The sequence below is a fragment of the Corynebacterium sp. ACRPS genome (genome assembly GCF_022346005.1).
GTDB lineage: Bacteria > Actinomycetota > Actinomycetes > Mycobacteriales > Mycobacteriaceae > Corynebacterium.
In genome coordinates, this window is sequence record NZ_JAKRMY010000001.1 from 170999 (window position 1) to 228669 (window position 57671).

General features: G+C 61.8%; 54 protein-coding genes and 1 tRNA gene (1 of these 55 cut by a window edge). 22 read left to right on the forward strand and 33 right to left on the reverse strand.

What is annotated here, in order from left to right:
• Positions 1-21 precede the first annotated feature (21 nt).
• Complete coding sequence (locus tag MHX65_RS00785) at positions 22-1314, forward strand: Nramp family divalent metal transporter (protein ID WP_239267851.1); 1293 nt, start codon at positions 22-24, stop codon at positions 1312-1314.
• On the opposite strand, the gene MHX65_RS00790 is transcribed toward MHX65_RS00785, so the two are convergent.
• Together MHX65_RS00790 and MHX65_RS00795 are read right to left on the reverse strand one after the other, a co-directional pair.
• The gene (locus MHX65_RS00790) at positions 1311-1538 is read right to left on the reverse strand and encodes a hypothetical protein (RefSeq protein WP_239267853.1); all 228 of its coding nucleotides are present in this window, start codon (positions 1536-1538) and stop codon (positions 1311-1313) included. The genes MHX65_RS00785 and MHX65_RS00790 overlap by 4 nt on opposite strands.
• Positions 1539-1577: 39 nt before the next feature.
• Complete coding sequence (locus tag MHX65_RS00795) at positions 1578-2813, reverse strand: MFS transporter (RefSeq protein ID WP_239267855.1); 1236 nt, start codon at positions 2811-2813, stop codon at positions 1578-1580.
• A gap of 112 nt (positions 2814-2925) precedes the next feature.
• Between MHX65_RS00795 and MHX65_RS00800 the strand changes: the two genes are divergently transcribed.
• Positions 2926-3438, forward strand: a complete 513-nt coding sequence (locus tag MHX65_RS00800; RefSeq protein WP_239267857.1) for a hypothetical protein — start codon at positions 2926-2928, stop codon at positions 3436-3438.
• A 4-nt stretch (positions 3439-3442) separates the two neighbouring features.
• On the opposite strand, the gene MHX65_RS00805 is transcribed toward MHX65_RS00800, so the two are convergent.
• Together MHX65_RS00805 and MHX65_RS00810 are read right to left on the reverse strand one after the other, a co-directional pair.
• Positions 3443-4297: a DNA primase gene (locus MHX65_RS00805; protein ID WP_239267859.1), complete on the reverse strand. Its 855-nt coding sequence runs from the start codon at positions 4295-4297 to the stop codon at positions 3443-3445.
• Positions 4298-4378: 81 nt separating this feature from the next.
• Positions 4379-6082, reverse strand: a complete 1704-nt coding sequence (locus MHX65_RS00810; protein ID WP_239267860.1) for a carboxylesterase/lipase family protein — start codon at positions 6080-6082, stop codon at positions 4379-4381.
• 143 nt (positions 6083-6225) lie between these two features.
• Here MHX65_RS00810 and MHX65_RS00815 point away from each other — a divergent pair, with 143 nt between their 5' ends.
• Positions 6226-6957, forward strand: a complete 732-nt coding sequence (locus MHX65_RS00815) for an EcsC family protein (RefSeq protein ID WP_239267862.1) — start codon at positions 6226-6228, stop codon at positions 6955-6957.
• A gap of 169 nt (positions 6958-7126) precedes the next feature.
• The gene (locus MHX65_RS00820) at positions 7127-10882 is read left to right on the forward strand and encodes a multifunctional oxoglutarate decarboxylase/oxoglutarate dehydrogenase thiamine pyrophosphate-binding subunit/dihydrolipoyllysine-residue succinyltransferase subunit (protein WP_411697121.1); all 3756 of its coding nucleotides are present in this window, start codon (positions 7127-7129) and stop codon (positions 10880-10882) included.
• Positions 10883-11255: 373 nt separating this feature from the next.
• Here the strand turns inward: MHX65_RS00820 and MHX65_RS00825 are convergent, their stop codons facing one another.
• Complete coding sequence (locus tag MHX65_RS00825; protein WP_239267866.1) at positions 11256-12002, reverse strand: hypothetical protein; 747 nt, start codon at positions 12000-12002, stop codon at positions 11256-11258.
• A 123-nt stretch (positions 12003-12125) separates the two neighbouring features.
• On the opposite strand from MHX65_RS00825, the gene MHX65_RS00830 reads away from it, so the two are divergent.
• On the forward strand, positions 12126-13256 hold the full coding sequence (locus MHX65_RS00830) for an Mrp/NBP35 family ATP-binding protein (protein ID WP_239267868.1): 1131 nt from the start codon (positions 12126-12128) through the stop codon (positions 13254-13256).
• Between the two features lie 12 nt (positions 13257-13268).
• Here the strand turns inward: MHX65_RS00830 and MHX65_RS00835 are convergent, their stop codons facing one another.
• The 3 genes from MHX65_RS00835 to sigE form a co-directional block, all read right to left on the reverse strand.
• Positions 13269-13802, reverse strand: a complete 534-nt coding sequence (locus tag MHX65_RS00835; protein ID WP_239267870.1) for a twin-arginine translocase TatA/TatE family subunit — start codon at positions 13800-13802, stop codon at positions 13269-13271.
• A gap of 21 nt (positions 13803-13823) precedes the next feature.
• Complete coding sequence (locus MHX65_RS00840; protein WP_239267872.1) at positions 13824-14300, reverse strand: anti-sigma factor family protein; 477 nt, start codon at positions 14298-14300, stop codon at positions 13824-13826.
• 65 nt (positions 14301-14365) lie between these two features.
• Positions 14366-14995, reverse strand: coding sequence for an RNA polymerase sigma factor SigE (gene sigE, locus MHX65_RS00845; protein ID WP_239267874.1), 630 nt, complete (start codon positions 14993-14995; stop codon positions 14366-14368).
• A gap of 151 nt (positions 14996-15146) precedes the next feature.
• Here sigE and MHX65_RS00850 point away from each other — a divergent pair, with 151 nt between their 5' ends.
• Both MHX65_RS00850 and MHX65_RS00855 read left to right on the forward strand, forming a co-directional pair.
• Positions 15147-15794, forward strand: a complete 648-nt coding sequence (locus MHX65_RS00850) for an O-methyltransferase (RefSeq protein ID WP_239267876.1) — start codon at positions 15147-15149, stop codon at positions 15792-15794.
• A 190-nt stretch (positions 15795-15984) separates the two neighbouring features.
• Entirely contained in the window at positions 15985-17427 is a 1443-nt protein-coding gene (locus tag MHX65_RS00855) for a GH32 C-terminal domain-containing protein (RefSeq protein ID WP_239267878.1), read from the forward strand.
• Between the two features lie 533 nt (positions 17428-17960).
• Here the strand turns inward: MHX65_RS00855 and MHX65_RS00860 are convergent.
• From MHX65_RS00860 to dapE, 7 genes are read right to left on the reverse strand one after another with little or no spacing between them, the layout of a single operon-like run.
• Positions 17961-18827, reverse strand: coding sequence for a methyltransferase domain-containing protein (locus MHX65_RS00860; protein WP_239267880.1), 867 nt, complete (start codon positions 18825-18827; stop codon positions 17961-17963).
• Positions 18828-18836: 9 nt separating this feature from the next.
• Positions 18837-19004: a DUF3117 domain-containing protein gene (locus MHX65_RS00865; protein WP_005280113.1), complete on the reverse strand. Its 168-nt coding sequence runs from the start codon at positions 19002-19004 to the stop codon at positions 18837-18839.
• A gap of 11 nt (positions 19005-19015) precedes the next feature.
• The gene (locus MHX65_RS00870) at positions 19016-19321 is read right to left on the reverse strand and encodes a DivIVA domain-containing protein (RefSeq protein ID WP_239267882.1); all 306 of its coding nucleotides are present in this window, start codon (positions 19319-19321) and stop codon (positions 19016-19018) included.
• A 3-nt stretch (positions 19322-19324) separates the two neighbouring features.
• Positions 19325-20047, reverse strand: a complete 723-nt coding sequence (locus MHX65_RS00875) for a glucosyl-3-phosphoglycerate synthase (protein WP_239267884.1) — start codon at positions 20045-20047, stop codon at positions 19325-19327.
• On the reverse strand, positions 20044-20856 hold the full coding sequence (folP, locus tag MHX65_RS00880; protein ID WP_239267984.1) for a dihydropteroate synthase: 813 nt from the start codon (positions 20854-20856) through the stop codon (positions 20044-20046). The genes MHX65_RS00875 and folP overlap by 4 nt, the downstream gene beginning before the upstream one ends.
• Before the next feature lie 14 nt (positions 20857-20870).
• Positions 20871-21635, reverse strand: a complete 765-nt coding sequence (locus tag MHX65_RS00885; RefSeq protein WP_239267886.1) for a TIGR00730 family Rossman fold protein — start codon at positions 21633-21635, stop codon at positions 20871-20873.
• A gap of 2 nt (positions 21636-21637) precedes the next feature.
• Positions 21638-22726: a succinyl-diaminopimelate desuccinylase gene (gene dapE / locus MHX65_RS00890; RefSeq protein ID WP_239267888.1), complete on the reverse strand. Its 1089-nt coding sequence runs from the start codon at positions 22724-22726 to the stop codon at positions 21638-21640.
• A gap of 88 nt (positions 22727-22814) precedes the next feature.
• Between dapE and MHX65_RS00895 the strand changes: the two genes are divergently transcribed.
• From MHX65_RS00895 to MHX65_RS11505, 7 genes are all read left to right on the forward strand, one after another.
• Complete coding sequence (locus MHX65_RS00895; RefSeq protein ID WP_239267890.1) at positions 22815-24170, forward strand: amino acid permease; 1356 nt, start codon at positions 22815-22817, stop codon at positions 24168-24170.
• 17 nt (positions 24171-24187) lie between these two features.
• Positions 24188-25159: a 2,3,4,5-tetrahydropyridine-2,6-dicarboxylate N-succinyltransferase gene (dapD, locus tag MHX65_RS00900; RefSeq protein WP_239267892.1), complete on the forward strand. Its 972-nt coding sequence runs from the start codon at positions 24188-24190 to the stop codon at positions 25157-25159.
• Positions 25160-25260: 101 nt separating this feature from the next.
• The gene (locus tag MHX65_RS00905; RefSeq protein WP_349819867.1) at positions 25261-26592 is read left to right on the forward strand and encodes an amino acid permease; all 1332 of its coding nucleotides are present in this window, start codon (positions 25261-25263) and stop codon (positions 26590-26592) included.
• Positions 26593-27053: 461 nt separating this feature from the next.
• A complete protein-coding gene (locus tag MHX65_RS00910) occupies positions 27054-27899 on the forward strand; it encodes a type IV toxin-antitoxin system AbiEi family antitoxin domain-containing protein (protein WP_239267896.1) in 846 nt (281 codons plus the stop codon).
• Between the two features lie 65 nt (positions 27900-27964).
• Positions 27965-28174: a helix-turn-helix transcriptional regulator gene (locus MHX65_RS00915; protein ID WP_023017728.1), complete on the forward strand. Its 210-nt coding sequence runs from the start codon at positions 27965-27967 to the stop codon at positions 28172-28174.
• A complete protein-coding gene (locus MHX65_RS00920) occupies positions 28167-28445 on the forward strand; it encodes a hypothetical protein (RefSeq protein WP_239267898.1) in 279 nt (92 codons plus the stop codon). The genes MHX65_RS00915 and MHX65_RS00920 overlap by 8 nt, the downstream gene beginning before the upstream one ends.
• A gap of 69 nt (positions 28446-28514) precedes the next feature.
• On the forward strand, positions 28515-28646 hold the full coding sequence (locus MHX65_RS11505) for a hypothetical protein (RefSeq protein WP_255722656.1): 132 nt from the start codon (positions 28515-28517) through the stop codon (positions 28644-28646).
• Positions 28647-29077: 431 nt separating this feature from the next.
• Here the strand turns inward: MHX65_RS11505 and MHX65_RS00925 are convergent, their stop codons facing one another.
• From MHX65_RS00925 to MHX65_RS00955, 7 genes are read right to left on the reverse strand one after another with little or no spacing between them, the layout of a single operon-like run.
• Positions 29078-29638: a GtrA family protein gene (locus MHX65_RS00925; protein WP_005280100.1), complete on the reverse strand. Its 561-nt coding sequence runs from the start codon at positions 29636-29638 to the stop codon at positions 29078-29080.
• A gap of 29 nt (positions 29639-29667) precedes the next feature.
• A complete protein-coding gene (locus tag MHX65_RS00930; RefSeq protein ID WP_239267986.1) occupies positions 29668-30456 on the reverse strand; it encodes a pseudouridine synthase in 789 nt (262 codons plus the stop codon).
• A gap of 52 nt (positions 30457-30508) precedes the next feature.
• Positions 30509-31597, reverse strand: coding sequence for a succinyldiaminopimelate transaminase (dapC, locus tag MHX65_RS00935; protein ID WP_239267900.1), 1089 nt, complete (start codon positions 31595-31597; stop codon positions 30509-30511).
• A gap of 3 nt (positions 31598-31600) precedes the next feature.
• Positions 31601-31924: a ferredoxin gene (gene fdxA, locus MHX65_RS00940; RefSeq protein WP_023017724.1), complete on the reverse strand. Its 324-nt coding sequence runs from the start codon at positions 31922-31924 to the stop codon at positions 31601-31603.
• A gap of 54 nt (positions 31925-31978) precedes the next feature.
• A complete protein-coding gene (locus tag MHX65_RS00945; RefSeq protein WP_239267902.1) occupies positions 31979-32356 on the reverse strand; it encodes a hypothetical protein in 378 nt (125 codons plus the stop codon).
• Complete coding sequence (locus MHX65_RS00950; RefSeq protein WP_239267904.1) at positions 32356-33225, reverse strand: PIG-L family deacetylase; 870 nt, start codon at positions 33223-33225, stop codon at positions 32356-32358. The genes MHX65_RS00945 and MHX65_RS00950 overlap by 1 nt, the downstream gene beginning before the upstream one ends.
• Positions 33215-34834, reverse strand: coding sequence for an ABC transporter family substrate-binding protein (locus MHX65_RS00955; RefSeq protein WP_239267906.1), 1620 nt, complete (start codon positions 34832-34834; stop codon positions 33215-33217). The genes MHX65_RS00950 and MHX65_RS00955 overlap by 11 nt, the downstream gene beginning before the upstream one ends.
• Positions 34835-34923: 89 nt before the next feature.
• On the opposite strand from MHX65_RS00955, the gene MHX65_RS00960 reads away from it, so the two are divergent.
• A complete protein-coding gene (locus tag MHX65_RS00960) occupies positions 34924-35580 on the forward strand; it encodes a GPP34 family phosphoprotein (RefSeq protein WP_239267908.1) in 657 nt (218 codons plus the stop codon).
• Between the two features lie 12 nt (positions 35581-35592).
• On the opposite strand, the gene typA is transcribed toward MHX65_RS00960, so the two are convergent.
• Positions 35593-37503, reverse strand: a complete 1911-nt coding sequence (typA, locus tag MHX65_RS00965; RefSeq protein ID WP_239267910.1) for a translational GTPase TypA — start codon at positions 37501-37503, stop codon at positions 35593-35595.
• Between the two features lie 271 nt (positions 37504-37774).
• Here typA and MHX65_RS00970 point away from each other — a divergent pair, with 271 nt between their 5' ends.
• Genes MHX65_RS00970 through MHX65_RS00980 form a run of 3 tightly spaced genes read left to right on the forward strand, consistent with a single transcriptional unit; the run spans position 37775 to position 39984 of the window.
• Positions 37775-38503 carry an Rv1157c family protein gene (locus MHX65_RS00970; protein ID WP_239267912.1) on the forward strand — a complete coding sequence of 243 codons (729 nt, stop codon included), beginning with the start codon at positions 37775-37777 and terminating at the stop codon, positions 38501-38503.
• A complete protein-coding gene (locus MHX65_RS00975; protein WP_239267914.1) occupies positions 38503-39039 on the forward strand; it encodes a DUF402 domain-containing protein in 537 nt (178 codons plus the stop codon). Before MHX65_RS00970 ends, MHX65_RS00975 begins: the two co-directional genes overlap by 1 nt.
• A 3-nt stretch (positions 39040-39042) precedes the next feature.
• Positions 39043-39984 (forward strand): DUF808 domain-containing protein, encoded by a 942-nt coding sequence (locus tag MHX65_RS00980; RefSeq protein ID WP_239267916.1) that lies wholly within the window; start codon positions 39043-39045, stop codon positions 39982-39984.
• A gap of 1 nt (position 39985) precedes the next feature.
• Here MHX65_RS00980 and zupT read toward each other — a convergent pair whose 3' ends face one another.
• Positions 39986-40783, reverse strand: a complete 798-nt coding sequence (gene zupT / locus MHX65_RS00985) for a zinc transporter ZupT (RefSeq protein ID WP_239267918.1) — start codon at positions 40781-40783, stop codon at positions 39986-39988.
• A gap of 35 nt (positions 40784-40818) precedes the next feature.
• Complete coding sequence (locus MHX65_RS00990; RefSeq protein WP_370657776.1) at positions 40819-42735, reverse strand: BCCT family transporter; 1917 nt, start codon at positions 42733-42735, stop codon at positions 40819-40821.
• Positions 42736-42985: 250 nt separating this feature from the next.
• On the opposite strand from MHX65_RS00990, the gene MHX65_RS00995 reads away from it, so the two are divergent.
• Complete coding sequence (locus MHX65_RS00995; protein WP_239267919.1) at positions 42986-44092, forward strand: hypothetical protein; 1107 nt, start codon at positions 42986-42988, stop codon at positions 44090-44092.
• Between the two features lie 15 nt (positions 44093-44107).
• Here the strand turns inward: MHX65_RS00995 and selB are convergent, their stop codons facing one another.
• The 3 genes from selB to MHX65_RS01010 all read right to left on the reverse strand — a co-directional run bounded on the left by selB (position 44108) and on the right by MHX65_RS01010 (position 47339).
• Positions 44108-45892 (reverse strand): selenocysteine-specific translation elongation factor, encoded by a 1785-nt coding sequence (selB, locus tag MHX65_RS01000; RefSeq protein WP_239267922.1) that lies wholly within the window; start codon positions 45890-45892, stop codon positions 44108-44110.
• On the reverse strand, positions 45893-47221 hold the full coding sequence (selA, locus tag MHX65_RS01005; protein WP_370657775.1) for an L-seryl-tRNA(Sec) selenium transferase: 1329 nt from the start codon (positions 47219-47221) through the stop codon (positions 45893-45895).
• A 23-nt stretch (positions 47222-47244) separates the two neighbouring features.
• Positions 47245-47339: transfer RNA gene (locus MHX65_RS01010), tRNA-Sec, on the reverse strand.
• 76 nt (positions 47340-47415) lie between these two features.
• On the opposite strand from MHX65_RS01010, the gene selD reads away from it, so the two are divergent.
• Together selD and MHX65_RS01020 are read left to right on the forward strand one after the other, a co-directional pair.
• Positions 47416-48405, forward strand: a complete 990-nt coding sequence (gene selD / locus MHX65_RS01015) for a selenide, water dikinase SelD (protein ID WP_239267924.1) — start codon at positions 47416-47418, stop codon at positions 48403-48405.
• A gap of 1 nt (position 48406) precedes the next feature.
• Positions 48407-48988 carry a hypothetical protein gene (locus tag MHX65_RS01020; RefSeq protein ID WP_239267925.1) on the forward strand — a complete coding sequence of 194 codons (582 nt, stop codon included), beginning with the start codon at positions 48407-48409 and terminating at the stop codon, positions 48986-48988.
• Positions 48989-49004: 16 nt separating this feature from the next.
• On the opposite strand, the gene nrfD is transcribed toward MHX65_RS01020, so the two are convergent.
• Genes nrfD through pcp form a run of 4 tightly spaced genes read right to left on the reverse strand, consistent with a single transcriptional unit; the run spans position 49005 to position 55095 of the window.
• Entirely contained in the window at positions 49005-50120 is a 1116-nt protein-coding gene (nrfD, locus tag MHX65_RS01025; RefSeq protein WP_239267927.1) for an NrfD/PsrC family molybdoenzyme membrane anchor subunit, read from the reverse strand.
• Positions 50117-51175 carry a 4Fe-4S dicluster domain-containing protein gene (locus MHX65_RS01030; RefSeq protein WP_239267928.1) on the reverse strand — a complete coding sequence of 353 codons (1059 nt, stop codon included), beginning with the start codon at positions 51173-51175 and terminating at the stop codon, positions 50117-50119. Before MHX65_RS01030 ends, nrfD begins: the two co-directional genes overlap by 4 nt.
• Positions 51176-54451, reverse strand: a complete 3276-nt coding sequence (fdnG, locus tag MHX65_RS01035) for a formate dehydrogenase-N subunit alpha (protein ID WP_239267930.1) — start codon at positions 54449-54451, stop codon at positions 51176-51178.
• 47 nt (positions 54452-54498) lie between these two features.
• Positions 54499-55095 carry a pyroglutamyl-peptidase I gene (gene pcp / locus MHX65_RS01040; protein WP_239267931.1) on the reverse strand — a complete coding sequence of 199 codons (597 nt, stop codon included), beginning with the start codon at positions 55093-55095 and terminating at the stop codon, positions 54499-54501.
• Positions 55096-55473: 378 nt separating this feature from the next.
• Here pcp and MHX65_RS01045 point away from each other — a divergent pair, with 378 nt between their 5' ends.
• On the forward strand, positions 55474-56835 hold the full coding sequence (locus tag MHX65_RS01045; protein WP_239267933.1) for a dicarboxylate/amino acid:cation symporter: 1362 nt from the start codon (positions 55474-55476) through the stop codon (positions 56833-56835).
• Between the two features lie 45 nt (positions 56836-56880).
• On the opposite strand, the gene MHX65_RS01050 is transcribed toward MHX65_RS01045, so the two are convergent.
• On the reverse strand, positions 56881-57671 hold the 3' portion of the coding sequence (locus MHX65_RS01050) for a cation diffusion facilitator family transporter (protein WP_239267991.1). 82 nt of this gene lie beyond the right edge of the window; the window shows 791 of its 873 coding nt (coding positions 83-873); its start codon lies beyond the right edge, outside the window — the gene reads right to left on this strand; it ends in the stop codon at positions 56881-56883.

Sequence of the window (57671 nt, forward strand, 5' to 3'; positions counted from 1 at the left end):
ATAGCCACTTAAGGAAGTGTCATGAGCCATTCAGATAACCACACCGGCGTAACATCCGCCGAAGGCCAACAGACACACAACTCTGAGCCACAAGCAAAGGTGAAATGGACCCTCGTTGGTCCGGGTTTGGTCGCCGCAGCTACCGGCGTCGGTGCCGCCGACCTGGTGGCAACCATGATTGCCGGCCAGCGCTACGGTTACGCACTGTTGTGGGCCGTCATCGTCGGTACGATTATGAAAATCGTGCTGGTGGAAGGCGTCGGCCGCTATAGCTTGGCCACCGGAAACACCATGTTCCACGGCTGGCGGGAACTAGGGCGCTGGACCTCGTGGTACTTCGCGCCCTACATCGTCATCTGGGGATTGGTATATGGCGCCGCCGCCATGTCCGGCACCGGCTTGGCATTGAGCGCACTCTTCCCCGGGACAAGCTTGACCATGTGGGCTATCCTGACCGGCGTATTGTGCTTTGCGCTTACGTGGTTGGGTCAATACCAGCTCTTTGAAAAGCTTGCCGCCGTATTAGTTGGCATCATGTTCGTCACTGTGGTGGGCATCGCCGCAATTACAGCGCCTAATTTGCCAGAGATTCTGCGCGGCCTCGTCCCCACCATCCCGGATGGGTCTTTCGTCTACGTGCTCTCCATCGCCGGCGGTGTCGGCGGCACTATTACCCTTGCTGCCTATGGCTACTGGCTGCGAGAAAAGAAGTGGTTCACGCCCAAGTGGATGAAGGTCATGCGCATGGACAACTCGGTGGCCTATGCCGTCACCGGTATCTTCGTCCTAGCTACGCTGGTCCTTGGTGCCGAGCTTTTGTACAGCGCTAATGTCGCTGTCTCCGATAACGACCAGGGCTTGGTGGACATGGCGGACGTGCTGGAGGCTCGCTACGGAACCTTTATTTCTAAGTGGTTCATCGTCGGATTCTTCGCTGCCGCATTCTCTTCCTGCTTGGGCGTGTGGAACGGTGTGTCCCTCATGTTTGCGGACTACGTTGGGCACCTGAAGAACCTCCCACAAGGCCACCCCAGCACCAGCACGGGCGGTAAGTACTACCGCGCTTACCTCATCTGGTTGACCTTCCCACCGATGCTGCTCCTGCTGCTGGGCAAGCCCACCGGGTTGATCATTGGCTACGGCGTCTTGGGCGCATTCTTCATGCCCTTCCTGGGACTTACTCTCTTGGTTCTGCTGAATACCAAGCACACCCCGAAAAAATGGCGCAATGGCTGGTTCATCAACACCCTGATGGGCATCATTTCTGCGGCCTTTGTCTACCTGTGCGTGTCCCAGGTCGCAGGGCTCTTCTAGCCCTGTTGCTCGTAATCTTCAAGGTACGCGCCGATCACCCTTAAGCTCTCGACCTCGTAGAGAGGGATGCGCCGGCGTGTACCGTCCTCAAGCCGGCGAAGCACCCAAGTATTTTCTTCCATCCACCAGGCGCGGCCTACAACTACGTCTGCATTATGAAGCCGTACCCAAATAATCAAAGCGTTATTAACCGCATCAAGAAAGCGCGCGTTTAAGTCATCCACACGCGCATAACTTAGCCGGCACTGAGCGGTTGCCGTCAACTATTTTTTCGGCATTCGCTCTACTTCCACCGTGGACTCCTGGCGGGGTTCGCGGCCGAAGAGCCAGGCGATAATGCCGAAGATGGCAATGGCACCGCAGACGGTGAAGGCTGTGGGGAAGCCATAGACATCGGCAAGCAGCCCAATGAGCATGGGTCCCACGATCTGGCCGAGGTCTCCTGCCATCTGGAAGGCGGACAATACCTTGCCGCCGGAGCGCTCGTTGCCCACGATGTCTGCCACCGCGGCGGTCTGGGAAGGATTGATTAGGCCCGATGCTGCACCCGCAAGGGCGGATACGAGCAAGAGGAACCACACGCTGGTGGCCAGGCCCATTAGCACCATGAAGATGGCGGAGCCGACCAAGCCAATCAAGATAAGCGGCTTGCGGCCATGGAGATCGGACCACCGGCCGGAGAACTGAAGAATAATCGCATTGCCTGCGGCGAAGGCGGCGAGGGCTAGGCCCGAGGCTGCGGCGCCATTATGGAAAATCGCGGCGGCGAAAAGCGGCAGGACGGACACGCGTACGCCCATATTGATCCAACCGTGGGCGAAGTTGGAGGTCAGCACCGCGCGGAAAGCGGTATCACCCCAGGCCTCCTGCAGGCGCATGGGAGGCAGGTCCGACGTAGTGGATTGGGAGTGGTTGACCCGCGGCATCTGCCACCAGACAACGAACGCAGCAAGCATCACGCCAATGCCGTAGATGAAAAATGGCCAGCGAAAGCCCAGGAAGGACAGGCTGGCGCCGAGCACTGGGCCGGCGACATTGCCCAGCAGGAATGCCGTGGCATAGGTGGCGGAGCACTTACCGCGAATCGACGGTGGAGACAGGCGCACGATAAGGCCCATCGCGGAGACAGTAAACATGGTCGAGCCAAGACCTGCCAGGGCGCGCAACACCACGATGTGCCAATACTCTTGGGCAATGGCGACCAAGCCCGTGGTCACGGCAACGGTCATCAGGCCCACCAGGTAGACGCGGCGCGAGCCGACGCGGTCTACCAACGAGCCAGACACGGGCGCGAAGATCAGCCGGGAGGCGGCGAAGATAGAGACCACCAGGCCGGCGGCGGCCATCGAGACATCGAAGCTGACCACGAACTGCGGCAAAAGCGGTGCGATAAGGCCATAACCTAAGGCGATAATGAACGCCGCCGTTACCATTACCCAGATTTCCCGCGGCACCTTGGGCTTTTCGTAGGGCGCCGGTTCGGCATTAGCACTCTTCATAGCACGTGCAACCTTATGCCTTTGAAGGTCTGAAATCTATTTAAGCTACCTTTTCGAACTTGTGTTTGTATTGTTCGAACTCGTGTCGGCCTTGCGGTTTAGAGTAAGGGCCATGCACAACGTAGATAAGAACTTTTCGCACACAGTACCCAGTCAGCCCAGCGCCACGGCTACGGAAATCGCCGCCGACTTGGCCTATCACCACTATGAGACCGTCAGCTCAATTTCCGCCATCATGCACCACCCGCGGTCCTTGGCTCGCCCCACCCCGACGTGGCGCCCGCCCATAAAGCAACTGCCACCCACACCAGGCGGCGCGGACTACAGCATGAGCATTACCCGCCACCGCGTGGGAGCACGAGTAAAGGCGCGGATCCGCGGGTTCGGCGAAAGCCGCATCCCCGCCTACCTCATCACCATTCGCATCACCGATAACTTTGGGCAGATAGTCGATCCCGCCACGGCGGAAGGATGGGTGCGCACGCTTGTCCCCGTCGAGTTAGCTGGCGCCGTCCACGAGATTTCCCGTGGACCCAATGCCACCTACGTGTGGCTGGTGGATAGCGCCTTTAAGCCCGTACGCTCTCCGGAATCCCTTTTCGCGGGATTCCAGCAAGCGGCTTAGGGGCTTAGTTGTTGTCGCCCTCGTCGTCAGCGTCAGCGTCGTCGTCTTCGGTGAAGGTATCGAAGAACTCAAGGGCCTCGTCCGCGTCATCATCGGCGTCTTCGCAGAAGATGTCGTAGACGTCTGGTTCTTCGAAATCGTCCTCATCGAAGTTGACGAGCTGGGCTTCCCAGTCCAGGGCCTGCTCCGAGACCAATCCGAGCACGTCAAAGAGGCGGTCGAAATCGGTGTAGGTGCCCAGTTCCAGGGCCTCAGCGGGGACTTCCACGATGGGGATGTCATCGGAGTCAGTGTTGTCAAAGAGGGCAAGGCGCTCGTTTTCATCGAGGTCCTCGCCTTCCTCGTCCACCTGCCACAGCTCCGTCACGGCCTCATCCTCGAGCTCTTCCATGTCTTCTTCATCGAAGTCGAAGGCCAAGAAGCGCACGATGGCAGAGGGCACGCCGTCGATGGTTTCTACCAATACGCGCAGCTCAGAATCGTTGCCTACTTCCGCGACCACCAGGTGCGGGTTGAGTTCATCCTGGTCAAACTCCAATTCCGCGATGCGCTCATCGGTGCCTTCCAAGAGGTCCCGGAGGACGGTAACAACCTGGTCGGTGGCGATGTGGCGGGAGACGGCCTCTACGGCGTCGTCGACGGAAAAGGCGACGGAGACCAAGACGGCCTCGAATTCTTCATCGTCTTCATCCACATCCGCGGCAGCGATGTACACATTGGCCGCCGGCAAGAGAGGATCGATTTCAACAAACTGGATTTCCAAATCAGAGGTGATTGGAACGAACATGACGTCTTCGTTGACGCGGGACTCAATGCCCTCGGCGTCCAATGCGGAAGCGATATCTTCGAAAAAGCTCATGGTGGTGAAAAATCCATCCTTCGGAAGCAGAGGTCCCCGCGGTGGGCAAGACGCCGCCCGCGGTCACCCTGGATTCTACCGCTAATCCCGCCGGTGTGGTTGGAAACCAAGGGAGCGCACCAGCTCTGGGCGCCCACTTCCCCACTCCACCATGTGGTAATCCTCCCACGCCTTGCGGCGACCGTCATTGGGGGCGTGCACGATATAGGCCTGTTCATCAAAGATCATGGTCGCGCGCTCACCGCCCTCATAGCGCGGCCACTGCGCCTTCGGGCTGCCGCCGTGGATGAACGCGGCCCAGTGCTCCTGCATGGTGGAGGTCAATTCCTCCATCTCAGCCCGCGAGCCCCAGCCAGTTAGCAAGGAGGCGCGCGAGGATCGGGGATCACCAAAGACATTGCCCAATTCCATCGAGTGCATGGCGCCTAAGCCCAGCCACTTCAAGACGGCAGAGGCGAAGTCGAAGCGGTACATCCACGTATCGGCCACTTCAGAGTGGGCGCTGGCGATGCGGGTGGAAGGTGCCCAGAAGAGGGCATCGGCAAGCAAGTGCGCAAAATCTTCCCGGCGGACCGCACCGCGGTAGGCGGCGACGACCTCGGGGGCGTGGTGGGGATCGTAGGAGGCCAAGAGCCGCAGGGCGGCGCGCTCTCGGGCGCTTTGGCGCTGAAAGAGGAACTTGCCAAAGCTGGCTTCGTCCGAATTCGTGCCTATCAGCAGCGGGATTTTGTGCTGGTGGCCCTGCTCAAAGGCGGTGATGGGGTGCTCGGGCAATAGCTCGCCGTCCACCGTGGGCGCGTAGCAGGAGTTTAAGTGCAGTAGCTCGCCGGCGCGCCACATCATGGATTGGCCGGAGCGCACCACATCCGCACAGTCTTCCTGGCGCAGGTCATCCACGCTCACCCGGCGCGGCAGGCCCACCCGGCGTGCGAGTTCGCGGGCCCACAAGGTGGATTGGGCGCGGGAATGCACCAACGCAATGGGTGGGGACTGGGCAATGGCGCGGTGGAAGAGCCCTTCGGCGGGCGGGCTGGTCATCAGTGCCAGCACCGCGGCGCCGCCGGCGGATTCGCCCATGAGGGTGACCGAGTCTGGGTCGCCGCCAAAGGCAGCGATATTCTCCCGCACCCATTTCAGGGCCAGAATCTGATCCGCCACGGCGGGGTTGGCGCTGCACTCGCCGCCGAGGCTGCGCAGATCGAGATATCCCAGGGCGTTGAGGCGGAAGTTGATGGATACGTAGACCACGTTCATGCGGGTGGCGAGCTCAAACCCGCGCAGCATGAGCATGTGGGACGAGCCCATGATGAAGCTGCCGCCGTGCAGGTACACCACCACGGGCAGCTTTTCCTCCGTGCGGGGGCGCACGATGTCGAGGTACAGGCAGTCCTCGGAGCCGACAATGCGGTCGGTCCAGGAGTACGTGGGTTGTGGGGCAATTGGCCCGAATTGGCTGCAATCGCGCACGCCCTCCCAACGCGGTGCCGGGCGTGGGGCGCGAAAGCGGCTGTCGCCGGCCGTAGAGGCACCGAAAGGAATGCCGCGCCACGTGCGCACCGGCCCGGCGCTAATGGGGCGATCTACTCGCAGGTCTTCTTCGATGACCCCGCGCACCCAGCCGGAGGTCGTGCGCACGGTGACCTCATCCGCGTAGGCATTCTGTGCCCGCTCGTGGGCCTGACGGGCGCGCTCGTGTGCGCGCATGGCCCGCAAGCGCGCGGCAGCGGTGGACTCTTCGGAATAAGAGTCCCTACTGTCGCGTTGACCATCCTGCGGGTAAGGCATACTCCCTACCTTAGGTAGGTTGCGCGCCGGTGGCGATCTGAATCGCACCTGGCGGCCCCTTCTTTCAAGGTCAGGGCTATGCTAGGTAAAAAATCAATTGATACCACTACCCCAACAAACTAAGGATTGGTGTGGGAGAAGGCATGTCCATATTTAAAAAATCCACCCCGGATAAAGCAGCTACTGACACATATGACATCGATCCGGAGCACAGCGGCCGTTTTACCAAGGCGCTGCTGAATTCCTTGGACCGCGCCGTATCCGTGCAATCTGGTGTTATTTCCAAATACGTCACGAGCCTAAAGAAGCACCACCCAGAAGCCACTGACCAAGAATTGCAGGGCTTTATTAACAAACACTTCATCAATATCACATCCGGCACGGGCGCGGCCGCTGGTGCCTCCGCATCCGTGCCCGGCATTGGGCTATTTACGGGCGCGGCCACCATTGGTGCGGAATCCGTAGTCTTTCTTGAAGCCGCTGCGTGGTACATCCTGGCGTCCGCGTACCTGCGCGGCGACGATATCTCCTCGCCCGAGCGTCGCCGCGCCCTCGTACTGGTGGTATTGACAGGCTCGAAGGGCTCCGCGGTGGTCGATACCTTCGTTGGAGACCTCGGCACGGTCACGGGGGCGCGTTCGGTTGCCTCGCTCTCCCGCTTTTCCGGGCCCACACTATCTGGCATCAATGGCAGGTTGACCAAGGTATTTACCAAGCAGATCACCAAGCGCATGAAGTGGGCATGGGTGGGCAAGCTCATGCCTATGGGCATCGGGGCGGTCATCGGTACAAAGGCCAACCGCAAGCTGGCCAATCAGGTCATCGAATACGCCCGCCAGCAGCTCTCCCCTCTTTCCCACACAAAGGCGGGTTAGTGGTGATCGTTTAGAGCGAATTCGCTACCCCTGACATAGTGAAGGTGAGGGATTGGCCCGTATCATATAGGCAGACACTTTGGCGGGTGAGAAATGCGCTCGTACAAAGTCCGGACTAAAGTCGAATAAACGACCATTTTAAAGCAGAGAAATGAGGCGAATACCTGCCGTGAGCACATCGAGCATCTTCGGCCCGAATGCGTGGCTGATAGACGAGCAGTTCCAGCAGTACTCCAAGGATCCTAGCTCCGTAGACAAGGAGTGGCGCGACTATTTCGAAGCAAACGGCGCGCCCAAGGCGCAGCCAGAAGCTGCGGCTCCTTCTCAAGCATCTAAGCCACAGCCAAAGAAGGCACAGGCAGAGTCTAAGTCCTCGGCCAAGAAGACCGAAGGCACTACCACCGCCCGCAAGCAAGAGGCCCGCGATACCAACGTGAAAGAGTCTGTATCTAGGGCCAAAGAAAAGTCCGCGAAGGCAAAGCATTCTGCGGGCAAGAATGCGCAGTCTCCGCTGGATAACCTAGAAGATTATAAGGGCGGCGACGAGCGCCAGCTCAAGGGCATGTTCAAGGCTATTGCTAAGAACATGGAAGAATCCCTTGAGATTCCTACCGCTACCACCGTGCGCGATATGCCGGTCAAGCTCATGTGGGAAAACCGCTCCATGATCAATGACCACCTGAAGCGCACCCGCGGTGGCAAGATCTCCTTTACCCACATTATTGGCTACGCCATGGTCAAGGCCGTACAGCTGCACCCTGGCATGAACGTGCGCTACGAGGAAAAGGACGGCAAACCCTTCGTCGTCCAGCCTGAGCACATCAACCTGGGCCTGGCAATCGACCTCCCGCAGAAGGATGGCTCCCGCGCCCTCGTGGTTGCCGCCATCAAAGAATGCGAGACCAAGTCCTTCGCTGAGTTCATTGAGGCTTACGAAGACATCGTTACCCGTTCCCGTAAGAACAAGCTCACCATGGATGACTTCTCAGGGGTCACCATTAACCTGACCAACCCGGGCGGCATCGGCACCCGCCACTCCATTGCCCGCCTGACCAAGGGCGCAGGCTCCATTATCGGCGTTGGTTCCATGGATTACCCGGCAGAGTTCGCCGGCGCCTCCGCTGACCGCCTGGCTGACCTCGGCGTCGGTCGCCTAGTCACGCTGACCTCCACCTACGACCACCGCGTCATCCAGGGTGCAGAGTCCGGCGAGTTCCTGCGCACCATCGGCAAGCTCATCGTTGATGACGCCTTCTGGGACGAGCTCTTCGAGTCCATGGGCGTTCCTTATGAGCCCTTCCGCTGGGCTCAGGACATCCCCAACTCTGGCGTGGACAAGAACACCCGCGTCATGCAGCTCATCGAGTCCTACCGCTCCCGCGGGCACTTGCTTGCCGATGTCAACCCGCTCGGCTGGTCCCAGCCCGGCCTGCCTAGCCCCGATCACCGCGACCTCGACATCGCTACGCACGGCCTGACCATCTGGGATCTGGACCGCGTCTTCAACGTCGGCGGCTTCGGTGGCAAGGAACAGATGACCTTGCGTGAGGTGCTCTCCCGCCTGCGCGCTGCTTATACCCTGAAGGTCGGTTCCGAATACACCCACATCTTGGACCGCGACGAGCGCAGCTGGATGCAGGACCGCCTCGAGGCCGGCATGCCAAAGCCGACCAATGCCGAGCAGAAGTACATCCTGCAGAAGGTCAACGCCGCCGAGGCATTCGAGAACTTCCTGCAGACCAAGTACGTGGGCCAAAAGCGCTTCTCCCTCGAGGGTGCCGAGACCCTCATCCCGCTGCTGGATTCCATCATCGACACCGCTGCGGGCCAGGGCCTCGACGAGGTCGTCATGGGCATGCCGCACCGTGGCCGCCTGAACGTGCTGTTCAATATCGTCGGCAAGCCGCTGGCAGATATCTTCGGCGAGTTCGACGGCAACTACAAGGGCGGCCAGCTCGGCGGCTCTGGTGACGTGAAGTACCACTTGGGCTCCGAGGGCGAGCACCTGCAGATGTTCGGCGATGGCGAAATCAAGGTCACCCTTGCCGCCAACCCGTCCCACCTCGAGGCCGTCGACCCAGTCATGGAGGGCATCGCCCGCGCCAAGCAGGACATCTTGGACAAGGGCAAGGACGGCTACTCCGTCGTTCCCGTCATGCTCCACGGCGATGCGTCCTTCACCGGCCTCGGCGTCGTGCAGGAGACCATCAACCTCTCCCAGCTGCGCGGCTTTACCAACGGCGGTACCGTCCACATCGTGGTCAACAACCAGGTGGGCTTTACCACCACCCCGGACTCCGGCCGCTCCACCCACTACGTCACCGACCTGGCCAAGGGCTTTGACTGCCCGGTCTTCCACGTCAACGGTGATGACCCAGAGGCCGTTGTCTGGGTAGGCCAGATGGCCGCAGAATACCGCCGCCAGTTTGGCAAGGACGTCTTCATTGACCTCGTGGTCTACCGCCTGCGCGGCCACAACGAGGCCGATGACCCATCCATGACCCAGCCGCAGCTGTACTCGGTCATCGAGAACCACGAGCCGGTGCGCGAGCACTATACCAACGAGCTCATCGGCCGTGGCGACTTGTCTGCTGAAGACGCCGAGGCAGCGGCGCGCGACTTCCACGACCAGATGGAGTCCGTGTTCACCGAGCACAAGGAAGCCGAGAAGGCCGGCCCGAAGGAACAGACCGGTATTACCTCCTCGCAGGAGCTCACCCACGGTCTGGATACCTCCATCACCGCTGAAGAGATGGTCGAGCTTGGCGATGCCTACGGCAACCCACCCGAGGACTTCGAGTACCACAAACGCGTGGCCAAGGTAGCCAAGGACCGTGCGAAGTCTGTCCGCGAAGGCGGCATCGACTGGGGCTGGGGCGAGCTGCTCGCCTTCGGTTCCCTGGCTAACCAGGGCAAGGTTGTGCGCCTGGCCGGCGAGGATTCCCGCCGCGGTACCTTTACCCAGCGCCACGCCGTGACCTTCGATCCCCGCAATAGCAACGAGTACAACCCGCTCAACTCCTTGGCCGTGTCCAAGGACAACGGCGGCAAGTTCATGGTCTACAACTCCGCGCTGACCGAGTTCGCCGGCATGGGCTTCGAATACGGCTACACCGTGGGTAACCCCGATGCCCTCGTGGCATGGGAGGCTCAGTTCGGCGACTTCGCCAACGGTGCCCAGACCATCATCGATGAGTACCTGTCTTCCGGTGAGGCCAAGTGGGGCCAGCTGTCCAGCCTGGTTCTCCTCCTGCCGCACGGCTACGAGGGCCAAGGCCCGGACCACTCCTCCGCCCGCATCGAGCGCTACCTGCAGCTGTGCGCGGAAGGTTCTATGACCGTGGCCCAGCCGTCCACCCCGGCTAACCACTTCCACTTGCTGCGCCGCCAGGCTTTGGGCGAGATGAAGCGTCCGTTGGTCGTCTTCACCCCGAAGTCCATGCTGCGCAACAAGGCCGCTACCTCCTCCGTTGAGGAGTTCACCGAGGTCAAGAAGTTCCGCTCCGTTATCAATGACCCCCACTTCGTGGACGTCAATAACAAGAAGGTCGGCGACACGGACAAGGTCAAGACCATCATGCTGGTCTCCGGCAAGCTCTATTGGGACTTGGAGAAGAAGCGCGAGGCCGACGGCCGCGATGACATCGCCATCGTCCGCGTGGAAATGCTCCACCCGATTCCGTTCAACCGCCTAAGCGAGGCATTCGAGATGTACCCGAACGCCACCCAGGTCCGGTTCGTACAGGATGAGCCCGCCAACCAGGGCCCATGGCCGTTCTACAACGAGCACCTGCGCGACCTCATTCCGGATATGCCGGAAATGGTCCGCGTCTCCCGCCGCGCCCAGTCCTCTACGGCTACGGGTAACGCCAAGGTACACCAGATTGAGCAGAAGAACCTGCTTGAAGAGGCCTTCGACGTTTAACCACGTGTAACCGCTGAAAAGGCACCTAGCGCGCTGCAGCGCTGAATGCCCCAGTGAGGTTATTTCCTCACTGGGGCATTTTCATGGTTTCTGCTGCCTTCTCCTCGGTCCTCCTACCTCGCCGCCGTTCCTGCTCTCCCTACCTTCAGCTCCCCTCCTTCGCCTCACACCGGTCACCTACTCGTCCTTCGCGCTCACCGGCGAGATGGTAGGGGCATCGACAAGCTGCGCCCGTGAGCGCGAAGGGCGGGGCGGTAGCTGATGGCGACGCCGGGCGCCCTTCGCGGTCACGGAGGGGGCGATCGCATGTTAAAGGGCGGCTGCCCGTGAGCGCGAAGGGCGGTAAGTGGGTAGCACGGACCGCGCCGCTTACTTAAGAACTGCTCAGATCCGAGCCACCGGAGGAGCCGGAGTCGCTTTCTTCATTGACAATGTCCAGTCCGGAGGCTTCCATCCATTCGTGGACGACCTTCTTCAGCTCTTCGCCATCCTCTAGAGCCTCCACCATGTCAGAGATGTCTTTTTGCGTGATGAATTTGGTGACCGCGGCGACGGATTTTTCTTCTTCGCGGTCAAAGAGGCTGTCGCTATAGATGACCACGAAGTTTTCTGGCAGCTCTGGTTGTGCATCCTCACAACCGTGAGCGCCGGATGGCTCGACGGTAGCAAGTTGGGTGGGCAAGGTAGACATGAGCGCGATATGGGTGCGGGCAAGAAAGTCTTCCCCGCCCGGCTCACTGTCTTCTTCTGCCTTTTTATATTCCGCCGAGATATCGCGCGCCTCACCGGGATTAAAGTGGCTTAAAAAGTTGCCGGTGCAGCCGACGTAAAAGTTGCCTTCCGGGTTTAGGGAACTGCCCTTGCCTCCATGTGTTTTGAAGGTTTCTTCTTCCTTCAGCTCGGCTGTGCGTCCTTCCTCCAAGAGCGACTGCCGGAATACCTCGCCCAAGATGAGCTGATCTGTTTCTGCAGGGTCAACGACGATCTGCACCTGTTCCGGCTCGGATTGTGCCGCAGCGGGACTGGTATCGACTTTGTCTGAACACCCAGCAAGCAATGCAGCGCCTACCACCGCGGTAACAGTAGCGCGGGCATATCGACGGGCGGGGCTGCGCTTCACTGAGTGTGCTCCTTCTGATTCTGCTAGGTCACCGATACAAACGGATGGATTTAAGTGTCCCACAGAGTCTACCGTGCAAGCGTGTTTACCTGAGGTAGCGCCGTGACTAAGATGGCAAGAGTTATGTCTAGCTCTATTACCGAATCAGTCGTACGCGAGGCTCTTTCCCACGTACAGGATCCAGAAATCGGCCGCCCCATCACCGAACTGAATATGGTGAAATCGGTCGATATCGAAGGAAACGACGTCACCGTTGGCGTTTATCTGACCATCGCGGGCTGCCCCATGAAGTCCACCATCGAGACCAATACCCGCGCCGCGGTCGAGGACATCGACGGCGTTGGCAAGGTTACCGTGACCATGGACGCGATGAGCGATGAGCAACGCCGCGAGCTGAAACAGAAGCTGCGCGGCGGCCAGGCCGAACCCGAGATTCCTTTTGCGAAGCCCGATTCGACGACCCGCGTCTTTGCGGTGGCGTCGGGTAAGGGTGGCGTCGGCAAGTCCTCGATGACCGTCAACCTAGCCGCCGCGCTGGCGGATAAGGGCCTGAAGGTGGGCATTGTCGATGCCGATATTTACGGCCACTCCGTGCCCAGCCTGCTCGGCTCGACCGACGGCCCCACCGTGCTTGATGATGAAATGCTGCTGCCTCCCATCTCCCACGGCATTAAGCACATCTCGATTGGGCAGTTCGTGGAGGGTAACGCGCCCGTCGTCTGGCGCGGACCTATGCTCCACCGCGCACTGCAGCAGTTCTTGGCGGACGTATTCTGGGGCGATCTCGATGTTCTCCTCCTCGACCTGCCTCCGGGTACCGGCGATGTCGCGCTGTCCGTTGCGCAGCTCATCCCGAATGCAGAGCTGCTCATCGTCACCACGCCGCAAGCAGCTGCGGCAGAAGTGGCCGAACGCGCCGGTTCCATCTCCCAGCAAACGCGCCAGCGGGTGGCCGGCGTGATTGAGAACATGAGCGCCATGGTCATGCCGGACGGCTCCACCATGGACGTCTTTGGTGAAGGCGGCGGCCAGATTGTTGCAGACCGCCTCGGCGTCATCCTGGGCCACGAGGTGCCACTGCTGGCCTCCGTGCCGCTGGATCCGGCCCTGCGCTCGAATAGCGATGCCGGCACACCCATCGTACTCGAGGCACCTGACTCCCCTGCCGCCAAGGAAATCAGGGCGGTGGCTGATCAGCTCGCCATCCGTTCCGATTCCCTCGTGGGCAAGAGCCTCAACTTGGGTGTGAACTAAAAGCGCGTTGTATTAGGTAACGTCGCTCCACTCAGAGCCGCCGCCGGTGGAATCTTCCCCACCGCGCTGCGGCTTTTGTTGTTGCTGGGGCGGCTGCTGCGCCGGCTGCTGGGTCGTTTCGGTGGTATCGCCATATACCTCGGCATAGTTAAAGGTGGGCCGGGTAGCACCACTGTTGTCCTGCGCGCGCTGTTCGGGTTCTTTCGGCGCGGTGCCGGATTTGATGTCTTCGGCCATCTTCTTGGGGTTGAAGTCGTCCCAGGCGGAATCATCGCCATCGAAAAGCGCCTTGGTAATAGCGCCTTTGGGGCCTAGCCGCGTCCACTGCGCCGCCTGATTGAGCGGGCCGCGGATATCATCGAATTCCGCGGAGATCGACCCCATTTCGCCATTGAGCTCGGCCTTCGCGTTGTTGATGGCCTTGCGGGCGGCATAGATGGCCGCGCGCACGTCCTTGATGACCTCCGGCATGCGCTCCGGGCCGATGATGACGATGCCGAGGAGGACAATGACAATAATCTCAGGCCAGCCAATGGAAGAAAACACGATTAAATCTTCGCCCTCCGTTTAGTTCTGCCCGCGCTGATTGTGTTTAATCGCGCGTACCACCGTCTCGACTTTATCCAGAAAATCCTGCTCCGGCCGGTGCGCCGGGGTCGACGCATCGGGCCCCGGCGCCACGCCCTCCGTAGCCATTCCCGCCAGCTTAGCCAATAAGGACTGCGGGGCCTTCACCGCGGAATCATCGCTGCAGTGACGTACCCACTCGGAGGCGTGGCGCTGGTGGTGCACGTCGGCGCGACACTCCGCGCAGTGTACTAGATGGATGCGCACGCGGTGCATGGCTTTGGGTTCCATCTCCCCATCGACGAAGGCAACGACGGCCTCTGGGCCAAGGTGACCGATGGAATCGCTGCGCCGCGCCCGCGCCTTTGCCTTATCCCGGGCCTTCGCCTGCGCGGGGGTGAACTCGCCCCGTACGCTGAGCCTGGAGAGGGTGCGGCGTCCTCGCAGTGAGTCCATCGACACCCTCCTCACGTTCATTCCACAGACGGATTACTCACACTTAAGTCCCCCTGCCACGCGGCAGGGGAGGTAATGATTCGATTCTAGCGCGTGCGCAGCAAGATGCGCGCTTCCGCATTGGTCTGTGCCTCTTTTTCCAGCGCCGCGCGCAGTTGGGAGCGGCCGCGGTGGATGCGCGAGCGCACCGTGCCCATCTTTACGCCGAGGGTCTCGGCGATTTCGTCGTAGCTCATGCCTTCGATATCACACAGAACCACGGCAACGCGGAAATCCGGCGCCAAGCTATCCAGCGCGGACTGCAGCACCGGGTCCAGGTTCGCCACGGTATAGGCCTGCTCCGGGGTCATATCCGTCCCCGGAACGCGCTCATAATCCTCTGGCAGGGACTCCATGCGAATCTTGGAGCGGTGGCGCACCATATCCAAAAAGAGGTTCGTAGTGATGCGGTGCAGCCAGCCGCCGAAGGTACCCGGTTGGTACTTATCCAAGGAGCGGAAAACACGCATGAAGGTCTCTTGGGTGAGATCCTCGGCATCCTGCTGGTCACCGGATAAACGGTAGGCTAGGCGGTACACGCCATCGGCATGCTCTGCCACCAATTCGGCCCACGAAGGCATCGTAGCTTCCCCAGCATCGAACGCCGCGGTACCGGTCAACTCCACGTTCGCATCGGTGGAGGCAACGGACTCGGCATCGCGCTTCGTTTCTGTCATGGGTGTCATTTTTCTATACTCGGCGCGGAAACTCCAGCTGCTGCGCTGATAATATCCTGTGAGTCCGTCACATACTTCCCACAGACCACAATTTCGCTGGCTAGGCGCGTTTTTGCCACCCTTGCGCGCAACTTTACCTATTGTCTTAATCGTGACTACTACCGCATATGACGCACTGCGCTCCTATATCGATTCCACCAGTGAGCCTTCGGCGGCTCTCCGCGGCGCCCGCGACCACGCCGAGGAATACGGCCTGCCCGTCCCGGATGAATCCACCGGCCAGCTTCTCACGACGCTGACGGCGACGTCTTCCGGTGTGGTAGACCGCCCCCAGGCCGTGGCGATTACCCCCGCCGCCTCCGTCGTGGGCCTCTACCTGTTCGCGGGCATGCCGGATAACGGCATCCTCACGTGCATCGACCCTGAGGCCGAGCATCAGCGCAGCGCCAAGGCCGCCTTCCGCGAGGCCGGCTACGCCCCCACCCGCGGTCGCTTCCTTCCCTCGCGCCCCCTCGACGTGCTCGGACGCCTGGCTACCGAGGCCTACCAGATCATTTACGCGGACGTCGCTGCCCTCGACCTCCCTGCCCTCATCAAGGCGGCCTGGCCCCTGCTGCACCAGCACGGCACGCTGGTGCTTGCCAATGCGCTTCTCGATGGCACCGTTGCCGACACCTCCCGCACCGACCGCGATACCGCCGCCGCGCGCGAAGCCGATGAATACCTCCGCGAGCTCGAAGGCGCCACCGTGACCCGGCTCCCACTGGGATCGGGGCTGACATTGGTGACGAAGCTTTAAGGGAGCATCGGCAAGCAAGGGCCCCTGCACGCGCTAAAAGATATCCGTATTCTGGGTGTACATGACAGCCGGACACTGGCCCATAAAGTTCGCGAAAGCACCGCGTGGCAGGTCAACGAGTTTCCTCCCCGGCGTAGCTGCCACCCCAACCCAAGCTTGTAACCCGCACCTGATTTAAGAGAGGAATGCCGTGACGACTCACCGCCCCGAACTCCACTTCATCCCCGATGCCGGCATCCTAGACGCGCCCGCCGGCGTCCTTCGTGATGGCGATACATGGCACATGTTCTACCAGTACCGCCCCACTCCCGATGCCCCGGCCCGCTGGGGACACACGTACTCGGAGGAAGTACCGTTTAACTGGCTGGACTGCGATGACGTCCTCGCGCCCGTCGGCGGCGAGCTCGCCCTCCGCGCGGGTTCCGTGGCCCAAGGTGAGGACGCCATCAACCTCTATTTCACCTCTGTGACCGCGACCGGCACCTCCATTCGCCTCGCGCGCTATTCCGGCATCGACGATGTCTGCGAGGTCTCCGATGACTCCTCAGCCCTCGACCCCAACGTCGTGCGCTTTGGCGAGGTGGCCGGCAATACCACCGACCACACCCGTTTCCGCTCGCCTTCCGTCGTGCCCGATTGGGCCACCGATGACCGCGAAGACGGCCACATGGGTTGGCTCATGCTGGCGCTATCCGGCCGCACCGAAACCCCGCAGCCGGTCATTCTAGAAAGCCACGACGGCATCTCATGGTCCCTGCGCGGCAGCCTCACCTTCGAGGGTGACCCAGGCTTCCTCGACGGCGAGGTGCCCGCCGATTCCCCCATTCCCCCAGTGGTTTCCCCGCGCATCGTGCGCCTGCGCGATGAAATCGACGAGGAAATCTACGACGTGCTTTTCGTCACCCTCGAGCGCGACGGCCGCGATGTCTCCGGCTACCTCGTGGGCCAGCTGGAAGATACCACCTTCACGGTGGTCTCCGGTTTCCGCCGCGTGGACTTCGGCCACGATTTCTCCCGCCCGCGCAATACCAACGCCACCGCAGGCACGATTCCTGAAGAAAGCCGCTACGAGCGCGCCGTCATCCTCGGCCTGCTCAACGGCAACGGCCGCGGCGATGACGCCACCCAGCACGCCTCTTGGGATGCCGAGGGCTGGTCGAATGCCCTCTCCCTGCCGCGCCAGGTCACGCTCGAGGGCGGCGTCTTGTACCAGGCACCGGCCACCGGCCTGCCCGAGGCGGTCAAGCTTTCGGATTACGCGCGCTCCTGGACCGGCGTCATGGAGGTTCCCACCGGCTCCAGCGTCACCATCACCCTTCGCGATGGCAACGGCAACCCCGCCGCCACCATCTGCCACTCCGGCGAGGAAATCAGCCTCGATCGTTCCATGAACAAGGCCTTCGATCACTTCTTCGCCGATTCCGCTCCCGCCACCGCCACGCTTGCCGATGGCGACTCCGACACCCTCACCATCATCCAAGACGGCTCCACGGTGGAGGTCTTCGTCGACGGCGGCCTCATCGCCATGGCCTCCCGCGTCTATTTCGACGGCGGCTGCTCCGGCATGGATGTCGAGACCACCGGCGACGCAGTCATCGAACAAGACTGGCAGCGCTCCGGTTCCAAGCTCTAATACTGCTACCCTCCCCCTGCCGCCACGCGCCTTTTGGCCAGCCTCTCGCCACCCGCCTTTCGGCGCCCGCCCTTCGCGCTCACCGGCGAGGCGTCGCGACATCGGCAAGCAGCTCCCCGTGAGCACCAAAGGAGGCAACGGTGGCTGGCTGACTCCACACCCACCCTTCGCGCTCACCGGCGAGCGACTCCGGCCATCAGAATGTGCTTGCCGTGAGCGCGAAGGGCGAGTATTCCTTCCATCTGTCCCTAGGACCGACCGCACGAGTCAAATGATGCCGTCCTTAGCCGCATTCTGCACCCTCGTTTTCCGTCAGCCACCGCCCTGCCGATGCCACCAGCTCTTCGCGCTCACGGGCAAGGTGGAGGGGTATCGGCAAGCTGTTCCCTGTGAGCGCCAAGGGAGGGTACGGTGACTGGCCTATTCCACACCCGCCCTTTGCGCTCACCGGAAACACAAATGAACCGCCCCGGGCGCTGCTGGTGAGCGCGAAGGGCGGTATGTATGCCGAAGGCGAGGTGAACCTGCGTTTATTAAACCGCGCGGAGGCGGTCTAGGCGAGCGCGGGCGGTGACCGTCAGCGTGGGAGGAAGGGCGGCCATTCGCTCGGCGAGCTCATCGGCGCTGATGTGGCGGGCGGACGGGCTCATTCCTACCTGTGCGGCGATGGCCGCTTTATCCAGGTGAATGGGGAAGGAAATATCGACCGGGTCGGCCGCTTGCTCGAGGTGGCCTTCTGCCTGCTCATACATGCGCTCGACCTTGCCCTCTTCCACGCCGAGGATGCCGAGGGGTTCGCGCAGCTCATCGAGGTGCCCCGCGCCCGGGGTCAGAACGATGACCTGGCCGCCGGGGGCGAGGACGCGCTGGAATTCGGATGGGTTGCGCGGGGCGAAGACCACGGAAATCGCGTCGATGGATTCATCGCGGATGGGAAGTTGCTGCCAGACATCGGCAACCACGGCACCCACGCGTGGGTGGCACTTAGCCAAGTGCTTGGCCGCATGCGGGGAAATATCGAGGCCGACGCCGCGCGCGCCGTCGATGGAGTCAAGCGTGTGGGCCAGATAGTAGCCGGTTCCGGCGCCGACCTCGAGAAGCGAGGCGGGCGTAGAGGCAGACAGCGAGCTGGCATCGAGCGCGTCTTGTACTGCGCCGGTCACAGACTCAACGAACGGCGCGAAATGGCCGGTGGCTAGGTACGCTTCGCGGGCGTTGACCATATCCATGTCATCGCCCTTGTGCTTCAGGCCAGCACCGGCCGCTAAGGTCACATACCCTTGCTTGGCCACATCAAAGGAATGGCCGGATTCCGAAACGAGGCGGGAAAAATCATCGGCGCCGGAAAGCGCCGTGCCGTCGTTTGGATCGGCCAGAATGTCGACGATATGAGAAAGCATGTATCCAGACTAGCTAGAAACCTCGGTCAACAAAGAACCGAGCTCCGCGGCCTCTTCTTTGTTCAGCTCGATAACGATGCGCCCGCCGCCGTCGGATGGGATGCGCATGACGATCTTGCGGGATTCCACCACCGCTTCCATTTCGCCGCCAGTGGTACGTGGCTTCATTGCTGCCATAGTTGGGCTCCTTAACTTTCTTCGTTTCTTTCCAGCTTAGTCCCTTTTTGCCCGCTTTTCCGCGCGGCCGCTAATTCCAGCTCCAGTTGCGCGAGCAGATCATCAACCTGATCTTGGCGGTACCCACGCGGCACGACCTCGAATTGCACGTCCTCAAAACGGCCCTGAGCTGCGGCGGCGCGGTTATTTTCCAGCACCTTCTGCGGCTCATCGGGCGGGTCCATCACGGTCCCGGGGCCAAAAATCGAACCCCACAGCCACGTTCCGATCACAATGAACGCAATGAGCACCACGATGAGCACAATCCAGGACAGCATGACTTAAATCCTACCTAGCAGCGGTGGGCGCTGAGCAATCGGCGCACTCACCCCGGCGCGCGAGAGCAGCGTGCGCGCCACGATATCCGCCATCGGCGCGAGCTCATCAAGCGGCCGATTGCGGTGGACACGAGTGCCTAGGTCGACTTCTGTCAGCCCGCCGCGCTTGCCGATGTCCACCAGCAGCCCCGCTTCCACCCCATAGCCCTCCACGAAGGGCACTTCTAGCGCGGCAGAGCGGCGAAGCGCGTACTCGCCGCCCAGAGGCTGATCGATGTGGGCTAGCTCCGGGAAGAATTGCCGGATGAGCGGCTTTGCAGTCAATTCGGTCACGCGCCCGCCGCCGGTGGGTTGGCCATTGAGACTACGGCGATAGCGGGCCTTGACCATGTTCACACCCGGATCCTTAAAGGGCGCCGCGAGCGCTGTGACCATGCCGGGCGCGGCGGATTCTAGATCGGCGTCAATAAAGACGACGATGTCCCCGCGCGCGGCGGCGACCCCGCGCCACAGGGATTCCCCCTTGCCGGGGCGCGGCGGTTCGGGCAGGATATCGCGCCAATTGCGCACGTCGGCACCGGCTGCGCGCGCCACTGCGGCGGTGTCGTCGGTGGAATCGGCGTCGATGACGAGCACTTCGAGGGGGTCATCGGCAAGGCAGGCGCGGATAACGCCGGCCACGGTGGGCTCCTCGTTGAGGGCGGGGATGATGACGGAAACGCTCATGCGAGTCCACGGGTGGTGTCAAGGGGCGCGGCCGTGCCCTGGATGGCGGCGGTCATGCGGATGACGTCTATGGTTTCAGCAACCTCGTGGACGCGGAAGGCGGCCACCCCGTGCGCTGCGGCCCAGGCGGTGGCGGCGAGCGTTCCAGCGACGCGATCTCCTACCCCGCGCGCGAGGGTCTCACCCACGAAGTCCTTATTGGATAGCGCCATGAGCACGGGCCAGCCGGTGTCGACGATCTCATCAATGCGCCGCAAAAGTTCTAGGCCGTGATAGGTGTTTTTACCAAAGTCATGCGTGGGATCGATGAAGGTGAGATCTTCCGGGCAGCCAAGCCCCGCAGCCTTTTCTGCCAGGGCGGTGGTCTCAGCAATGACATCGGCAACGACGTCATCAAAGTGCACGCGGTGTGGGCGGGTGCGCGGGGTAATCCCGCCGGTATGCGAGCACACGTAGCCTACGCGGTGGTGGCCGGCGACCTCGATAAGCTGCGGATCCCAGCCGGCCCAGGTGTCATTGACCAGCCCGGCCCCGGCGGCGATGGCGGCCTCGGCGACCTCGCTGCGCCAGGTGTCCACGGAAATGAGTACCTCTGAGTGGCGCTCGTGCACGCGGGCAATGGTGGGCACGACGCGGTCGATTTCCTCCGCGCTATCCACCTCCTCGCCCGGTCCGGCCTTGACCCCGCCGATATCGATGATGGAGGCTCCCGCCGCAATGGCCTCATCGCAGCGCTTGAGGGCGGGGTCCATGTCAAAGGTGGCCCCCTTGTCATAAAAGGAATCCGGGGTGCGATTGACTATCGCCATCACGCGCGCGAGGCTCAACGCGGCTCCCTAATGCGCTTATCGCTCATCACCTTGTGGCGCTCGATGATGTGGGCGACGGCCTCATCGGGGTCATCGGTAAGCAGGAAAAGCTCTTGGTCATCTTCGTTGATGTACCCGCCAGCGGCGAGGGTATTTTTCATCCACTCCAGCAGGCCAGACCAATAATCGGTGCCCATGAGCACGATGGGATAGTTGGTGACCTTACCGGTCTGAACCATGCAGAGAACCTCGAAGAACTCATCCATGGTGCCCATGCCGCCGGGCAGGCAGACGAAGGCCTGGGAGTACTTCAAGAACATGGTCTTGCGGGCAAAGAAGTAGCGGAAGTTCAGGCCCAAGTCCACGTACTCGTTGAGGCCCTGCTCGTGCGGCAATTCGATGCCGAGTCCCACCGAGAGGCCATCGCCCTCGTGCGCGCCCTTATTCGCGGCCTCCATGATGCCGGGGCCGCCGCCGGTGATGACGGCGTAGGCGCACTCGGCGAGCTTGCGGCCGAGTTCTTCGGCCATCTGATAGCTCGCATCCTCAGGCTTGGTGCGCGCGGAGCCAAAGACCGTCACTGCCTTGGGCAGCTTGGCCAGCGCATCGAAGCCGGCGACGAATTCGCCTTGGATGCGCAGCACGCGCCACGGATCGGCATGCTGCCATTCGTGGTCCGCGCCGGATTCCAACAGGCGCTGGTCAAAGGTGGAGCCTTGTTCTCCTTCGCTGCGCAGCAAGAGCGGGCCGCGCAGGGTACGCATGTGGTCAGGGGTCATTTTTATCCCTTCAAGTAATTAAGCAGAGCGGTAGAAACTTCGGTGATTTGCGCCGTGGGCACCTGCTCGTCCTTCTTATGCGCAAAGCCCGGATCGCCGGGGCCAAAATTCACGGCCGAAATGCCCATCTCAGCAAAGCGCGAGACATCGGTCCAGCCGAACTTGGCGCGGACGTTGCCACCGACGGCATCGACAAGCGCACGCGCCGCAGGCTGCCCCAGGCCAGGCAGGGCGGCGCCAGCAATGTCGTCGATCTCGATGGTGACGTCCTCATGCTTGCCGATGACCCCCTTCATGTACTCCAGTGCCTCCTCCGTGCTGCGGTCCGGGGCGAAGCGGAAGTTGACGAACATCCAGGCCTCGTCCGGCAGGGTATTGGTGGCCACGCCGGCCTCGAGGTGGACGATGTTCAGCCCCTCGTGGTAGGTGCAGCCATCGATGGTGACCTCGCGCGGCTCGTAGTCCGCAATGCGCGTCATGACGGGGGCAAGCTTGTGCGCGGCGTTGGAGCCGAGCCACGCGCGGGCCGAGTGCGCGCGGGTGCCATGCGCCGTCACGCGCAGGCGAATCGTGCCCTGGCAGCCGGCCTCGACCATGGCGCCGGAGGGCTCACCCAGGAGCGCGAAATCGCCCTGCAACCACTCGGGGTGGTCCTTTTGCAAGTGGCCCAGCCCATTAAATTCAGTGGATACCTCTTCGCCCTCATAAGCGATGACGGTCAGGTCGTGCTGAAGCTCTTCCGATTCATGCAGGTGAGCAAAGGCGTTGAGGTATACCGCCATGCCGGATTTCATGTCCACAGTGCCGCAGCCGAACATGATCTCGGCGCCATCTTCGGCGGTGTCCATGCAATGCGGTACGTTATCTGCCAATGGAACGGTATCGATGTGGCCTGCAAGAACCACGCGGGAATCCATCCCGCGGTTCGTGCGCGCGCACACGGTATTGCCAAAGCGGGCGACCTCCACGTTGAGACCACGCAGGGCTTCTTCCACCGCATCCGCGATGGCCTCCTCGTGGTGGGAGGGGCTCGGGATATCGACGAGCGCCTTGGTCACTTCAATGGGGTCGGCATATAGATCTAAAGTCACAAGCCGCCATGGTAGCGCCCCGCTGGGTCCGTTGCATTGTGTAATGTTCACTTCACTGCAAAAAATAACCTCTCACAAGGTGGTAATTATGGCCGAAGCCACACAATTGAAATCGCGACACCTCACCATGATGGGCCTTGGCTCCGCGGTGGGTGCCGGTCTCTTCTTGGGCGTCGGATTGGGAATCCAAATCTCCGGCACCTCGGTGCTCTCTTATGCCGTCGCCGGCGTCCTCATCGCGCTCATCATGTGGATGCTCGGGGAAATAGCCGCGGCGCGTCCCTCCCTGGGTTCCTTTTCCACCTACGCCGGCCAAGCTTTCGGCCACTGGGCGCGCTTTACGATGGGCTGGATCTACTGGTTCATGCTCATCATGGTCATGGGTGCCGAGATCACGGGCGCCGCCGCGATCATCGGCAGTTGGTTCGATATCGCCCCGTGGATTCCCGCGCTCATCGCGGTGGCCTTTTTCGCCGTGGTGAATTTCGCCGCCGTCCGCGGTTTCGGTGAATTCGAGTTCTGGTTCGCCATCATCAAGGTCGCCGTCATCCTCGCCTTCCTCGTCGTCGGCATCCTCATGGCACTCGGCATCCTGCCCGGCATGGATCTCTCCCGCGCCGGCACCAACTTCACCGATAACTTCCTGCCCAATGGCATGCCGGGCTTCGCCGCGGGGCTGCTCGCCGTGGCCTTCGCCTTCGGCGGCATCGAGCTGGTCACCATCGCCGCCGCCGAGTCGGAGGACCCCGCCCGCAACGTGGCTACCGCAGTGCGCGCCATCATCGTGCGCATCATGATCTTCTACATCGGCTCCATCGTGGTCATCACCATGGCCCTGCCATTTAGCCAGATTCAAGATGCCGATGCCGCCGCCGATTCGCCGTTTACCTTGGTGCTCGAGGCCGCCAAGATTCCTTTCGCCGCAGGCTTCATGGAGGCCATCATCGCGCTGGCCCTGTTGTCCGCCTTTAACGCCCAAATTTACGCCACCTCCCGCTTGGTCTTTGACATGGCCAAGGACCACTGCGCGCCCAAGTTCTTCCTCAAGACCAACCACTCCGGCTCCCCCATCAACGCCGTCATCTTGTCCATGATCTTCGCCTTCGCCTCGGTGGGCCTCCAATTCTGGAACCCGCCGGGACTGCTGGCCTTCCTCTTCAACGCCGTCGGTGGCTGCCTCTTGGTTGTGTGGGCGTTTATCGTCGCCTCCTTCCTCAAGCTTCACCCGCAGTTGAAAGCAAACGGCGAGCTCACGGATATCCGCGTGCCCGGCTACCCCTGGTTGCCGTGGGCGACCGCCGCCGCGCTGGCCGCGCTGACCATCTTCATGCTCTTTGATCCCTCCGCCCGCAACCAAGTCATCGCCGTCATCATCCTCTTTGCCGCACTCGTCGCCTTGTCCTTTGTGGTTCCCGCGGGCAAGCGCGAACAAGTACGACAGTAATTGCTAAGCTAGCCACCATGACTTCTGCATCCGCACGTGGCCTGGCAACCATTACCCACGACGGCACCGTCTTGGACGTTTGGTTCCCAGCAGTTCATACCGATAAGCAAGTAGAGACCACCGGCACGACGCGTTTGGAGGAGACTCCGCAGCAGTTCTCCGCCCTCGTCGGCCCCGATGAGGAGCGCGGCGTGGCCCGCGTGGCGGTGGAAACCTCCATCGCTGACCTCGACGAGGCCCCGACCGATACCTACGACGCCTACCTGCGCCTCCACCTGCTCTCCCACCGTGAGGTAAAGCCGCACGGCCTCAACATGGACGGCATCTTCCGCCACCTCAATAACGTGGTGTGGACCAACTACGGCCCCTGCGCCGTGTCCGATTTCCAGATGGTGCGCGGCCGCCTCGCCTCCCGCGGCCCCGTCGTGGTCTACTCCGTGGATAAGTTCCCCCGCATGGTGGACTACGTTGTCCCCTCCGGTGTGCGCATCGGTGACGCCGACCGCGTCCGCTTAGGCGCCCACCTCGCAGAGGGCACCACGGTCATGCACGAGGGCTTCGTCAACTTCAACGCCGGTACCCTGGGCGCTTCCATGGTGGAAGGTCGCATTTCCGCGGGCGTCGTCGTGGGCGATGGCTCCGATATCGGCGGCGGCGCCTCCATCATGGGCACCCTGTCCGGCGGCGGCAAGGAAGTGATTTCCATCGGCGAGCGCTGCCTGCTCGGCGCTAACTCGGGCATCGGCATTTCGCTTGGCGATGACGCCGTTATCGAAGCCGGCCTCTATGTCACCGCCGGCACCAAGGTCGCCGTCTTTGGCAAGGTGGCTGAGGCCCTGGGCGTCGGCAATGGCGAGGCCGTCAAGGGCTCCCAGCTCTCTGGTGCCTCCGGCCTGCTGCTGCGCCGCAATTCCGTCTCTGGTGCCGTCGAGGCCGTGGAGTGGAATGCCGAGGCCGTCGCGCTGAACGAGGACCTCCACAAGAATTAACGCCACCCCAATTCCCGTGCCCTGCGGCCGAGAAATACCATGGAGAAGTGTCTGATAACTCTTCTGCCCTTGGTTCTGGCCTGAAGGTCCGCCACCTGACCATGATGGGGCTTGGCTCCACCATTGGCGCCGGTCTCTTCCTTGGCACGGGCGTCGGCATTTCCGCCGCTGGCCCAGCGGTGATCATCGCCTACGCGATCGCCGGCTTCCTCGCCATCCTCGTGATGCAAATGCTCGGAGAGATGGGAACAGTCATCCCCGCCTCCGGCTCCTTTTCCGAATACGCCGAGCACGGCATCGGCCGCTGGGCGGGCTTTACCCAAGGGTGGATCTACTGGTGCGCCACCGTCGCCGTCCTCGGCGCCGAAATCACCGGCGCCGCGGGCTTCATCGGCTCGTGGTTCGACGTCCCGCCCTGGATCCCCGCCGCCATCTGCGTCGCCGTCTTCGGCCTCGTCAACCTGCTGCGCGTGCGCACCTTCGGCGAGTTCGAGTACTGGTTCGCGCTCATCAAGGTCGTCGTCATCATCGCCTTCCTCATCATCGGCGTCCTCCTCATCTTCGGCCTCCTGCCCGGCCACACCTTCGTGGGCACATCCGTCTTCCTTGCCGATGGCTTCATGCCCAACGGCCTCGGCGGCGTCGCCGCCGGCTTGCTCGCCGTCGCCTTCGCCTTCGGCGGCATCGAGGTCGTCGCCATCGCCTCCGCCGAATCCGAGGATCCCGAAAAGTCCCTCGTCAACGCCGTGCGCTCCACCATCCTGCGCATCTCTGTGTTCTACTTGGGCTCCGTCCTCGTCATCACGTTCCTGCTTCCCTATTCCAGCCTGGACGCCGCCTCCACCGCCGCCGAATCGCCCTTTACCATGGTCCTCGACCGCGCCGGCATCCCCGGCGCAGCCGGCATCATGGAGGTCATCATCGTCCTCGCGCTGCTATCCGCCTTCAACGCGCAAATCTTCGCCTCCTCCCGCATGATGCACTCGCTCGCCTCCCGCGGCGAGGCCCCGCGCATCTTCGCCGCCACCAATACCGAGGGCGTGCCCACTACCGCCATCGCCTTGTCCGTCGCACTGTCCGCGCTCATGGTCGTCCTCAACTACGCCGATACCGGCTGGTTGCTCACCTTCATGCTCAACGCCGCCGGCGCCTCCCTGCTCATCGTGTGGGTCTTCATCGCAGTCAGCCAGCTGCGCCTGCGCCGCCAACTCGAGGCCCTGCATCCCCTCCCCATCCGCATGTGGGCCTTCCCCTACCTCACCTGGTTCGCCCTCGCCCTCTTCGCGGCCATCGCGGTGCTCATGCTTACCGATGCCACCGCCCGCACCCAACTCCTCTCCGCTGCCGCCATGTTCACGGTGCTCGCCATCGCGGGTGTGCTCAATTCCAAGGTTCGCGGCATCGACCCGACCTCCACGCTCCCGCTGACCTAGCGGCCGCTCCCCGCCTCCGGCCCACCATCACTGCCTCACACCCCGTTACCCCGCCCGCACGCCCTACCGCTGACACCCGTCCCTGCCCTCACGCCCCATTACCCCGCCCTTCGCGCTCACCAGCGCTGGGCGGGGCACTGCGTTTTCACCTCCCGGTGAGCGCGACGGGTGTGGGACCGCCCCTCGCGGTCACGGGGATGAGGAAATGGACATCGGAAAGCGTGGGCGTGAGCGCAAAGGGCGGGCTGGGACCACACTCGCCCTTCGCGCTCACCAGGGGACGCTCCAGCGCATCTAAGTGGCCCCCGGTGAGCGCGAAGGGGACGTCGAGGGAGGCATGGAGGGAGTTATCCACAGGGCGGCGACGAAAATGGACCGTGGGACCGTGAAATGGGACGGTTATCCACAGGCTGGCGAAAGCCGTATGGACGGGGAGGCGGCTGCTTCTTTAGGTTGAAGCCATGGGGGCATGGACGACTGCGCAGTTGCGCGAGCAGGGGCTGGGCAAGGACGCGATTCGCCGGCGGGTGCGCGCGGGCAAGCTGCACCGCGTTCACCGGGGAATTTATACCGACGAGTGGTCGCCGCTGGCGGTGGCGAAGGCGCTAGTGCATGGGCTGAGCCGCATTCATTTTACGGGGAAGACCGCGCAGGAGATTCACCTTGACCGGCCGCTGACCTTTCCGCTGGAAGCGGAGGGGCCGCGGACGCTGAGGGGCAAGAATTTCCGTGTCTCGCATTCCCGGCTCAAGGCAACGAGCCTGGTCAAGGGGCTGCCGGTAGTGCAGGTCCTGTGGGCCGCTCGGAAGATTGCTAGGGCCTGTAGCCCGCTGCTGGAGGAGTTTTATCGCGGAGAGAAGGGGCCCGGCCGGCTGGAGCGGGACCGCAAGCGAATGGGCCGGACACCGCGCGCGTTGAAGGAGACGATTCGGATTTCGGCCATCGGCGCGGATAGCCCGCCGGAGCGAAAAGTCAGCCGCGCGCTGCGCGCAGAAGGCATTTTCCCTGTTCACAACGCCCTGGTGTGTGGGTACCGGTTCGACCTATTGATGGGCAAGCTCATCGTGGAAATCGACGGCTGGACCTACCACAGCCACAGCGTCGCGTTTCAGGCCGACCGCTCCAAGCAGAACGCCGCAACCGCGCACGGGTACACGGTTTTGCGCTTTACTGCCGATGACGTCACGCACCACCTTGACCAAGTCATTCTCCTCATCAAAGCCACCCGTGACCTGCTCAAAGGCCGCAAGCCACAGCTGCCTATATCCGCCACCCAGCCATATTGGCGCTGGCATCTGTGCGTCTAACCCTTGCCATAATGTAAAGTTTGCTTTACATTAGGTCATGTAAACACGACACGAGAGGTGATGTTGTGGCCGGACAACCCAACATGGTCCGCAAGTGGCGGCGCTGGCGCGAATGGTCGCAAGGCGAACTAGCAGAGCGCGTCGGCGTCTCCCGGCAAACTATCGCAAATATCGAACGCGGCAACTACTCCCCGTCCGTGCACCTCGCATTGGACATCTGCCACGAACTAAACAAAACAGTCGAAGAAATCTTTGGAGCTGAACAACATGATTAACGCCATCGCCAACATATCCCTCAACCAGATGGAGCGCGCCTCCACCGACGAGTTCGAACGTGACATCCTCACCAAGGCCTCCGCCATCACCCTCACCCCAATCACCTTCCTCGAGCTCATCGTCGCCGCCATCCTCGCCTGGTCCCTCCCCGGCCGCCTCAGCCTCCTCGCCCCCTCGCCATCGTCCCTTCCCTCGCCGGCACGTCCCTCAGCGCCGCCTGGATGCGCAGGCACATCGCCACCCCCACCGTCCACTCCAACTGGACTTTGACCGCCCTCTACCTCATCCCGATGTTCCTCTGCTTCGCCGGCATCGCCTACCACGCCTTCACGCTTTCCGATGTCCCTGCCGCCCCCCTACCTCATCTGCTCGACCGTAGGCGCCGTCACGGCCGTCCTCATCTCCCCCGCACTCCGACGGAAACAAAACCGCCGCGACCAGTCCCGCCTCGACGCCGAGCTCGAGGACTAATGCTCACTCCCACCGCTATCACGCACTCCACCACCCGCCCTTCGCGCTCACCGCGGACGGCGGGTGGTTTCCGTTTTCTACGCCCCGTGAGCGCGAAGGGGTGCTAGCGTCAGCGGCTCCCGGCCTCCCCACCCTTGCCGCTCACGGGGAGGAGATTTCGCCGACGGCAACCGTTGGCGGTGAGCGCGAAGGGCGAGGCCTCCCGTGCCGCTCACCGGGGGCGAGCGCTGCGCACGAAGTCCACCTCCCCGTGAGCGCGAAGGGAAGGGTGCCTCACACGCACCTGCTTGGCGATGCCCCTCCCTGCCCTTGCCGCTCACCGGCGGGCACAAAAAGACCCCAGCGCCCCACGCTGGTGAGCGCGAAGGGCGGCTGGGGCGGCTGGGGCTGTGCGGATGGCAGGGCCGTGGCCGGCGGCGAAGGGCGGGTAGTTAAACCGGCGCGACCTCGTCGACGACGACTGGCTTATTGGGCTTGGAGCGGAACGTCCAGAGCTTGTTGATGATGAAGTTGATAGGCATCGCCACGACGATGGAAATGGCCTGCGCCCAATAGGACTTGGTGCGCAATCCGGTGGAGTTATCAAAGACATCGGTGGGCAGGCCCACGGGCGAGTTGGGGTTCATTAGCAGCGTCAGGATGACCTGGCTGACGATAAACGCTCCGATTCCCGCCAAAAGGAACGGGAAGAAACCGCGAATCCAGGACACTTTGGACACGGTCCGAAAGGTCCACATGCGGTTGAGCTGGTAGTTCCAGGTATTGGCCACGAGGAAGGAGATGGTGGCAAAGACGTGGTACCAGCGGATGTGGAATGCAGAACCGAAGAGGTTCATGAAGGGGTCCTCGGCAAAGATATCCGCCGCACCAAAGAGTTTCTGCGCGAGAAAATACACGAAGAGGTTAACCGCGGTACCCGAGCCGCCGACAAGACCGAACTTAAGGAATTGCCCAAAATTGGACGCAAAGCGCGCAACGCTGAGGTCTGCCATGGGCCGCCTTTCTTGCCGGAGGTTAGTAATTACCTGATTGTAGTTCCTAAGCCCCGCGAACTGAAAAACTGACGCTCCGAATGTGATAAAGGATCTCTAAAAGATATAGTTTCGTGCAGCAAGGAAAGCGGGCGCGAGAAATCGTAGAGGCTGAGCGGACGCGGCGTGGGATAGGTGTCATCGCCGATGAGCGGGCGCCCAAGATGGTTCAGTAGCACCCGCAGCTGGTGCGTATGCCCCGTCCGCGGCCACATGGTCACCTCCCGCCCCGCAGCGCGCACATACGTCGAGGTCGGCGTGCCATTATCAGCCACGAGCACCTGCCTGCTGCCCCGCGGCTTGTGCATAGGCAGCCTGATTTCCTCATCGCAGAAAAGCGGCTGCTTGACGATGCCCCTATACCTCTTCACCGCCCTCCCCTCCAGGAAGATGCGCTGGTAGGGCGCGCGGGTCGCGGGATTGCGCGAGCAGATGACAAGGCCTGCGGTGAGGCGGTCAAGGCGGTGGAGCGGCACGATTTCGTCTTCGCCGAAGTCCACGCGCAGGCGAGTTTGCAGGGTTTCGCGCTGCAAACGGCCATTCGTGGTGGTGGGAAGAAAGTGCGGTTTATCGGCAACAATGATGTTTTCATCCGCGTGGACGACGGTGTAGACATAGGGGATCGGTTCCTCCGGCGGGACGAAGGGGTGATACCACGCGGGAATGGGCCGCGAAAGTACCGTGTCCGCGGGAAGGAGGGTTCCCTCCGGAAAGGGTGAGTCCCCGGCACGGGCGGCCCAGTACTCGCCTTCTAAAGGAACGCGATCGCGCAAGACCACCTTGCGGGGAGAAATCCCCTCCCGCGCAGGCGGGCGAAACGCGCGAGGCGAGTTAGGCACTGGCGAGGCGTTCGACAGCGGCGCGCACCCGCTCGTCGGTACCGTTTAAGCCGATGCGCACGTGTTGCGCACCCGAGGGGCCGTAAAAGTCGCCAGGTACAGCGAGGATGCCCAAGGAAGCCAACCAGTCGATGGTCTCGCGGCAGCCTTCGCCGCGGGTGGCCCAGAGATACAGGCCGGCATCCGAGTGGTCGATGGTAAAGCCCGCTTTGATAAGCGCCTGCATCAATTCGGCGCGGCGCGCGGCGTAGCGCTGGCGCTGGAGGGCTTCGGTGGGGTCATCGTCAAGCGCGGCAACCATGGCCGCCTGAATCGGGCCTGGCACGATGAGGCCGGCGTGCTTGCGCAGCTCCAAGAGCTCCGCGATGAGGTCGTTATCGCCGGCGAAGAATCCGGCGCGGTAGGAGGCCATATTCGCGGACTTGGACAGCGAATGCATGGAGATAAGGCCGGTGTTATCGCCGTCGGTCACGCGCGGATCCAAGATGGATACCGGCGGGTTGTCATCGTTCCAGCCCAAGCCCATGTAGCACTCGTCGGAGGCGATGATGGCGCCCGTCGAGCGGGCCCAAGCCACGATGCAGCGCAGCTCCTCTACCCCAGCGACGCGGCCGGTAGGATTGGACGGGGAGTTGATAAATACCAGGGAGGCGTCCTGGAAGTCGTCGTCGGCTCGCAGCGGAGTGGCCCCAGCGAGGAGGGCGCCGACCTCGTAGGTGGGATAGGCCACCGAGGGGAAGGCGACGGTCTCGCCGCGCATGCCCAACAGGGTGGGCAGCCACGCGATGGCCTCCTTCGTGCCCACCACGGGCAGGACGCGGTCCACGTCCATGTGATAGCGGCGGCGGAGAGCGGAGGCGATGGCTTCGCGCAGCTCGGGCGTGCCCTGCGTTTGCGGATAACCGGGGGTCTCGGCGGCAGAGGACAGCGCCAGCTGCACGCCAGGGGCGACCGGATCTACGGGGTTGCCTACCGAAAGGTCAACGATTCCATCTGGATGCGCCTGGGCCTTCTTCTTGGCGCCAGCCAGCGAGTCCCAGGGGAAATCTGGAAGCGATTGTCCTAGCGGTGTGCGGGCCATGAATTACTCCTGATTCTGTGGGGGCAGCGCGGCTACCATTGACGCATCGAAATCTTGCGGGCCGAGGGCTGCCGCTCCACCGGGTGAGCCCAAGTCATCGAAGAATGCTGCGTTGGCATCGTTGTAATCGATCCACTCATCGGGAACGTCGTCCTCGTAGAAGATGGCCTCTACCGGGCATGCGGGCTCGCAGGCGCCGCAGTCCACGCATTCATCTGGGTGGATGTAGAGCATGCGCTTGCCTTCGTAAATGCAATCGACGGGGCATTCCTCAACACAGCCGCGGTCCATTACATCAACGCAAGGTTGAGCGATTGTATAAGTCATGGAGAATCCTTGAATCTTCCTGATTTCATGGGTTTGGGGATGAAATATAGTATGTCACTTCTGCTTTAGGAAAGGCCAAACGCCGCCGCCGATTCCGGCCAAAAGCAGGAGCAAGCTGAGAATATTATTGCCGACGATGACATCACCGGTAATCGGAACCAGCAGCATAAGCGCGAAAAATCCCAGGCCCCACACTATGAGCGGGATGGCCACGATATAAGTTCGATCACTCCACAGCCGCGCCGTACGGGTTAGCACCACGTTAAAGGCGGCGGCGATGACGATGGTGATGGGAAACGCGATGCTCGCGCCATCAGCCAGGGGAATCCGGGCGGTAAGGTAAATGACCTCTAGGAACAGCGATAGCAGGGCGCCGAGGGAGAGCCAGATGAGGCCGGTGACCTGCTCACCGCGGCTAAAATCAGTGCGCATTACAGCTCCCCTAGGAGGTCGGTTGCGGGCTCGCCCCGGCCGAGTTGAAAGTATTCGGCGCGCAGCAACGGCATCAGTAATCTATTGGACAGGCAGTAGGCCCCTGGCACAGCGGCTGGGTCGTGCACGGCGGCCACGGCGGCCTCGGGGTTGGTGGCGGTGGTGGTGCCATCGGCCAGCCAGATTTGCGTGGCGTGGGCGCGCATGGCGGCGCGTTTGGCGTTTAGGGCAGCATCGTCAAGCGCGAAGGCCAGATCCGCGCCGGCGGTGGTGAAGTTATCCAGGTACGCGGCATCGGGCTTGCGCCAACCCGCGGGCGCGTCGAGCGTGTCCAGGCCGGCGTAATTGGCGGCGCGGTCAAAGATCGCCCACCAGATGCGCGTGCTTGCCGATGCCGCCTTCTCCACCACCCTATGCACCGCCACGTGGTCCGGGTGGTTATAGCCACCGTCTGGCCCATAGGTCAGGATGGCGTGCGGCTGGAGAACATCTAATTCCGCGCGGAGCAGGTCTACGGCCTCATCCAGGCGATTGACCAGCGCGCGGGGGTTGTCATGAGAAGGAGAACCCACCATGCCGGAATCGTGGAAGTGGCCGAATCCGCCCAGCTGTATGCCTTCTACTCCTAGGGCGGAGAGGGCACAGGCCAATTCGCGGGCACGGAAGCCACCGAGCTGGTGGTGCTCGGCCAGGCCTTGATAGGGCGCACCGATGACCTCGCCGTCCTCGCCAAGGGTAAGGGTGATGACCGTGACCTGCGCACCGCGCGCGGCCAGGGTGGCAAGGGTGCCGCCGGTAAAAAGCGTCTCATCATCAGGGTGCGCGTGCACCGCAACAACGCGGTAGCCCGCCAAGTCCTTAGTCCTCATCTTTCCTCCAAACCGGCGCTGTGACCAGCCCTTTATCCCAATCATCAATACTTTGGCCGGGGCCTACAATACCCTCCCCTAGCGCGTGCACACGCGTTTCATCTAAGAGCGGGACGTACAACACGTCCTGGGCATTGATCTCGCGGATTCGGCCCAGCGCGGTTGAGGGGCTGATTTTTCCGGAGAGAATGTCCATGCGCGTCTCGGCGGCGTTGTCGGGGCAGAATCCGGAGAGGTCCCCGGCGAGCGGCTGGTCTTCGGCGCAATTGAAGATACTCGCCGCAGAGAGCGAAGTTAGGGTGATATCCTCCCAGGTCACCACCGCATCCACCTTGCCTTCAGGAAGCAGCTTAGAGGTAATTGTGGTAAGCCTATCGGTGGTGACCTCAGCGGGGATGCCGTGGGCCTCGAGGACATCGTAAAGCGTATTTGCCGCAGCCAAAGCCGTGGGGCTGGTCGGATCGACGGCGAAGCGGATGGGCTTCTTGCTGGCGCGCTCGCGCAGCGCCGTCAGGTTTGCTTCCCCGGAGACCGGATTATGCCCGGCCTTCAGGTTAGAGGCGCGGCCGGTGGCCAGCCGGGCAACCTGCCCGGTATCGATAAGCGAGGCCAGACCGCGCCGCGCAGCCGCATCCTCTAACGCACCCTGCTCGGTGGACATGTGCAAGCGCAGCTGGCGCGGGCGGGTGACCGTCTTATCGCTTACGTGGCCCAGCAGTCCGAGCGCTTCCTGCGAGGTTTGGTCCGGGGTAAAGTCCGCGAACCCAATTTGACCGGAACGCAGCATATTCAGCGCCTGGGTGCTATCGCGTACCTCGCGCAGCTGGACGACATCGATGTGGGCGGGGTCAGCGCCCCAAAAGCGATCATTGCGGTTGAGCGTGATGACCCCGCGGCTGCGGTCCACGCTATCGACCGCGAAGCGGCCGGCGGAGGCAGGGATGTCATTGGCCAGCACCGAATCAAAATCGGCATTTTGCAGCAGGTGCGAGGGAAGGAGCTGGTTGAATAGCTGCTTCCAATCCTTAACCCGCTCGGCAAAATCCACCGTGACCACGCGGCCGCCATCGGATGTGGTCACCGCGGAAATGGCGCGGTAGCCCGCCGGGTCCTTGACGCCTGCGGTCGTGGTCATCTTCTTCCACAAGTAGTTGAAATCCGCACCGGAAATCGGGGTGCCGTCAGACCACTGCGCGGGAGAGGCAATAACGTAGCGCACCCGTTGGGCCACGCCCTCCGGCGCGGTGACCTCCGTGGCAGATTCCAGAACGTCTGTGTCCATGCGGCCCCAGTGGAATGTCGAGGGCAAGACCAGCTCCGCGATTTGATCCACGAGCTCGGAGTTATTGGCCACCAAGTGTGGGTTAAGGCCAGCGCGCAGTGGATCGACGCCGATGGAAATGGTGGGCCGCGAATCGTCTTCCTCCGCGCGCGGCGGACCATCGTCCGTCGCGGCCGTGGTTGATTCCGTTTCTTGGACGGTAGATTCCTGGTCGTCCGAATCTTCTACCACCGGCGGTGGGCCAGGATTGGCCGAACACCCGCTGACAAACGCGAGGCCGATGGCGGCAGTGGCAGCAAGTGCACGAGCCTTGAGACTATTTTTCATCGCGGACTACTTTAGTACCTACTTCCCGCCACACGAAGATTCTGCGCGCTAAACTCGGACAAAATCACTGTTGAAGGGATTACCCCACCATGCTTATCTGCCAAGAAATGTTCCTCCTGCTGACCAAGGACAACGGTAAAAAGGAGGCAGTGACCAATAACGAGACCGCCTTGAGCGCCGGCCTTTTTAGCGATTTACTCATGCATGACGCGGTTGGCATAAGTGCAAAGAATAAGGTGCACGCCACGGATAAAAAGCCAGAGCACCCAGTGCTTGCTTGGGCGTGGGATGGCCTGCACGAGCGCCGGACCAGCTCGGTCAAGACGCTACTGCAGGCGAGGTGGTTCTCCCCGCGCGAGAAGATTGCCCAGGATTTTAGGGACCACGGCCAATTGGAGATTGAGGATGCCGCGTGGTGGCAGCTGGGTGGCGACCGCTACATCATGACGGACACGGCGCTAGAAGATGAGGTGCGCGAGAGGCTCGCTGCGGTGCTTGATGGCACCCAAAACCCAAGCGTCAAAGACATGATTATCTTGGATATTCTCCGCGAGGTTAAAGGGGCCTATCCCCTGCTCAAGGAGGACGCGCCCGAAATGAAACGCCGAGAGATGCGCAACCGCATCAAAGAATTAAAACAACAGGTGGATTACGACGATGCCGCCGCCTCTGCGGTAAAAACCATACTGCAGGAGACGACGGCGATTATCACGGCGGTTGCGGCATCAACCGCAGCCACGACTTAGACCGAGGGCAGATTACTTCTTCATCTGCTTAGCGCGGGAGGCGGCGCGCTTGCGGTCGGTGGCGGAAAGCTCGAGCTTGCGCACGCGCAGCACGTCTGGAGCAACCTCGACGCACTCGTCGTTGCCACAAAATTCCAGCGCTTCTTCCAGCGAGAGCGTGTGGGCCTTGGCCAGGGTGACCGTGGCGTCTGCGGTGGCAGAGCGCATATTGGTCAGCTTCTTTTCCTTGGTGATGTTGATGTCAATATCCTCATCGCGGTTATTGGCACCCACCACCATGCCTTCGTAGGCCTCAGCACCTGGCTCGACGAAGAAGTTGCCGCGGTCAGCCAGCTGCATCAGTGCGTACTGGGTGATCTGGCCGGTGCGGTCAGCCACCAGGGAGCCGGTGGCGCGGGACTTGATTTCGCCGGCCCAGACATCGATGCCATCGGAGATGGAGTTGGCGATGCCGGCGCCACGGGTTTCGGTCATGAACTGGGTACGGAAGCCGATGAGGCCACGGGCGGGAACGCGGAAGATCATGCGCACCCAGTCGCCCTCGCGCACGTCCATGGACTGCATCTGGCCCTTGCGGGAAGCCAGCAGCTGGGTGATGGCGCCTTGGTGCTCCGACGGGGAGTCGATGGTGAGGATCTCGTAAGGCTCGTAGGTCTTGCCATCGATCTGCTGGGTAACAACCTGCGGCTTACCGATGGTCAGCTCGAAGCCCTCGCGGCGCATGGACTCGATGAGCACGGACAGAGCCATCTCGCCGCGACCCTGAACCTCCCAGGTATCTGGGCGCTCTGTGGGCAGCACGCGCAGGGAGACGTTACCGATAAGCTCCTGCTCCAAGCGGGCCTTGACCATGCGGGCGGTCAACTTGGTGCCGCCCCCGCGGCCTGCCATCGGCGAGGTGTTCACACCGATGGTCATGGAGATGGCCGGCTCGTCAACGGTGATGCGCGGCAGAGCCTCTGGGTTTTCCGGATCTGCGATGGTGTCACCAATCATGACATCGGAAATACCAGAGATGGCGACGATATCGCCGGCGATGGCCTCTTCGGCCGGCTGGCGCTCGAAGCCGACGGTGCGCAGTAGTTCGGCAACCTTGACGGTCTTGGTGTGCTGGTTGCCCTCATCATCGTAGTGGATCCAGGCCACCTGCTGGCCCTTCTTGATGCGGCCGGCGTAGATGCGCAGCAGCGCGATACGGCCGAGGAAGTCGGAGGCGTCAAGGTTGGTGACGTGCGCCTGCAGCGGGGCATCGACGGTAGCGGAAGGCTCTGGCAGGACGTTGTAGATGACATCGAAAAGCGCCTGCAAGTCCTTGCTATCGGGGACGTTGCCGTCGCCCGGGTTCTCGGTGGAGGCAACGCCGGCGCGGCCGGAGGCGTACAGAACCGGGAGATCGAGCAGCTCTTCAGCGGCGGCTGCGGCTTCCTCGTCCTCGAGGCCAGCTGCGATTTCCAGCAGCAGGTCCTGGGACTCGGTGACAACCTCGTCGATGCGGGCATCGGGGCGGTCGGTCTTGTTCACGCAGACGATGACCGGCAGTTTGGCCTCTAGCGCCTTGGTCAGGACGAAGCGGGTCTGTGGGAGGGGGCCCTCAGAGGCATCGACAAGCAGCACGACGCCGTCCACCATGGAAATGCCGCGCTCAACCTCGCCGCCAAAGTCGGCGTGGCCCGGGGTGTCGATGACGTTGATGATGAGGTCTGCGCCGTCCTTGCCCAGACCCTGGCGGCGGATGGCCGTGTTCTTGGCCAAAATGGTAATGCCGCGCTCGCGCTCCTGATCGTTGGAGTCCATGACGCGGTCCGTGTGCTCACCGTGTTCGCCAAAAGCACCGGACTGCTCCAGCATGCCGTTGACCAACGTGGTCTTGCCATGGTCAACGTGCGCGACAATGGCAACATTACGGAACTCGGTATTACTCACTAGTTGGGTTCTCCTTCGGAGGATCTACAAGCGCTGGTGCGCGAGAAATGTTCTTGAACGACGTCCTACGATACCCCCTAACAGGGCATAGTGCAGCATTGGGGAGCCAAGACGCGACCCAGGCAACCCCGTAACGTCACGCGCGCCTGAAACGACCTACTACTTGACACTTCCCAGCGGATCACTATCGTTACTAGAGTTATTACTGTTACTGCTGTGACTGGTGGGACTATACTGCTTCCCCTCCGCGAGACAATAAGGACCTGATACCGTGAGCCACGCCCGAACTTCCTGGCGCCTAAGCGGACGCACCGGCTACATCGCCGCTGCCACCGCCGCGCTTATTGGCCTCGCTTCTCCCCTGGTAGCGCCCGCACAGGCCTTCGCCCCGGATCTCTCATCGCTGGCACAACAACACATGCCCGCCAGCCCGTTGGATGAGCTCGGCCGCCCCACTCAGGAGACCCAAGACCGCGTGCGCGCCTTTGCCGCGCAGCCGTGGATCCCCGAAGAGGCCCGCAATGCTATCTTGTCTGCCTTGGACTTCTTTGCCGGCAACGGCGACGGTAGTGGCGGTGTCGCTATGCCGCAGGGCGATAATCCACACTTCCGGCAGTTTTATTGGCCTACCGTCTCCGCGCACTGCATCGGTGGCACCAACGCCGCCACAGGCTCTGCCATCGCGGTACCTGGCCCTACGGAAATTCCTGCCCCCGGCGCCGGCGAGGGCGAGACCGCCTTCCTCTTTACCGCCCTGGGCACCCCTCCGGCAGCACCGGACCAAGAAGGCATGAACGTGCAGTGGTTTAATATCAACACCCTGCAAAGCGGCATTACCCCGCTGCACAATAACGGTATCAATCAGGATGGTCCGACGACGCTGTCCGGCACGGCCCACACGGGCAAGGGCCTGGTCGTCGCGCTGCTCTCCGGTTCCGTGAATACCACCGAAGCGCGCTGCGATTTCGCCCCCACCGCCGCCTTCCTAGAGGTGAAGTAATGGCCGTTGATCTCCACCCAGTCAAGCGGGAGACCTTTAATACCGGGAACTTCACCAATACCGATCCCAAGGGCTACCTGCGCCAGGTCGATACCTACACCGAAACCGAGTTTGGCCTGTATATGGCACGCGGTGCCGATCACCCGCGCTTTGGCTACCTCGAATCCTGGCTGCTGCCCAGCCTGAACCTGCGCGCGAATATCTTCCACTTCCGCCCCGGCATCGAGGTGGAGCAGGACTTTTATATCGACGTCGCCGAGATCCAGCGCCAGGGCAACGAGTGGACCACCCGCGATCTCTACGTCGACCTGGTCACCACCACCGGCGAGCCGATTACCGTCCTCGACATCGACGAGCTCTCCGCGGCGACGTCCGCGGGCCTCATTTCCGCCGAGGACGCCGAGCTCGCCATCGACACCACCCTGGACGCGGTCGAGGGAATTACCCGCCACGGCGACGATGCAATGGCCTGGCTTGCCCACCACGGCATAGACTTGTCCTGGTCAGAAAACGTAACTTTAGCCCCCGAAGGATAAGCCATGGCCGGTGGCCTTTTCGCCCTGCTTGACGATGTCGCCCTCATAGCCCGCGCCGCCGCCTCCAGCGTCGACGATGTGGCCGCCTTAGGCGGCAAGACATCTATGAAGGCCATCGGCGTCGTCGTCGATGATGCCGCAGTAACCCCGCAATACGTCGAGGGAATTAAACCGCAGCGCGAGCTGCCGATGATCTGGCGCATCACCAAGGGCTCGCTTATCAACAAGCTCGTCATCATCTTGCCGATTGCGATGATCCTGTTTTGGATCGCCCCATGGGCGCTCACGCCCATCTTGATGTGCGGCGGTACCTATCTGTGTTTCGAAGGCGCGGAAAAGATCCTCTCCTTCTTCAACTCCTCCCCTAGCGATGCAACCGATACCGTCCAGCACAAGGGTCCAGAGGCCGAAGATAGCTTGGTGAAATCCGCCATTACCACCGACCTCATCCTGTCTGCTGAGATCATGGTGATTTCCTTAAATGAAGTCATCGATCAGCCCTTCTGGCTGCGTCTCGGCGCGCTTATCGCCGTTGGCATCATCTTGACCTTGAGCGTCTACGGCGCCGTGGGATTGCTGGTCAAGATGGATGACATCGGCTTGGCCTTAACCCGGCGCCGCGATGGCAACTCCCCGCTGGGCAATGCCTTGGTCAAGGGTATGCCGATCGTGCTGGACATCATCGGCGTCATCGGCACCGCCGCCATGTTATGGGTAGGCGGGCATATCGTCACCACAGGCCTGCACGAATTCGGGGTAGACCAACCGCATGGACTTATCGAGGCCGCCACTGAACACATCCACAACGGCGCGCTGAGCTGGCTCGCCGAAACCGGCTTGTCCATGGTGTGCGGGCTCATCCTCGGCCTTGTCATCGCCAGCATCGTCATGGCCGTTAAGGCCTCGACCGGCTCGCCCTCTGCCACCTCGGCAGCGCAGCACTAAATTACATAAACAGCATGAGCGATACCGCCATAATGGCCATGCCGGCAATAAGGCCGTAGATGGCGTAGTGGTGCTCGCCGGTTTCTTCCGCGGTGGGAAGCAGCTCATCCAGCGAAATAAACACCATGATGCCAGCCACTGCGGCAAAGCTAATGCCCATGGTGGCCGGCCCCAATACCGGTAAGAGCAGGCCAAATCCGATGAGCGCGCCGAGCGGCTCAGCAAGCCCAGAAAGCGTGGCCCACCAGAAGGCCTTCTTGCGCGAGCCGGTCGCCTCCCGCAACGGCACCGCGACGGCGATGCCTTCCGGAATATTGTGGATGGCAATCGCCACGGCCACCGGCACCGCAATCTCCTTGGACTCCAGGCCCGATAAGAAAGTGGCAAAGCCCTCCGGAAAATTGTGCAGGCCCAGCGCGACCGCGGTAAATACGCCCGTCTTCATCAACCTGCCGCGCCGGGCATCTTCTTCCGTCGTGCCGGGTTCGTGCGGGTTAATTTCTTCTGGCACCATTCGGTCAATAATCGCGATGACCGCAATACCGGCGAAGAAGGCCCCTACCGCGGCCCAGGTGCCGGGTTTCTCGCCCCCGAGGGCGTCGCTAAGCTGCTCTATACCCTCCGGCAGGATTTCCATGAAGGAAACATAGAGCATCACACCCGCCGAAAGGCCCAGGGCCGCGGCCATAAATGCGGGCCCTGGCTGGCGCTTTCCCACCGCCAGCGCCCCGCCAATGGAGGTGGACAGGCCCGAGAGCAGCACCAATCCAAAGGCGAAGGCGAACGTGGACAAGGTCATGGTCTGTGACTGTACCTAACTAAAATTATCGAGCCTTAATGAGCGGGCGGGGTCTGTGCATCGTCATCGGTGGAGCCAGAGACGAACTCGCCATCGGCCACCGAAGGATCATCATCCACGTAGCGGCCGGCTTCATAGTCATATCCGATGGCGTGGCCTTCCTCATCGGTACGCGCGTACCACTCGGTGACCTCGGCGGCGGTGGAATCGAATTCGCCGCCGGTGGCGTAATCGGAGTCTCCCGCAGTGGGCTCGACCGACAGGGCAAAGTTATCGCCGTATTCGCGCACGCCGTGAATGACCGCATTGGACACGGCTTGGTGCTCGTAATAGTGGCGGATGGAGGCCGGATCGTGGCGCAGTTCCCTAATCAGGGCAATACACATCAACACGATGATGACGGCAAAGGGAAGCGCCGTAATGGTGATGAGGTTTTGCAGGCCTTGCAGCGCGTTTTTGCCACCGGACATGAGGATGACCACGGCGATGCCCGCCATGCAAATCACCCAAAAGACAGTAACAGTGGCTTTCGGCTGTGGGTTGCCGCGCTGGGTGAGCTGGGAGTTGACCAGCGAGGCTGAGTCCGCAGTGGTGATGAAAAATACCACGAGCATGACAATGACCAGCGGGGCCATCCAATTGGATCCGGGGAAATGGTCCAAGACGTTAAAGAAGATGTCTTCGGCCGCCGGCATGGAATCGATTGTGCCATCGGGGGCGATATCGCCATCGCGGCGCTGCAGCCAAATGGTGGTGCCGCCCAAGATGGTAAAAGCGGCGATGATGATAGCGGAAGGAATAAACAGCACGCCAAGGACGAATTGGCGGATGGTGCGACCGCGGGAAATCTTGGCCACGAATACGCCGACGAACGGCGACCAGGATACCCACCACGCCCAGTAGAACGTGGTCCACGAGGATAGGAAGGAGACCATATCTTCGCCCTCGCCCATGTTGGCGGACAACATTTCGGGGGTGTTGTCGAGGTACTCGATGATGACCGCGGGCATCATATTGGCCAGCAAGGCGGTTGGTCCGATGACGAAGAAGAAGATGGCGATGCCCAGCGCCAATGCCAGGTTGATATTGGATAGCCACCGCACGCCCTTAGCCACACCAGACACTGCGGAAAAGATGGTGCCGATGGACAGCACAATGATGATGACCAACGCCGCGGTATTGCCGGCGGTGGACCAGCCGCTGACGATTTCCACGCCGCGGCCGATCTGCAGCGCGCCAATTCCCAAAGTGGCCGCGGTGCCAAAGAGGGTGGCGATGATAGCCAGGCCATCGATAATGCGCGCCGGTGTGGAATCGGTGGAGCGGTTGCCAAAAAGCGGCATCAAGATAGAGCTCATCAGGGGTACGCGCCCGCGGCGGAAGGATACATAGGCCACGCACAGCCCGACGATGGCGTAGATGGCCCACGCATTAAGGCCCCAGTGCATGGCCGATTGGGCCAGCGCGCCAAGCACCGCTTCATCGCTGGCGGCCTCATAGGCACCTGGGCGCGGCGAGAGATAATGGGTAAGCGGTTCGTAGGGTCCGAAGAAGATAAGCCCGATGCCGATGCCCGCACCAAAGAGCATGGCGGCCCAGCTAATCGTGGAAAACTCCGGCTTTTCGCCATCCACGCCGAGTGGGATTTTCCCGTACTTGGAAAAGGCCAGAATCAGCAGCAGGAACATCAGGAAGGTGGCCAGCGCCGTAAAGATCCAGCCTAGGTTGCGCATAACCCAGTCCAGGGCCGTAGAGGAGGTATTAAAGACCTGTTCGGGGGCGAGCACTCCCCACACCACGAAGGCGATAACGAGCCCACCGACGACGCTCAGGATGGTCTTATCCACACCGTATTTAACCTTTTGGTCCTCGATGGATACGCCAGGGACCAAGGCGGGGTGGATATTGTGCGGGTAGATGATGTCGTGCAGGATGCGCTTGGCACCGCGCACGCGCTTTTGGCTTTCTTCCGTATTATTAACGTTTTCCAGCCCATTGGTGGTTCCGTTATCGGGCCGGGGCGATGAATTAGATGACAAAGCCCTACTCCTATTTCGTTATGCACTTTTCAACTTGAGGGAATCATTAATACGTTAACGAACATTGGCTAAAACCACCGACTAAGCGCTGTTTTACCCCCACATGCGTAAAATGAGATCCGTACGTTACGCCCCGCTTTAAAGCTTTGGAGTTACTTTTCCTATGGTGCCCTACCCGCTTGCGACCAGCTACTTCGGCGTCGAACACGTCGCCATCTTGGAACATGTCATCTCCGGCACGGTGCTGAGCATTCCTGGCGTGGGTAGTCAGCCTGCTCTTATCGATGTCTCTTTAGAGCCCGATACCTACTCCAACGGCTGGCGGGTGCGTTCGGAGTTTGGCTTCATCGGTTTTCTCGATGAGGTTGAGGCGGCCGAATACCCTGACCTGCACCGATTGAAGGCCTCACAGGCCACCCCGCAGACGGTGGCCACGGTCGGCATCGTTGACGGCGAACTCGAGGTCGCCGTCTCCCTCGGGCTGTGGCCGTGGCTGCTACCGGTCAATGACCAACCGGCCGAATCAGTACTTCTTGCCGGCGGCCATGGTGCAGTGATTGATACTGGGGCAGGCGATCTGACCGATGAGCAGCTATCTCACTTTGATACGCAGCAATTCTTTGTCACGCTCAAGGTCATCGATAACGCCGTCGTGGCCTCCTGTGGGGATACTGTGCTGGGACCGTGCGGGGCATTAAGCCAGCTGCCGGGCCTGCGCACCGCGTATGCGGCGGCGCAAGAGGCCGGTACTGTGTTGGCCGCCCGTGCCTATAGCGGCGGCGGGATGATCGCGATAGATATCCCGGTAGCGGATGCCACAGAAGCCGAATTATTCTCCCCTGCGGTACCGCCCCTGCGCGTGCCGTCCGGCCGCACCGTGCTGCCTAATGCCACCACCTCCCGTCCTACCACCCCAGCCCCGCCCGAGGAATGGGAGTTCGCGCTGGAGTCCGCCGACATTGCCGGCGATCTTCCCACCGGCTCCCGCCGCCCGGTCAGTCCCGATACCAATGTAGACACTGCGGTCACTGGTTCTGCCGAAGCCTCGCCCGCACCTCGTGCCCGCGACGAGGGCGAGGCTGCGGCACCGCCTGCTAGCAGCGGCTTGGCTGACTTGGTCTCGTCCATGCCGGGCTCACAGAACCTGAGCTGGCGCGCGCTTCCCGTAGCGGAGGAACCGGGCCGCTTTTCTTCCGAGTCCGCCCGCGTGCGCGCCCGGCGCGTGGCGCGCGAGCAGTCCCGCCCGCGCGGCGGAAACCACCGCAAATAGGTCGGCCGCCTCTGTTTAGCGCAGCGTGCGCTTGCCGCCCTCGCCGCGGCGGGTAATGCCGTGGGCATCGAGGTATTCCAGCAGAGGTATGGCCACCCGGCGGGTGGTCCCCAGCGCTTGCCGCGCGGCGGACAGGGTAAAGGGCTGCTCGAGTTCTTCTAGGAGCTCCCGTGCCTTGCCCGGTGCGTCCGGTAAGAGGATGATGCCGTCTTTGAGGCGTAGCAGGCGCCCGGCGCGCTCGGCGGCGGCCAGTTCTTTCTCGCTCAACCCCAGCTCTTTAAGTTCGTGCGCCTCTGGTGCCGCGAAGGGATCCTTATTTAACCTGCTCTCCAATTCGGCCACGGCGGTCTCGGCGGCGCCGAGATCCACGCTGTGGCCGGGCAGGCGGATAAGCCCTTCGGATTCCTCCGCGTGCGCGGCGGCTACCGCCAGGCGCAGGAGCGCGTTGTCCGTGAGCCCCAAGGCATCGAGTGCCGCCTTGCGGGGCATCCCGGGTGCGAGCGGGTTAGCCGCGGCGTGTTCCTGCAGCGCGGTAGTCAGCGCTTCTTTCCAGCGCGTTACCTGGCGGGCGGCAATCCACCACTGGTCGAAGTTAATGACGCCCTGCGGGGCGGCGTCGGTGTCATAACCATCGAATTCCAAGTCCACGCGCCGGGCATAGCCCACGCGCTGCAGGTAGGAGGAAGGATTGCGGAAGGAGCTTAACTCAGCCAGTGCGTTAGCCCGCTTGCGGGCGGCACCGCGGCGGTCTAACTCCGGCGGGCGCACGTCGATGACCTCCACGCCGGCGCTGACATGGCGGCCACCGGGGCTGCGGACAACCAAGCGATCCAGGAGGACTAGCGGCAGAGCGCGCGTTAGGCGCAGGCGGGCAAAATCCGCTGACAGCGGCCGCAGATGCGCTTCTATCCCGGCGGTGCCGCAGTGGACCACGAGGTTATCGGGCAGTTCATCAAGCGCGGTGCCAAAGGTGCGGTGGACGTCCACGGTATCGACGCCGCGCCACGCATCGGGGCTCAGCAGCAGGTCACCGCGGTGGATATCGGCGGCATCGACCCCGCGCAGGTTAACCGCGGCACGTGTTACGGGGCCCAAGGATTCCTGCGCGGTATTTTCGCTGTGCAGGCCGCGGATCTCCACGCGATTGGCGCCCTCTGCGGTGGAGAGCACCAGGGCATCGCCGGTGCGCAGCGTGCCAGCGCTCAGCGTCCCGGTCACCACGGTTCCCGCGCCCTTGACGCTAAAAGCGCGGTCGATCCACAGGCGCACAGGGGCATCGGTGTCGGGTGCGGGCACGCGGGCGACCAAATCATCGAGCGCCGCGCCCAGTTCCGCCAGGCCCTCGCCGGTGTGGGAGGAAACGGGGATGATGGGGGCATCGGCAAGCGGCGTGGCAGAAAACTGCGTGCGCACTTGGGCGGTGACCTCCGCGCGGCGCTTTTCATCGGCGCGGTCGCTGCGGGTCAGGGCGATAATGCCGTGCTCGATACCCAGCGCGTGCAGCGCGTCGCGGTGGTCGGTGGATTGGGCCTGCCAGCCCTCGTCCGCGGCGACCACGAAGAGCACCACGGAGGCAGGCCCCACCCCGGCGAGCATATTGCCAAAGAACTTTTCGTGGCCGGGGACATCGACAAAGGCCACGTCCGCACCGGAAGGCAGCGACGTCCACACAAAGCCTAAGTCAATGGTCAGCCCGCGGCGCTTTTCCTCAGCCCACCTATCCGGATCCATGTCCGTTAAGGCGCGCACCAGGCTGGACTTGCCGTGATCGACGTGGCCGGCGGTCGCGATGACGTACACCTACATCACCGCCCGGATGGCCGCGATGAGCTCCTTGTCCTGGGCCTCGGGCACGCAGCGCACGTCAATGAGGCAGCGGCCTTGGTGCTGGCGCGCCACCACCGGTGGGGTGTGCTGTCGCAGTTTTGGCGCAAGTTCCTCCGGCAGCGCCACCGCAACGCCGGGCAGCGGGTACTCGGGGGCTCCTCCCCCGCCCACGCGGCCAGCGTGCTCAACAATCTCGCCGCCCACCGCCGCGGCGATGGCCTCGGTGCGCGCGCGGTGGCGCGCCGGGTCAAGGTGGAGGGCCTGCTGCACCGCATTGGCGGGCGTTGTGATTGCAGCCTCCAGGGCATTAAGCCGCAGCTTATCTATGCGCACCGCCCGCGCCAACGGGTGCTTTTTCACCGCCGCAATCGCGTCCTTGGTGCCCAATAAAATGCCGGCCTGCGGCCCGCCCAAAAGCTTATCGCCCGAGGCGATGACGATATCCGCCCCGGCCTTGAGCTGCGCATGAATATCGGGCTCGTCTGGCAGCACCGGATCGTGGGTGAGCAAGCCCGAGCCGAGATCCACAATGAGGTGTGTACCCTGCTTCTTCGCCAGGCGCGCCAGCTCGCCCACGCCCACCGAGGAGCTAAACCCCTCAATCCGAAAATTGGACGGGTGCACCTTCACAATCGCACCGGTCTCCTCCCCCAGCGCGCCTTCATAATCGTGGAGGTGCGTCCGGTTGGTCGCGCCCACCTCGCGCAGGCGCGTCGCGGTGGATTCAATAAGTTCCGGCAGGCGGAACCCCGCACCGATTTCAATGAGCTCGCCGCGCGAGATGATGACCTCCTTGCCCGGCGCCAGCGCGGCCGTGGCCAGCAATAAGGCCGCCGCACCGTTATTGACCACCAGCGCATCCTCCGCGCCGGGGCACGCCGCCAAAAGCGCCTGGGTGGCACCGGCACCGCGCCGGGACGAGCGCCGCCCGGTGTCTAGATCCATTTCCACGTCGGTATATCCGGCCGCTGCCTGCAGCGCGTCGATCGCGGCATCAGGCAGCGGTGCGCGTCCCAAGTTCGTATGGATGATCACGCCGGTGGCGTTGATGACCGGCTGCAAGGAATGGATGCTGTGGTCTGCCAAGCGCCGCGCTATTTCTTCCTCCACGCCGGCAACGGGCACGTCCCCGCGGCGGGCGGCGGACAGCACGCCTTGAATCATGGCGCGGATGGCATGTTCGGCGATTATCTCCCGCGCGCTTTCTACCGCGGGGAGCCGCAAGAGCTCATCCATGCGGGGTAAATTCCGGCGGGGATCACGGGCATTATTCGCGGGGCGACCAGCGTTATGGCTCGGCACTCGTTTTCCTCCTTGCGCGCTTTTGGCGGAGACGGACAGGAATCGAACCTGCCAGACCGAGATGCTCGGCCTCACCGGTTTTGAAGACCGGGGCGCCCACCAGGACACGTACGCCTCCGCCTGGCTACTTTACAGATCCCGCGCGCGGCCCACCGCCGCCGCCCCACCACTTTCCGACGGGTAAAATGACCAGCATGACGGAGCAGATTAATCTAACCTCTTTCGCAGCCGGTGGCGGCTGCGCCTGCAAGATTCCCGCCGGGGAATTGGAATCGGCGGTAGAAGGGCTCATCGGCAAGGCCGATCCCAACGTCTTGGTCGGCCTCGACGATGGCGATGATGCCGCAGCGGTCAAGATCGACAACGGCCTCGCCGTGATTTCTACCGCAGACTTTTTCACCCCCATGGTCAATGATCCCTATACCTGGGGCCAGATCGCCGCGGCCAATGCGCTATCTGATGTCTACGCCATGGGTGGCACCCCCATTACCGCCATCAACCTCGTGGGCTGGCCCAATGAGAAGCTCGGCTTGGACGTCCTGCGCGAGGTGCTGCGCGGCGGCATGGATAAGGCCACCGAGGCGGGCATTTCCATCACCGGCGGCCACTCCATTACCGCCCCAGAGCCCTTGTACGGCATGGCGGCGACGGGCATCGTCGATCCCGATAATCTCATGCGCAACGATGCCGCTGAGGCCGGGCTGCCCATTACGCTGACCAAGCCCATCGGCGTGGGCATTTTGAATAATAAGCACAAGGCCACCGGCGAGGTATCCCAGGCCGCCATCGATTCCATGACCGCGCTCAACCGCCAGGCCGCCCAGGATGCGGTCGCCGCCGGTGCGCGCGCGGCCACCGATGTCACCGGATTCGGGCTGCTCGGCCACCTGTACAAGATGTGCCGCGCCTCCGGGGTGTCGGCCGAGCTGGACTTTTCCGCCGTGCCCACCGTAGACGGTGCCACCGACGCTCTCGCGGAAGGCTTTATCCCAGGCGGTTCGCGCCGCAACCTGGATTGGGTGCGCCCACACCTGCAGCCCTCTTCCCTCTCGGAGGAAGAGCTAGTGCTGCTTGCCGATGCCCAAACCTCCGGCGGCCTCCTCATCATCGGCGAGGTCCCGGGCTACCCGGTCATTGGTCGCACTAAGCCGCTTTCTAACGATGCCTACATCACCATTTCCTAAGATGAATCACCGCATTTTTAGCCTTCCCCTTGCCACCCTCGCCCTCGGCGCGGGCCTTGTCGCCTGCGCCGACGAGACCACCAACCGCAGCTGCTCGCCCATCGAATTATCGGAACTGCGCACTTCCCTGCCAGACACCCTCATAGGCGCTAACCAGGATCCCGATTCCACCAGCGATGAGGATGACTCCTTCTCCGTGCTCTACGGCGGCGATTCGCCGGAGAAGGTTAGCGTGCTGGGCACGAAATACGAGTCCGATAATGAGGCCGTATGCCCCGATGACCCTGATGCGGCGGCGGAGCGCTACTTGCAGCTGGTCAATGAGGACATCGATAAGCAAAATGCCGCCCAAGGCCGTGCGGGAAATGAGTACAAGCCATTCGATTTCACCGCCGCGGACCGGCATTTTTATTGCTCGGCCTGGGAGGTTGAGGATGCCATCTCGACCACCTGCGTGACCACGGTCCATGACGCGGCCGTCAATTATTACCTCCACCGCGATTCCGAGTCCTTAGAGGCCGAGCAATCGCGCATGCAGGAGATCGGTGAAGAACTCGCCGATTCCTTCGCCAACCTCGACTAAGCCTGGCCAGTCCTCGCTAGCCTGCGCTGAGTACGTCGGTGGCAAGCCCCTGCTCGCGCCGGCGCCGCTCCGCGCGGCGCTTCTGCGGACCCATCGTGGTGGCCGGGTTCTTGACCGCCGCCAAGCCCGCGTTGAGCACGCCAAAGCGCGTGCACGCGGATCCGGCCATCAAGGCCAGGCCCGAAGCCACGGATACGGCGCGGGACTTCGTCGCTGCTGCCACCGCGCTGCCCACACCGCCAGCGGCAATCAAGTACTCCGAGGCGCGCATGAGCTTTCCCGGCGTGCCGCGATGCAATTCCTCGCGCGGCTCCTGCTCCATCTTGTGTTCTAGCACCTTCGTCGCCGCGATATCGCTGGCCGCGGCCGCCATGCCCAAGGCGCGGGCGGGACCGGCGTATTTCACCGGGGTGGTGACCATGGCCAAGCCAGAGGCCGCTGCCGAGGCAGAGGATACAAAGACATAGGGCAGGTGCCGCTTCATGTCATTCCACACCGGGTTGGACGTATTGGACAGCAATACCGCCGTATATCCGGCTAGCGGGCCACCGAGCAGGCCGGTTATCACCCCGGCCGGAGTTGCGGCCTTGCCCAGGCTCGCGCGTAGCCACTTCGGCAGCGGCAGCTTCCGCTTGGTCGCGTTATCAACCTCTACCACAGCCGGAATCGCCGCCGCGGTGGAAAAGCCCGCAAGCAGCCAGGATCCGAGCGACATCGGCGAGGTCACTTTGAAGACGCGGAACATATTCAACGCGCGCTCCGGCCGGCCCAGATCCAAAATCAAAAAGACCGAACCGGCGGCCGCCGCGCCAAAGGCCGCTACCCGCGTGGTCCGGCGCAAAGGTGCGTTGCCTGCGGCCTGTGCACCGGTGGCGAGAAGGCCCGAACCGCCGGCAATGCCGCCCAAGAAGAAATACCCACCGATGGGCCACTCCCACGGCGGGGCCTTGACTACCGGCCTGCCGTAATAGGAAGAAAACTCGAAGTCTTCGGCCATCCGCTCCTCTTTGGAGCCATCCTGCGCACCCGCACCCGGGCGCTTGCGCTTCTTCTTGCGCTTCGGCCCATCGAAGTTGCGGTAGCGATTCGGCCGCTCCGGCTGCGGTGGCCGGTACTCATCAAAACCGCTCATTTGCGCCCTCCAATCAAAAAGGAACCCGCCACGGCCAGCGCCATCCCGCCGATGGCCTTGGCCGCGGTCTTATACATACTCGGCAAATCCGCGGTGGGCACGCGCGGGTCCGGCGGCAGGCCATAGACCTCTGGCGAATCCAGCAATAAGAAGATAGAGCCGGTTCCGCCCACGCCATCGTTATCATTGGCGCCATAGAGCCGCGCCTCCGTTATGCCCTGTTCGTGCAGGGCGCGCACACGATCCCTCGCCGCGGCCAGCATGTCCTCATAGGTACCGAATTGGATGGAATCGGTGGGGCACGTCTTGGAGCACGCCGGCTTCTCGCCCTGTTTCAGGCGGTCATAGCACATGGTGCACTTCTGAGCGACGCCCACATTCTTAATCGGCATCGCCTCGCCCGGCGTGTGATCCGCGCCTTGGGGCTTGCGCTGCTTGAGCTTTTTCAGCACATTGATGCCGGCGTGTGAATTATCCTGATAATCCACGGTCGCGGTCTTATCGTATTTCAGCGACACCCCACCATCATCACGGCGTTCGATGACGCCAAAGGGGCACCCCGCCACGCAGGTTCCGCAGCCATTGCACACATCATCTTGGACGACCACGGTGCCAAACTCGGTGCGGAAGAGCGCGCCCGTGGGGCACACGTCCAAACACCCTGCATGCGTGCAGTGCTTGCAGACATCCGAGGACATCAACCACCGGAACGTATCCGTATCCGGCGGAGTGGTATCGACCTCGTCCGGCTTTCCACCGATGGTGGGCATGCCCAGGGAAATAAGCTGTTTTCCCTCTTCGCGCGCCTTCTCAATGCGGTCATTGTTTTGTTCCACAAAGGCTACGTGCCGCCACGTATTAGCACCCAAGGCACCGGTGTTGTCATAGGAATCACCGGTGACGTCATATCCCTCTACTGGGTTGCGATTCCATTCCTTGCACGCCACCTCGCAGGCCTTGCAGCCGATGCACACGGACGTATCGGTGAAAAAGGCCATGCGGCGGTAGGAATCATAGCCGTGCCGGCCCGCGTCCTCGGTCAGTAGATTAGTCATTTACTTACCTTCTTCGCCATTACTTGCCGTCTGGCCGTCACTACTCTCTACCCCAGACTGGCTATGCTTTTCGGGCTCGGGGTTATAGGTAAACGAGTCCGGAACCGACAACAAATCATTGCCGGAATCCACACTTAACTGCGCCCGCTCTTGGTACTGCTTGAGCAGCTTCAAGCGGCCTTCTCCCCTCGGCCTGCGGCCCGGCTGGATATCGCAGGCACCAATCTTCGAGTTCTGAATGAACACATTCGGCTCGAGGGTAAGGCCCAAGAGATCGTTGGCGCCGTCGCCTGCCACAGCGGTGGTCTCGGACTCGCCGTAGTGGAAGGGCAGGCCAATCTGGTGGAATTCTTCCCCATTGATTTTCAGCATCTGCATGCGATCGGTGACCAAAACCTGCGCCTCAATCACACCGCGCGGCGAGATAATCGTCGCCCACTCGCCATTTTCCAGGCCGCACTTTGCGGCCAAGTCTTTATCCACCTCGCAGAATAGGCCCGGCTGCAGCTCCGCCAGATAGGGCAGGCGGCGCGACATCGCGCCCGAGGTGTACATCTCCGTGAGGCGGTAGGTAGAAAATACAAACGGGAACACCTCCGCACCGGGCATCCCCGGTTCTGGGCGCTGCAGGTTATCCGGGCGTTTGATGGTCAAGCGCGTCGGCGATTGCTGCTGCTTATACAGCACGTTCGTAACCGGGGACTCCTGCGGCTCATAGTGGGTGGGCAGGGGGCCATCGGAAAGCCCGGAAGACGCAAAGAGCCAGCCGCGACCGTCCGCCTGCATGATGAAGGCGTCCGTGCCATCGAGGGCGTCTGGACCGACGGCATCGGCAGGAGCCTTGTACTCCGGCGACTTCGTCACTGGGAAGTCAGGGACGTCATCGCCTACCCACTTGCCCTGGGCCTCGTCCCACCACACGTACTTCTTGCGCTCGGACCACGGGGTGCCATCCGGCTTGGCCGAAGCGCGGTTATACAAAATGCGGCGATTAGCAGGCCAGACCCAGCCCCACTCGGGCGCAACCTCGTTCTGCTCCGAACCCGGGACCTTGCGCGCGGACTGGTTGACGCCATCCTTGTACACGCCGGTGTAGATCCAGCAGCCGCCGGAAGTCGTGCCGTCATTCTTCATCTCCACGAAGGAGGGCAAAAGCTCGCCCTTCTGTGGACCATCCAGGTAGTAGCCGTTGATCTCCTTGAGGACGTCCTCAGAGTTCGGCTCGCCTTCCTCATTTTCCACGTAATCCCACGTCACCTTCTGGAGCGGGAGATCGCGCGGATCAGTGGAATCGCGCAGGCGTTCCTTGAGCTTCTTACCCAGCTGGTAGAAGAACCACAGCTCGCTCTTGGCATCGCCTGGCGGCGGTGCCGCTTGGAAGCGCCACTGCAGCATGCGCTGCGTCTGGGTAAAGGTACCAGCCTTTTCCACGTGGGTGGCAGCGGGCATCAAGAAGACCTCGGTTTCGATGTCTTCCGTCTTCAGCTCGCCGTTTTTAATCTCCGGCGCGTCCTTCCAGAACGATGCGGTTTCGATTTCCTGGAAATCGCGCACAACCAGCCACTTCAGCGATGCCAAACCACGGCGCTGCATGCCACCATTGGACTGCGCCACCGCCGGGTTTTGGCCGAAGACGAAGTAGCCTTCCACCTGACCATTGAGCATGGCCTGCAGGGTTTCGTAGGTAGAATGCGCGCCGGAAATGCGCGGCATGAGGTCATAGCCCCAGTTATTTTCCTTGGTCGCCGCATCTCCCCAGTAGGACTTCATCAAGGACACGGCGTAATTCTCGCCAATCTGCCAGAAGCCCTTTTGGGACTCATCCCGGATCTCGTCCACAAATTCCGGCCACGTCTGCTTTTCCACGCTCGGCATGGGCAGGTAGCCGGGTAGGGAGTGGAAGAGAGTCGGGATATCGGTAGAGCCCTGAATGGAGGCGTGCCCGCGCAAGGCCATGATTCCCGAGCCCGGGCGGCCCACATTGCCCATCAAAAGCTGCAAAATGGCAGCGGTACGGATGAACTGCGCACCCAAGGTGTGTTGGGTAAAGCCCAAGGCATAGGCGAAACACGTGGTGTGTTCCGGATCGGAGTTCTGCGCAATGGAATCTGCTAGGTAGTAGAAGTCTTCCTGCGCGATGCCGCAGGTTTCTTCTACCAGCTCAGGGGTATAGCGCGCATAGTGGCGCTTGAGAATCTGGAAGACCGAATTCGGGTGCTCCAGGGTGTCATCGCGCTCGACATTCCAGGAGGAACCTTCCGGCTTTTGCACGTACTGCCACGAATCGGTCACGTAAGTGCCGGTTTCCGGATCATAGCCAGAAAACAGTCCGTCCAGTTCCTCGGTGTCCTGGTAGTCCTCCGAGATAATCATCGGCGCATTGGTATATGCAACGACATAGTCGCGGAAGTACAGCTCATTTTGGAGCATATGGTTGATAACCGCGCCTAGCAGCACCACGTCGGTACCGCCGCGAATGCCAATGTGGCGGTTGGAGAACGCAGAGGTACGCGTATACCGCGGATCCACGTGGATAATGCGGGCACCACGCTTTTTGGCTTCTACGACCCACTGGAATCCCACTGGGTGGCACTCGGCCATATTCGAACCCTCGATGACGATGCAATCAGCATTCGCCATATCCTGCAGCGGTTGGGTTGCGCCGCCGCGGCCAAACGAAGTTCCTAAACTAGGAACTGTGGCGGAGTGTCATATGCGCGCCTGGTTTTCGAGCTGCACCGCACCGGCAGCGGTAAAAAGCTTCTTAATGAGGTAGTTTTCTTCATTATCCAAGGTCGCGCCACCAAGTCCAGCGACACCCATCGTGCGGTTTAGAGTCCGCCCCGAGTCATCGGTGTCTTGCCAGCCCTTCCGGCGTGCTTCCAAGAAACGATCCGCGATCATGTCCATCGCGGTGTCTTCATCCAGCTCCTGCCACTCGGTGGAGTGCGGTGCGCGGTACTTAATCTTGGTCAATCGCGTTGCGGAATTGACCAACTGCTCCGATGCCGAGCCCTTGGGGCACAAACGCCCGCGCGAAATCGGCGAATCCGGATCGCCCTCAATCTGGATGACTCGGTTATCTTTGACGTATACGCGCTGGGCGCAACCAACCGCGCAATATGGGCACACGGATTGCACCACGCGGTCAGCTTCTACCGTGCGCCCGTGCTTTTCCTTACTCTTGGTTGATTGCGTATTGATATCCCTGCCAAAGGGATCGCCGCTACGCAGCTGGCGCACGACCGGCCAGTTGAGAGGACTTAAGCGAGACATGACTTTAAATCTATATTTGGGCGGAAAAATTCTCTAGCAAGGCGACCCTAAGCATTTTTCGCCACTGCGCTAATCGCGCATTCCACTCCCCGCACGACGTCCGCGAGCTCCAGCATCGGGCTGTTTTCTTTAGCCTGCTCCTTAATAAACGGAACATGGATAAAGCCTGCCTTTACCTGCGTATCTTTGAAATGGTGCAACAGGCCGTAGAGCAGATGGTTGCAGACGAATGTTCCCGCGGTAGTCGAGACCCGTGCCGGAATCTCCGCCTCCTGAATCGCTGTGACCATTGCCTTAACCGGCAGGGTAGAAAAGTACGCGGCAGGGCCACCTTCAACCACTGACTCATCGCTTGGCTGATTTCCTGCATTATCCGGAATGGAGGCATCCGCCAAGTTGATACCTACTCGTTCCGGAGTGATATGGCCGCGCCCAGCGGCTTGCCCCAGGCAGACCACCGCGTCCACGTCTTCTTCCTCGGCCACAGCAATCGCTTGCTTCAGTGCTTCACCGAACACTGTTGGCACAGGGTGCTTAATAATCTGCGCTCCGCCAATTTCGTCCGGCAGCTTATCCAGCGCGCGTTCCGTAGGGTTAATTTCTTCGCCACCAAAGGCATCAAAAGCAGTTACCAGAATCTTCATCATTCCAGTATGACAGCTGACGGTGCCCCGCTGCATTGATTCAGCGCTGTTCTCTTAGTTTCCTCGTGGTGCACAACCGACCTTCGCGCTCACGGGCGGCGGTCTTTAGCGGGGCACCGTGCTCGCGGTGAGCGCGAAGGGCGGGTCTGCAGGATGAGGGGATAACGGGCGAGGATAGAGGTCGCGGCTGAAGGCGAAAGCGAGAGTAGGTACTGAACTGCTTTGTCTGCAGAGCAGTCTTAGCGATTCCCCTGCTGCAAACGAGACCCTTTTTCTTTGCGGTTTGACGTGTGGAATAAAGTGAAACTAGTTGAAGTTGAACAGAACCGTACTCAACAAATAGTCAGACCTGTTCATTTTATTTTTAAAGGACGTTCTATGACACAAAAAGTTTCCTCTCGCCCCAAGCTGCCTAGCTGGGCAACGGGGTTTGGCGCGCAAGTCATTGCGGGCCTTATCATCGGCCTCATCCTGGGACTGATTGCATCTGGAATGGATACCGATCCAGATAATCCAGGGTGGCTGACCAGCCTGCTCAGCGGTGTTGGTGGCGCCTATGTCCAACTATTGAAGGTCATGGTTCCGCCGCTCATCTTCGCCGCAGTGGTCACCTCGGTGGCCAACCTGCGCAAGGTTGCCAATGCAGCGTCACTGGCCATTTCTACTTTGGTGTGGTTCGCCATTACGGCGTTCTTCTCCGTCCTCGTGGGCATCGTCGTGGCATTAGTCTTGAAGCCCGGTGCTGGCACGAGCGTCGATGCATCCACTGCGGGGGATCCGTCTAGCGTTGGTTCATGGACTGCCTTTTTTGAGCAGCTGCTGCCACAAAACTTCATTGGACTTACGGCCTCTGCCAGCGATGGCGAGGTGTCCCTGAACTTCGGTGCACTCCAGTTGCTGGTTATTTCCTTGGCCATTGGCATCGCCGCCGTACAGACTGGTAAGGCAGCCGATCCCTTCCTGCACTTTACGGAGTCCTTCCTCAAGGTCATCCAGAAAGTCCTGTGGTGGATCATCCGCCTGGCTCCGATTGGTACCGCAGCGCTTATCGGTAAGGCCGTTGCTACCTACGGTTGGGATGCACTTGGCTCTCTCGGCAAGTTCGTTCTGGCAATGTATGTGGGTCTGGCCCTCGTCTTCGCCGTGGTCTACCCCGCAGTGCTGAAGTTTAACAATATTCCGGTCAAGGGATTCTACAAGCGCATCTGGCCGGTAACGTCCTTGGGCTTTGTCACCCGTTCTTCCATGGGTGTTATGCCCGCAACGCAACGCTTCAGCGAACGCGCCTTGGGCGTTCCCACCGAGTATGCGTCCTTTGCAGTGCCGCTCGGCGCTACTACGAAGATGGATGGCTGCGCCTCCGTCTACTCTGCTGTTGCCGCGATCTTCGTTGCGCAATTCTATGGCGTGGACCTAGACCTCACGCAGTACCTGCTCATCATCTTCGTCTCCGTCATTGGTTCTGCGGCTACCGCAGGTACTACCGGCGCAACGGTTATGCTCACGCTGACCCTGTCCACTCTGGGCCTGCCATTGGCCGGCGTCGGTTTACTGCTGGCCATTGAGCCCATCATTGATATGGGGCGTACGGCGCTGAACGTCACGGGTCAGGCATTGTGCGCGACGGTCGTCGCCAAGCGTGCAGGCATCCAGAACCAAGAAGTGTGGGATGAAGCCGAAAATGGCGTCAAGCACATCATGGAGGAAGACTCCGACGAGGAAGTAAGCGTTAAGGCTTAATAAAACGCGAATGAAGGCTCAGGGCAGTACGCCTTGGGCCTTTATTTATTGCCGGAATGGAAGTGGGCGGCGATGCGCAACGCCGGCTGGCTCCACGTGGATAAATACGCTGCATCCGGCGAAAAGCTCGTCGAGGGCGACTTCTACGTCATCGGCAATCTCGTGCGAGTAGAGCACGCTCCAGTCCGCCGGCACCTCCATGGTCAGATAGACCATTCTTTGCCTGCCAGAGGCTACCGTGCGCCGATCCGTGAAAGTCACGGACTTATCTTTTTCCAGTTCAGCTAAAAGATCCCAAATTTGATCTTGTTCTTCTTGCGGAAGGGCCTCAGAAAGCAGGCTGCTGACAGAATCGCGCAAAATCTTAAATCCAGTCCACAAGATATTGATGCCAACGGCCAAGGCCACAAGCGCATCGAGCCACAACCAGCCCGTGAGATACACCGCAGCCATGCCCGCGAGGACGCCGGCGGAGGTCCACACATCCGTAATCAGGTGGTGCCCATCCGCATTTAGCGTCGCAGACCGGTAGCGCTTGCCCGCCTTAATCAGGGCCAAACCGACGCCCAGATTGAGCAACGAGGACAAGAGCGACAGCGCTAAGCCCCAACCGCCTTCTTCAACGGGCTGGGGAGTAAAAAGGCGTTGGACTGCGGTGTAGATGATGGCCCCCGCTGCGAGGAAGATCATCGCCCCTTCTACCAACGCAGAAATATACTCCGCCTTGCCGTGGCCAAAGTGGTGATTATCATCGGCAGGCTTAGCGGCAATGCGCAAAGCGCAATAGCCAGCGATGGCTGCCACGAGGTTCACGAGGGATTCGAGGGCATCAGAGA

Excerpts from the sequence above, each read along its gene's own strand:
- MHX65_RS00785 (WP_239267851.1), top strand. The coding sequence starts at position 22 with ATGAGCCATTCAGATAACCACACCGGCGTAACATCCGCCGAAGGCCAA.
- MHX65_RS00795 (WP_239267855.1), bottom strand. The coding sequence starts at position 2,813 with ATGAAGAGTGCTAATGCCGAACCGGCGCCCTACGAAAAGCCCAAGGTG.
- MHX65_RS00800 (WP_239267857.1), top strand. The coding sequence starts at position 2,926 with ATGCACAACGTAGATAAGAACTTTTCGCACACAGTACCCAGTCAGCCC.
- MHX65_RS00805 (WP_239267859.1), bottom strand. The coding sequence starts at position 4,297 with ATGAGCTTTTTCGAAGATATCGCTTCCGCATTGGACGCCGAGGGCATT.
- MHX65_RS00810 (WP_239267860.1), bottom strand. The coding sequence starts at position 6,082 with ATGCCTTACCCGCAGGATGGTCAACGCGACAGTAGGGACTCTTATTCC.
- MHX65_RS00815 (WP_239267862.1), top strand. The coding sequence starts at position 6,226 with ATGTCCATATTTAAAAAATCCACCCCGGATAAAGCAGCTACTGACACA.
- MHX65_RS00830 (WP_239267868.1), top strand. The coding sequence starts at position 12,126 with ATGTCTAGCTCTATTACCGAATCAGTCGTACGCGAGGCTCTTTCCCAC.
- MHX65_RS00840 (WP_239267872.1), bottom strand. The coding sequence starts at position 14,300 with ATGAACGTGAGGAGGGTGTCGATGGACTCACTGCGAGGACGCCGCACC.
- sigE (WP_239267874.1), bottom strand. The coding sequence starts at position 14,995 with ATGACAGAAACGAAGCGCGATGCCGAGTCCGTTGCCTCCACCGATGCG.
- MHX65_RS00860 (WP_239267880.1), bottom strand. The coding sequence starts at position 18,827 with ATGCTTTCTCATATCGTCGACATTCTGGCCGATCCAAACGACGGCACG.
- MHX65_RS00865 (WP_005280113.1), bottom strand. The coding sequence starts at position 19,004 with ATGGCAGCAATGAAGCCACGTACCACTGGCGGCGAAATGGAAGCGGTG.
- MHX65_RS00870 (WP_239267882.1), bottom strand. The coding sequence starts at position 19,321 with ATGCTGTCCTGGATTGTGCTCATCGTGGTGCTCATTGCGTTCATTGTG.
- MHX65_RS00875 (WP_239267884.1), bottom strand. The coding sequence starts at position 20,047 with ATGAGCGTTTCCGTCATCATCCCCGCCCTCAACGAGGAGCCCACCGTG.
- folP (WP_239267984.1), bottom strand. The coding sequence starts at position 20,856 with ATGGCGATAGTCAATCGCACCCCGGATTCCTTTTATGACAAGGGGGCC.
- MHX65_RS00885 (WP_239267886.1), bottom strand. The coding sequence starts at position 21,635 with ATGACCCCTGACCACATGCGTACCCTGCGCGGCCCGCTCTTGCTGCGC.
- MHX65_RS00895 (WP_239267890.1), top strand. The coding sequence starts at position 22,815 with ATGGCCGAAGCCACACAATTGAAATCGCGACACCTCACCATGATGGGC.
- dapD (WP_239267892.1), top strand. The coding sequence starts at position 24,188 with ATGACTTCTGCATCCGCACGTGGCCTGGCAACCATTACCCACGACGGC.
- MHX65_RS00905 (WP_349819867.1), top strand. The coding sequence starts at position 25,261 with ATGATGGGGCTTGGCTCCACCATTGGCGCCGGTCTCTTCCTTGGCACG.
- MHX65_RS00910 (WP_239267896.1), top strand. The coding sequence starts at position 27,054 with ATGGGGGCATGGACGACTGCGCAGTTGCGCGAGCAGGGGCTGGGCAAG.
- MHX65_RS00920 (WP_239267898.1), top strand. The coding sequence starts at position 28,167 with ATGATTAACGCCATCGCCAACATATCCCTCAACCAGATGGAGCGCGCC.
- MHX65_RS11505 (WP_255722656.1), top strand. The coding sequence starts at position 28,515 with ATGTCCCTGCCGCCCCCCTACCTCATCTGCTCGACCGTAGGCGCCGTC.
- MHX65_RS00925 (WP_005280100.1), bottom strand. The coding sequence starts at position 29,638 with ATGGCAGACCTCAGCGTTGCGCGCTTTGCGTCCAATTTTGGGCAATTC.
- dapC (WP_239267900.1), bottom strand. The coding sequence starts at position 31,597 with ATGGCCCGCACACCGCTAGGACAATCGCTTCCAGATTTCCCCTGGGAC.
- fdxA (WP_023017724.1), bottom strand. The coding sequence starts at position 31,924 with ATGACTTATACAATCGCTCAACCTTGCGTTGATGTAATGGACCGCGGC.
- MHX65_RS00945 (WP_239267902.1), bottom strand. The coding sequence starts at position 32,356 with ATGCGCACTGATTTTAGCCGCGGTGAGCAGGTCACCGGCCTCATCTGG.
- MHX65_RS00950 (WP_239267904.1), bottom strand. The coding sequence starts at position 33,225 with ATGAGGACTAAGGACTTGGCGGGCTACCGCGTTGTTGCGGTGCACGCG.
- MHX65_RS00955 (WP_239267906.1), bottom strand. The coding sequence starts at position 34,834 with ATGAAAAATAGTCTCAAGGCTCGTGCACTTGCTGCCACTGCCGCCATC.
- MHX65_RS00960 (WP_239267908.1), top strand. The coding sequence starts at position 34,924 with ATGCTTATCTGCCAAGAAATGTTCCTCCTGCTGACCAAGGACAACGGT.
- MHX65_RS00975 (WP_239267914.1), top strand. The coding sequence starts at position 38,503 with ATGGCCGTTGATCTCCACCCAGTCAAGCGGGAGACCTTTAATACCGGG.
- MHX65_RS00980 (WP_239267916.1), top strand. The coding sequence starts at position 39,043 with ATGGCCGGTGGCCTTTTCGCCCTGCTTGACGATGTCGCCCTCATAGCC.
- zupT (WP_239267918.1), bottom strand. The coding sequence starts at position 40,783 with ATGACCTTGTCCACGTTCGCCTTCGCCTTTGGATTGGTGCTGCTCTCG.
- MHX65_RS00995 (WP_239267919.1), top strand. The coding sequence starts at position 42,986 with ATGGTGCCCTACCCGCTTGCGACCAGCTACTTCGGCGTCGAACACGTC.
- selD (WP_239267924.1), top strand. The coding sequence starts at position 47,416 with ATGACGGAGCAGATTAATCTAACCTCTTTCGCAGCCGGTGGCGGCTGC.
- MHX65_RS01020 (WP_239267925.1), top strand. The coding sequence starts at position 48,407 with ATGAATCACCGCATTTTTAGCCTTCCCCTTGCCACCCTCGCCCTCGGC.
- nrfD (WP_239267927.1), bottom strand. The coding sequence starts at position 50,120 with ATGAGCGGTTTTGATGAGTACCGGCCACCGCAGCCGGAGCGGCCGAAT.
- MHX65_RS01030 (WP_239267928.1), bottom strand. The coding sequence starts at position 51,175 with ATGACTAATCTACTGACCGAGGACGCGGGCCGGCACGGCTATGATTCC.
- pcp (WP_239267931.1), bottom strand. The coding sequence starts at position 55,095 with ATGAAGATTCTGGTAACTGCTTTTGATGCCTTTGGTGGCGAAGAAATT.
- MHX65_RS01045 (WP_239267933.1), top strand. The coding sequence starts at position 55,474 with ATGACACAAAAAGTTTCCTCTCGCCCCAAGCTGCCTAGCTGGGCAACG.